The organism is Streptococcus loxodontisalivarius, assembly GCF_016908645.1.
In the GTDB taxonomy this organism is placed as follows: Bacteria; Bacillota; Bacilli; order Lactobacillales; family Streptococcaceae; genus Streptococcus; species Streptococcus loxodontisalivarius.
In genome coordinates, this window is sequence record NZ_JAFBEH010000006.1 from 1 (window position 1) to 57,671 (window position 57,671).

At 41.1% G+C, this 57,671-nt stretch carries 61 protein-coding genes, 1 tRNA gene and 1 CRISPR repeat array (1 of these 63 running past the window's edge); of the genes, 56 read left to right on the top strand and 6 right to left on the bottom strand.

Annotated features, from left to right (window positions below):
* A partial coding sequence (locus tag JOC28_RS02145; RefSeq protein WP_205009001.1) for an IS110 family transposase occupies nt 1–536 on the bottom strand: 536 nt, incomplete at its 3' end.
* 910 nt (nt 537–1,446) lie between these two features.
* On the opposite strand from JOC28_RS02145, the gene JOC28_RS02150 reads away from it, so the two are divergent.
* The 18 genes from JOC28_RS02150 to JOC28_RS02235 all read left to right on the top strand — a co-directional run bounded on the left by JOC28_RS02150 (nt 1,447) and on the right by JOC28_RS02235 (nt 16,768).
* On the top strand, nt 1,447–1,647 hold the full coding sequence (locus tag JOC28_RS02150; protein ID WP_205009002.1) for a F0F1 ATP synthase subunit C: 201 nt from the start codon (nt 1,447–1,449) through the stop codon (nt 1,645–1,647).
* A 38-nt stretch (nt 1,648–1,685) separates the two neighbouring features.
* Nucleotides 1,686–2,399, top strand: coding sequence for a F0F1 ATP synthase subunit A (gene atpB / locus JOC28_RS02155; protein ID WP_205009003.1), 714 nt, complete (start codon nt 1,686–1,688; stop codon nt 2,397–2,399).
* Between the two features lie 18 nt (nt 2,400–2,417).
* Nucleotides 2,418–2,915 (top strand): F0F1 ATP synthase subunit B, encoded by a 498-nt coding sequence (gene atpF / locus JOC28_RS02160; protein ID WP_205009004.1) that lies wholly within the window; start codon nt 2,418–2,420, stop codon nt 2,913–2,915.
* A complete protein-coding gene (locus JOC28_RS02165) occupies nt 2,915–3,451 on the top strand; it encodes a F0F1 ATP synthase subunit delta (RefSeq protein ID WP_205009005.1) in 537 nt (178 codons plus the stop codon). Before atpF ends, JOC28_RS02165 begins: the two co-directional genes overlap by 1 nt.
* Before the next feature lie 15 nt (nt 3,452–3,466).
* Nucleotides 3,467–4,972 (top strand): F0F1 ATP synthase subunit alpha, encoded by a 1,506-nt coding sequence (gene atpA, locus JOC28_RS02170; RefSeq protein ID WP_205009006.1) that lies wholly within the window; start codon nt 3,467–3,469, stop codon nt 4,970–4,972.
* A 14-nt stretch (nt 4,973–4,986) separates the two neighbouring features.
* Nucleotides 4,987–5,865: a F0F1 ATP synthase subunit gamma gene (locus JOC28_RS02175; protein WP_205009007.1), complete on the top strand. Its 879-nt coding sequence runs from the start codon at nt 4,987–4,989 to the stop codon at nt 5,863–5,865.
* A 309-nt stretch (nt 5,866–6,174) separates the two neighbouring features.
* On the top strand, nt 6,175–7,581 hold the full coding sequence (gene atpD / locus JOC28_RS02180) for a F0F1 ATP synthase subunit beta (RefSeq protein WP_205009008.1): 1,407 nt from the start codon (nt 6,175–6,177) through the stop codon (nt 7,579–7,581).
* A 12-nt stretch (nt 7,582–7,593) separates the two neighbouring features.
* A complete protein-coding gene (locus JOC28_RS02185; RefSeq protein WP_205009009.1) occupies nt 7,594–8,013 on the top strand; it encodes a F0F1 ATP synthase subunit epsilon in 420 nt (139 codons plus the stop codon).
* A 92-nt stretch (nt 8,014–8,105) separates the two neighbouring features.
* Nucleotides 8,106–8,342, top strand: a complete 237-nt coding sequence (locus tag JOC28_RS02190) for a DUF1146 family protein (RefSeq protein WP_205009010.1) — start codon at nt 8,106–8,108, stop codon at nt 8,340–8,342.
* A 120-nt stretch (nt 8,343–8,462) separates the two neighbouring features.
* On the top strand, nt 8,463–9,734 hold the full coding sequence (gene murA / locus JOC28_RS02195) for a UDP-N-acetylglucosamine 1-carboxyvinyltransferase (RefSeq protein WP_205009011.1): 1,272 nt from the start codon (nt 8,463–8,465) through the stop codon (nt 9,732–9,734).
* Nucleotide 9,735: 1 nt separating this feature from the next.
* Nucleotides 9,736–9,924, top strand: coding sequence for a DNA-directed RNA polymerase subunit beta (locus JOC28_RS02200; protein WP_205009012.1), 189 nt, complete (start codon nt 9,736–9,738; stop codon nt 9,922–9,924).
* Between the two features lie 106 nt (nt 9,925–10,030).
* The gene (locus tag JOC28_RS02205) at nt 10,031–10,915 is read left to right on the top strand and encodes a DNA/RNA non-specific endonuclease (RefSeq protein WP_205009013.1); all 885 of its coding nucleotides are present in this window, start codon (nt 10,031–10,033) and stop codon (nt 10,913–10,915) included.
* A gap of 434 nt (nt 10,916–11,349) precedes the next feature.
* On the top strand, nt 11,350–11,730 hold the full coding sequence (locus tag JOC28_RS02210) for a RidA family protein (RefSeq protein WP_205009014.1): 381 nt from the start codon (nt 11,350–11,352) through the stop codon (nt 11,728–11,730).
* Nucleotides 11,731–11,852: 122 nt separating this feature from the next.
* On the top strand, nt 11,853–12,587 hold the full coding sequence (locus tag JOC28_RS02215; RefSeq protein ID WP_205009060.1) for a DUF1003 domain-containing protein: 735 nt from the start codon (nt 11,853–11,855) through the stop codon (nt 12,585–12,587).
* Nucleotides 12,584–13,474, top strand: a complete 891-nt coding sequence (gene rapZ, locus JOC28_RS02220) for an RNase adapter RapZ (protein ID WP_205009015.1) — start codon at nt 12,584–12,586, stop codon at nt 13,472–13,474. The genes JOC28_RS02215 and rapZ overlap by 4 nt, the downstream gene beginning before the upstream one ends.
* A complete protein-coding gene (locus JOC28_RS02225; RefSeq protein ID WP_205009016.1) occupies nt 13,471–14,448 on the top strand; it encodes a gluconeogenesis factor YvcK family protein in 978 nt (325 codons plus the stop codon). The genes rapZ and JOC28_RS02225 overlap by 4 nt, the downstream gene beginning before the upstream one ends.
* On the top strand, nt 14,445–15,356 hold the full coding sequence (whiA, locus tag JOC28_RS02230) for a DNA-binding protein WhiA (protein ID WP_205009017.1): 912 nt from the start codon (nt 14,445–14,447) through the stop codon (nt 15,354–15,356). The genes JOC28_RS02225 and whiA overlap by 4 nt, the downstream gene beginning before the upstream one ends.
* A gap of 14 nt (nt 15,357–15,370) precedes the next feature.
* Entirely contained in the window at nt 15,371–16,768 is a 1,398-nt protein-coding gene (locus tag JOC28_RS02235) for a C69 family dipeptidase (protein WP_205009018.1), read from the top strand.
* Nucleotides 16,769–16,815: 47 nt separating this feature from the next.
* Here the strand turns inward: JOC28_RS02235 and JOC28_RS02240 are convergent, their stop codons facing one another.
* Complete coding sequence (locus JOC28_RS02240) at nt 16,816–17,013, bottom strand: helix-turn-helix domain-containing protein (protein ID WP_205009019.1); 198 nt, start codon at nt 17,011–17,013, stop codon at nt 16,816–16,818.
* A 425-nt stretch (nt 17,014–17,438) separates the two neighbouring features.
* On the opposite strand from JOC28_RS02240, the gene JOC28_RS02245 reads away from it, so the two are divergent.
* The 5 genes from JOC28_RS02245 (at nt 17,439) to JOC28_RS02265 (ending at nt 21,040) form a co-directional block, all read left to right on the top strand.
* Nucleotides 17,439–17,591: a hypothetical protein gene (locus JOC28_RS02245; RefSeq protein ID WP_205009020.1), complete on the top strand. Its 153-nt coding sequence runs from the start codon at nt 17,439–17,441 to the stop codon at nt 17,589–17,591.
* A gap of 307 nt (nt 17,592–17,898) precedes the next feature.
* Nucleotides 17,899–19,434 (top strand): metal ABC transporter solute-binding protein, Zn/Mn family, encoded by a 1,536-nt coding sequence (locus JOC28_RS02250; protein WP_205009021.1) that lies wholly within the window; start codon nt 17,899–17,901, stop codon nt 19,432–19,434.
* A 183-nt stretch (nt 19,435–19,617) separates the two neighbouring features.
* A complete protein-coding gene (locus tag JOC28_RS02255; protein WP_205009022.1) occupies nt 19,618–20,385 on the top strand; it encodes a class I SAM-dependent methyltransferase in 768 nt (255 codons plus the stop codon).
* An 11-nt stretch (nt 20,386–20,396) separates the two neighbouring features.
* Complete coding sequence (locus JOC28_RS02260; protein ID WP_205009023.1) at nt 20,397–20,741, top strand: cupin domain-containing protein; 345 nt, start codon at nt 20,397–20,399, stop codon at nt 20,739–20,741.
* Nucleotides 20,738–21,040 carry a pyrimidine/purine nucleoside phosphorylase gene (locus JOC28_RS02265; protein ID WP_205009024.1) on the top strand — a complete coding sequence of 101 codons (303 nt, stop codon included), beginning with the start codon at nt 20,738–20,740 and terminating at the stop codon, nt 21,038–21,040. Before JOC28_RS02260 ends, JOC28_RS02265 begins: the two co-directional genes overlap by 4 nt.
* A gap of 96 nt (nt 21,041–21,136) precedes the next feature.
* Here the strand turns inward: JOC28_RS02265 and JOC28_RS02270 are convergent, their stop codons facing one another.
* From JOC28_RS02270 to yghU, 4 genes are all read right to left on the bottom strand, one after another.
* Nucleotides 21,137–21,379 (bottom strand): type B 50S ribosomal protein L31, encoded by a 243-nt coding sequence (locus tag JOC28_RS02270; protein WP_205009025.1) that lies wholly within the window; start codon nt 21,377–21,379, stop codon nt 21,137–21,139.
* A gap of 138 nt (nt 21,380–21,517) precedes the next feature.
* Complete coding sequence (locus JOC28_RS02275; protein ID WP_205009026.1) at nt 21,518–22,459, bottom strand: DHH family phosphoesterase; 942 nt, start codon at nt 22,457–22,459, stop codon at nt 21,518–21,520.
* Nucleotides 22,443–22,892: a GNAT family N-acetyltransferase gene (locus JOC28_RS02280; protein ID WP_205009027.1), complete on the bottom strand. Its 450-nt coding sequence runs from the start codon at nt 22,890–22,892 to the stop codon at nt 22,443–22,445. The genes JOC28_RS02275 and JOC28_RS02280 overlap by 17 nt, the downstream gene beginning before the upstream one ends.
* Before the next feature lie 78 nt (nt 22,893–22,970).
* On the bottom strand, nt 22,971–23,756 hold the full coding sequence (gene yghU, locus JOC28_RS02285) for a glutathione-dependent disulfide-bond oxidoreductase (protein ID WP_205009028.1): 786 nt from the start codon (nt 23,754–23,756) through the stop codon (nt 22,971–22,973).
* 223 nt (nt 23,757–23,979) lie between these two features.
* Between yghU and add the strand changes: the two genes are divergently transcribed.
* The 33 genes from add to JOC28_RS02450 all read left to right on the top strand — a co-directional run.
* Nucleotides 23,980–25,005 (top strand): adenosine deaminase, encoded by a 1,026-nt coding sequence (gene add / locus JOC28_RS02290; RefSeq protein WP_205009029.1) that lies wholly within the window; start codon nt 23,980–23,982, stop codon nt 25,003–25,005.
* A 62-nt stretch (nt 25,006–25,067) separates the two neighbouring features.
* Nucleotides 25,068–25,508, top strand: a complete 441-nt coding sequence (locus tag JOC28_RS02295; protein ID WP_205009030.1) for a flavodoxin — start codon at nt 25,068–25,070, stop codon at nt 25,506–25,508.
* 139 nt (nt 25,509–25,647) lie between these two features.
* Nucleotides 25,648–26,331, top strand: a complete 684-nt coding sequence (locus tag JOC28_RS02300) for a VTT domain-containing protein (protein WP_205009031.1) — start codon at nt 25,648–25,650, stop codon at nt 26,329–26,331.
* 4 nt (nt 26,332–26,335) lie between these two features.
* Nucleotides 26,336–27,865 carry a ClC family H(+)/Cl(-) exchange transporter gene (locus JOC28_RS02305; RefSeq protein ID WP_205009032.1) on the top strand — a complete coding sequence of 510 codons (1,530 nt, stop codon included), beginning with the start codon at nt 26,336–26,338 and terminating at the stop codon, nt 27,863–27,865.
* A gap of 148 nt (nt 27,866–28,013) precedes the next feature.
* Nucleotides 28,014–28,283, top strand: a complete 270-nt coding sequence (locus JOC28_RS02310; protein ID WP_205009033.1) for a chorismate mutase — start codon at nt 28,014–28,016, stop codon at nt 28,281–28,283.
* A gap of 10 nt (nt 28,284–28,293) precedes the next feature.
* A complete protein-coding gene (locus tag JOC28_RS02315; protein ID WP_205009034.1) occupies nt 28,294–29,511 on the top strand; it encodes a chloride channel protein in 1,218 nt (405 codons plus the stop codon).
* A gap of 132 nt (nt 29,512–29,643) precedes the next feature.
* Nucleotides 29,644–29,991, top strand: a complete 348-nt coding sequence (gene rplS, locus JOC28_RS02320; protein WP_205009035.1) for a 50S ribosomal protein L19 — start codon at nt 29,644–29,646, stop codon at nt 29,989–29,991.
* Nucleotides 29,992–30,041: 50 nt separating this feature from the next.
* Nucleotides 30,042–30,113: transfer RNA gene (locus JOC28_RS02325), tRNA-Arg, on the top strand.
* A 74-nt stretch (nt 30,114–30,187) separates the two neighbouring features.
* Nucleotides 30,188–31,165: a YeiH family protein gene (locus tag JOC28_RS02330; protein ID WP_205009036.1), complete on the top strand. Its 978-nt coding sequence runs from the start codon at nt 30,188–30,190 to the stop codon at nt 31,163–31,165.
* A gap of 63 nt (nt 31,166–31,228) precedes the next feature.
* Nucleotides 31,229–32,443: an FtsW/RodA/SpoVE family cell cycle protein gene (locus tag JOC28_RS02335; RefSeq protein ID WP_205009037.1), complete on the top strand. Its 1,215-nt coding sequence runs from the start codon at nt 31,229–31,231 to the stop codon at nt 32,441–32,443.
* A 101-nt stretch (nt 32,444–32,544) separates the two neighbouring features.
* Complete coding sequence (locus JOC28_RS02340; protein ID WP_239548800.1) at nt 32,545–33,111, top strand: HAD-IA family hydrolase; 567 nt, start codon at nt 32,545–32,547, stop codon at nt 33,109–33,111.
* Entirely contained in the window at nt 33,104–35,056 is a 1,953-nt protein-coding gene (gene gyrB, locus JOC28_RS02345) for a DNA topoisomerase (ATP-hydrolyzing) subunit B (protein ID WP_205009038.1), read from the top strand. The genes JOC28_RS02340 and gyrB overlap by 8 nt, the downstream gene beginning before the upstream one ends.
* Before the next feature lie 111 nt (nt 35,057–35,167).
* On the top strand, nt 35,168–36,892 hold the full coding sequence (gene ezrA / locus JOC28_RS02350) for a septation ring formation regulator EzrA (protein WP_205009039.1): 1,725 nt from the start codon (nt 35,168–35,170) through the stop codon (nt 36,890–36,892).
* Between the two features lie 492 nt (nt 36,893–37,384).
* Nucleotides 37,385–38,434: a histidinol-phosphate transaminase gene (gene hisC, locus JOC28_RS02355; protein WP_386700938.1), complete on the top strand. Its 1,050-nt coding sequence runs from the start codon at nt 37,385–37,387 to the stop codon at nt 38,432–38,434.
* Nucleotides 38,431–39,414: an ATP phosphoribosyltransferase regulatory subunit gene (locus JOC28_RS02360; RefSeq protein ID WP_205009041.1), complete on the top strand. Its 984-nt coding sequence runs from the start codon at nt 38,431–38,433 to the stop codon at nt 39,412–39,414. Before hisC ends, JOC28_RS02360 begins: the two co-directional genes overlap by 4 nt.
* A complete protein-coding gene (gene hisG, locus JOC28_RS02365) occupies nt 39,404–40,054 on the top strand; it encodes an ATP phosphoribosyltransferase (protein WP_205009042.1) in 651 nt (216 codons plus the stop codon). Before JOC28_RS02360 ends, hisG begins: the two co-directional genes overlap by 11 nt.
* Nucleotides 40,051–41,334: a histidinol dehydrogenase gene (gene hisD, locus JOC28_RS02370; RefSeq protein WP_205009043.1), complete on the top strand. Its 1,284-nt coding sequence runs from the start codon at nt 40,051–40,053 to the stop codon at nt 41,332–41,334. Before hisG ends, hisD begins: the two co-directional genes overlap by 4 nt.
* Entirely contained in the window at nt 41,321–41,968 is a 648-nt protein-coding gene (serB, locus tag JOC28_RS02375) for a phosphoserine phosphatase SerB (protein ID WP_205009044.1), read from the top strand. Before hisD ends, serB begins: the two co-directional genes overlap by 14 nt.
* Nucleotides 41,965–42,549: an imidazoleglycerol-phosphate dehydratase HisB gene (gene hisB, locus JOC28_RS02380; RefSeq protein WP_205009045.1), complete on the top strand. Its 585-nt coding sequence runs from the start codon at nt 41,965–41,967 to the stop codon at nt 42,547–42,549. The genes serB and hisB overlap by 4 nt, the downstream gene beginning before the upstream one ends.
* Before the next feature lie 12 nt (nt 42,550–42,561).
* On the top strand, nt 42,562–43,176 hold the full coding sequence (gene hisH, locus JOC28_RS02385; protein ID WP_205009046.1) for an imidazole glycerol phosphate synthase subunit HisH: 615 nt from the start codon (nt 42,562–42,564) through the stop codon (nt 43,174–43,176).
* Entirely contained in the window at nt 43,176–43,997 is an 822-nt protein-coding gene (locus JOC28_RS02390) for an alpha/beta hydrolase (RefSeq protein ID WP_205009047.1), read from the top strand. The genes hisH and JOC28_RS02390 overlap by 1 nt, the downstream gene beginning before the upstream one ends.
* A 92-nt stretch (nt 43,998–44,089) precedes the next feature.
* Entirely contained in the window at nt 44,090–44,809 is a 720-nt protein-coding gene (gene hisA, locus JOC28_RS02395; RefSeq protein ID WP_205009062.1) for a 1-(5-phosphoribosyl)-5-[(5-phosphoribosylamino)methylideneamino]imidazole-4-carboxamide isomerase, read from the top strand.
* A 3-nt stretch (nt 44,810–44,812) separates the two neighbouring features.
* On the top strand, nt 44,813–45,571 hold the full coding sequence (gene hisF, locus JOC28_RS02400; RefSeq protein ID WP_205009048.1) for an imidazole glycerol phosphate synthase subunit HisF: 759 nt from the start codon (nt 44,813–44,815) through the stop codon (nt 45,569–45,571).
* On the top strand, nt 45,568–45,900 hold the full coding sequence (hisI, locus tag JOC28_RS02405; protein WP_205009049.1) for a phosphoribosyl-AMP cyclohydrolase: 333 nt from the start codon (nt 45,568–45,570) through the stop codon (nt 45,898–45,900). Before hisF ends, hisI begins: the two co-directional genes overlap by 4 nt.
* A gap of 30 nt (nt 45,901–45,930) precedes the next feature.
* A complete protein-coding gene (gene hisE, locus JOC28_RS02410) occupies nt 45,931–46,245 on the top strand; it encodes a phosphoribosyl-ATP diphosphatase (protein WP_205009050.1) in 315 nt (104 codons plus the stop codon).
* A gap of 167 nt (nt 46,246–46,412) precedes the next feature.
* Nucleotides 46,413–48,806, top strand: a complete 2,394-nt coding sequence (gene cas3, locus JOC28_RS02415; protein ID WP_205009063.1) for a CRISPR-associated helicase Cas3' — start codon at nt 46,413–46,415, stop codon at nt 48,804–48,806.
* 46 nt (nt 48,807–48,852) lie between these two features.
* Nucleotides 48,853–49,581 (top strand): type I-C CRISPR-associated protein Cas5c, encoded by a 729-nt coding sequence (gene cas5c, locus JOC28_RS02420; RefSeq protein WP_205009051.1) that lies wholly within the window; start codon nt 48,853–48,855, stop codon nt 49,579–49,581.
* On the top strand, nt 49,581–51,533 hold the full coding sequence (cas8c, locus tag JOC28_RS02425) for a type I-C CRISPR-associated protein Cas8c/Csd1 (RefSeq protein WP_205009052.1): 1,953 nt from the start codon (nt 49,581–49,583) through the stop codon (nt 51,531–51,533). Before cas5c ends, cas8c begins: the two co-directional genes overlap by 1 nt.
* A gap of 3 nt (nt 51,534–51,536) precedes the next feature.
* Complete coding sequence (cas7c, locus tag JOC28_RS02430) at nt 51,537–52,385, top strand: type I-C CRISPR-associated protein Cas7/Csd2 (protein WP_205009053.1); 849 nt, start codon at nt 51,537–51,539, stop codon at nt 52,383–52,385.
* Nucleotide 52,386: 1 nt separating this feature from the next.
* A complete protein-coding gene (gene cas4 / locus JOC28_RS02435; protein WP_205009054.1) occupies nt 52,387–53,058 on the top strand; it encodes a CRISPR-associated protein Cas4 in 672 nt (223 codons plus the stop codon).
* On the top strand, nt 53,055–54,080 hold the full coding sequence (gene cas1c, locus JOC28_RS02440; RefSeq protein ID WP_205009055.1) for a type I-C CRISPR-associated endonuclease Cas1c: 1,026 nt from the start codon (nt 53,055–53,057) through the stop codon (nt 54,078–54,080). The genes cas4 and cas1c overlap by 4 nt, the downstream gene beginning before the upstream one ends.
* 9 nt (nt 54,081–54,089) lie before the next feature.
* The gene (gene cas2 / locus JOC28_RS02445) at nt 54,090–54,383 is read left to right on the top strand and encodes a CRISPR-associated endonuclease Cas2 (protein ID WP_205009056.1); all 294 of its coding nucleotides are present in this window, start codon (nt 54,090–54,092) and stop codon (nt 54,381–54,383) included.
* 144 nt (nt 54,384–54,527) lie between these two features.
* Nucleotides 54,528–57,125: a CRISPR direct-repeat array (repeat unit 32 nt; unit sequence GTCGCACCCCATACGGGTGCGTGGATTGAAAT).
* 364 nt (nt 57,126–57,489) lie between these two features.
* Nucleotides 57,490–57,671 carry the start of a VOC family protein gene (locus tag JOC28_RS02450; protein ID WP_205009057.1) on the top strand. The gene runs 250 nt beyond the window's last position, so the window shows 182 of its 432 coding nt (coding positions 1–182); it begins with the start codon at nt 57,490–57,492; its stop codon lies off the right edge, out of view.

A 57,671-nucleotide genomic window follows, 5' to 3' on the forward strand; every position in this document is an offset into this window, starting at 1 on the left:
TCCTTGCGTGGAAAGGTCATGACGAGATTCCAGTATTGCTCACCTTGTGATGCTAGAAGGTTTTCTAATTCAGGAAAAGTAACTTGTAAGACCTTATGGAGACGATTCTTAGTCCGAACAATATCCTCTGTCAGATTTTGATAGAAGCGACTTAAATCACGTAGATTTTGATAGACTTCTTTCTGCACATAAGTCGGTTTGCGATTAAGCACAAACTGAGACTGCGCCAACTTCTCAGCATCAATTTTGTCCGTTTTACGGACACGCAGGCTGTCCAGTTGCTTCTTAGCTTCCAGAGGATTTAGACGTGTATAAGCGTAGCCATTATTCTCAAGAAATGCTTGGAGACGGCGAGAATAGACGCCTGTTGCTTCGAAGACAATCTCAGGATTATGGACAGTTTTCAAGTCATCCAACAGACGATTGAAGCCGATAGAATCATTGGTCATGGTATAGCCATGAACTTTCTCTCCATTAACCCAAATAGCCACTTCTGAACTTGCCTTACTGACATCAATTGCAAATACTGCTCGCATAATATTACCTCTTTCGTCTTGAATGATACCTTCTTTTAGCGATTTCATTTTCAATACACGACGTCTTGCGTCCCACATACTTTGATAAAATTCTAACTAAAACAGGTGCCTTGCCAGTTTTTGTAACGACGTCCAGCGTCAAATAAAAGCACGACTTAACAAGACACCTCTACTTTAACACAAAGAAAAAGTAGTGAGTACTCTCTCCTGTCGGAGATTTCCTCACTACTAATCTTAGTATGTTTTTGTAGTCTGATGTACAAGACGCAGGTGTTGGGAGCCTTTCTTACTGGCTTTGCCAGCTTAGAAAGTCCCCTGCACAGTTCATTAGGTGGTTTAGCACCAATGAACCACTGCTGAGTGGAGAGGATGAAAGCTCCGCTTTCTCTATTTCCCACCTCAAACAGTCCTGTGGACTGTTTGAGCATCAATAAACCACTCTTACAGCCCTAACGAATGACGCAAACTTTGTTTGCTTCATTTCCAACTTCCAACAGTTCACTGAACTGTTGGAACTGTGCGGAGGTGGGTTGAAAAAGTCCAGTGGACTTTTTCAAGTGGGAGATAAAGCTTACGTAGTAAGTGTCAAAAACAGTCTGGGGATAGACTGTTTCAGGTCAGCAACTTAAAAGAAAGACTTGCTGACAAAATCGAATTCCTTTGGAATTACCGATTTTTGTCCCACTCTCTTTTTTGTAATTTTCTGAGAGTTGGACTTTCGTGATAAGAAGGTAGTGAAAAAACGAACTTTTCTTCATATTTAAAAGACAATGAAAACAAGGTTTCATCAAAGGTCAAAATAGGTTTAAGAATGGGTTAAGAAAACGGAAACAATTGGGATTTTTCGTTGACTTTCCTAGAAAATAGGACTAAAATAACTTAGTAAAAAATTTTTTAAGGAGAATTCATTATGAATTTAGCTATTTTGGCTCTTGGTATCGCCGTTATGGGTGTATCTATTGGTGAGGGTATCCTCGTTGCAAACATTGCAAAATCAGTTGCACGTCAACCTGAATTGTACAGCAAGCTACAAACCTTGATGTTTACAGGTGTTGCCTTTATCGAAGGTACTTTCTTCGTTCTCTTCGCTTTCACCTTCCTCGTTAAATAAGGGATTAGCAACTCTATCCAAATTTAAGGAGGGATATTATGGAAACCACTGAAAATTTTACGGTTCAGTTTTTAGGAATCGAATTTGATGTGACCATTCTATTGATGTCTCTAATTACGGTTTTATGTGCCTTTGCTTTTATCTATTTTTCAAGTCGAAAAATGAGCATGAAACCGAAAGGAAAACAAAATCTGCTTGAATTTCTCTATGAATTTGTCCAAGGAGCTATTAGTCAGAACCTTGGTGAATACACAAAGAATTACAGCTTGTTTTTCTTCACCCTCTTTTTCTTTGTTTTCTTTGCAAATACACTAGGCTTGTTAACCAAACTTGAATTGGGAGGCTACAACTGGTGGACATCGCCTACATCAAACTTTATGATTGATTTTGGCTTGTCTCTAATAGTTGCCCTTGTTGTTCATGTGGAAGGTATCCGCAAGCGTGGTCTCAAGGCTTACTTGAAGAGTTATCTAGGTGAGATGCCAGTCATGATGCCTATGAATATCTTGGAACAAATCACCAACGTTTTATCACTAGCACTTCGTTTGTTTGGTAATATCTACTCAGGTGAAATTGTGATGTCCTTGGTTCTTCAACTTGCATCAATTAGCATCTTCCTAGCTCCTGTATCAATGGGAATTAACCTTATCTGGACTGCATTCTCAATGTTTATCGGAGGTATTCAAGCCTACGTGTTTATCATTCTTTCTTCAAAATATGTTGGAGAAAAGATTTTAGATGAGGAAGAGTAATTAGAGAGGAGAGATATAGTGGACTTACTGATAAATGCAACCAGTCTTGGTAATCTGATTATTGTTTCTGGTTCAGTGATTCTTTTGTTTGTTCTTATCCGTATCTTTGCTTGGGATAAGATTACAGGTATTTTTGAAGCCCGTGAACAAAAGATTGCTGACGAGATTGACGGTGCTGAAAGCGCTCGTCAAAAAGCAGAAGCCTTGGCTAGCAAACGTGAAACTGAACTTGCAGGAGCACGCAATGAAGCTAGTCAAATGATTGAAGATGCCAAAGCGACTGGTAAAGTTCAAGAAACAAAAATTATTGCGGAAGCTCATGAAGAAGCTAGCCGTCTTAAAGAAAAAGCCAATCAAGAAATTGCCTTGAGCAAGTCAGAAGCTCTTTCAAGCGTGAAAGGTGAAGTCGCTGATTTGACAATCCTCTTGGCAGAAAAAATGATTGCAAAAAACCTTGATCAAGCTGCGCAAAGCGACTTGATTGATAGCTATCTTGATAAATTGGGAGATGCTTAATGGATAAAAAAACACTTGCTCTCATTGAGCAATATGCTAAAAGTTTAGCAGAAGTTGCTGTTGAAAAGGATGCAGTGTCTGATATCTATGAGGAAATCTCTCAATTACTAGCGATTTTTAAAGAAACAAATCTGACAGCTTTTCTCAGCCAGGATGCCTATGCAACTGCTGATCAGCTAGCACTTGTTAGGTTGCTTCAAGAGTCTTGTTCAGCTTATTTGAAGAATTTTCTTGAGGTAATTTTACAAAATGAACGTCAGGCGTTGCTTGAAGCCATTCTTGTGGATGTTCAAGAACGTTTGAATCAAGTTACTGGTAGCTACAAAGTCCATGTGACAACTGCAGTACCATTGACAGCTAGCCAAAAAGAGCGTATTTCAGATCTTGTTTTACAGAAATTCGCTGTTAAGACACGCGAATTGGTTGAAGAGGTTGATGAGTCTATTCTAGGTGGTTTTGTCATTAAAACTCAGAATAAAATTATCGACACAAGCATTAAAACGCAATTACAACAATTGAAAATGAATTTGAAATAGAAAGTGGTGTGACTTTTGGCAATTAACGCACAAGAAATTAGCGCTTTAATTAAAAAGCAAATTGAAAACTTCCAGCCAAATTTTGACGTCACAGAAACTGGTGTAGTTACTTACATCGGTGATGGTATCGCCCGTGCCCGTGGTCTTGATAATGCCATGAGCGGTGAGCTTCTCGAATTTTCAAATGGTGCCTACGGTATGGCTCAAAACTTGGAGTCAAATGATGTAGGTATCATTATCCTTGGGGAATTTGACACAATTCGTGAAGGTGATGTCGTAAAACGTACTGGTAAAATCATGGAAGTACCAGTTGGTGAAGCCTTGATTGGTCGTGTGGTAAACCCACTTGGTCAACCTGTTGATGGACTTGGAGATATCGCAACAAGTTTGACTCGTCCAGTTGAAACACCTGCGCCAGGTGTTATGCAACGTAAGTCTGTTTCAGAACCGCTTCAAACTGGTCTTAAAGCCATCGATGCCTTGGTTCCAATCGGACGTGGTCAACGTGAATTGATTATCGGTGACCGTCAAACTGGTAAAACTTCAGTTGCTATCGATGCCATCTTGAACCAAAAAGGTCAAGATATGATCTGTATCTATGTTGCTATCGGTCAGAAAGAATCTACTGTCCGTACACAGGTTGAAACTCTTCGTAAATATGGAGCTCTTGATTACACTATCGTTGTGACCGCCTCAGCATCACAACCATCTCCATTGCTCTATATCGCACCTTATGCTGGTGTTGCTATGGCAGAAGAGTTCATGTACAATGGCAAACACGTTTTGATTGTCTATGATGATTTGTCAAAACAAGCGGTAGCCTACCGTGAATTGTCATTGCTCCTTCGTCGTCCTCCAGGTCGTGAAGCCTACCCAGGTGATGTTTTCTACCTTCACTCACGTCTCTTGGAACGTTCTGCTAAGGTTTCTGATGCCCTTGGTGGTGGCTCAATCACAGCTCTGCCATTTATCGAAACACAAGCAGGAGATATCTCAGCCTATATCGCTACAAACGTGATCTCAATCACAGATGGACAAATCTTCTTGCAAGAAAACCTCTTCAACTCTGGTATTCGTCCAGCCATCGATGCGGGTTCATCAGTATCACGTGTTGGTGGTTCTGCCCAAATCAAGGCTATGAAGAAGGTTGCAGGTACTTTGCGTCTTGACCTTGCGTCATATCGTGAACTTGAAGCCTTTACGCAATTCGGTTCTGACTTGGATGCTGCGACTCAAGCAAAATTGAACCGTGGTCGTCGTACAGTTGAAGTGCTTAAACAACCACTTCACAAACCACTTCCTGTTGAAAAACAAGTTGTGATCTTGTACGCTTTGACTCATGGTTTCCTTGACAGTGTTCCTGTAGAAGATATTTTGGCATTCGAAGAAGCCTTGTATGATTACTTTGATGCGCAACACGCAGAGATTTTTGAAACAATCCGTACAAGCAAAGATCTTCCTGAAGAATCAGTGCTAGACGCTGCCATTCAAGAATTTAAAGATCAATCACAATTTAACTAAGAGGAGGGTGTGATATGGCAGGCTCTCTTAGTGAAATTAAAGCCAAAATTGCGTCAACGAAGAAAACAAGTCAAATCACTGGTGCCATGCAAATGGTATCAGCTGCAAAATTGACTAAGTCTGAACAGTCAGCAAGAGATTTCCAAATCTATGCTTCTAAGATTCGTCAGGTCACAACGGACTTGCTTAAGTCTGAATTGACTTCTGGCTCATCAAATCCTATGTTGGTTTCACGTCCTGTTAAGAAAACAGGTTACATTGTCATCACATCAGACAAGGGATTGGTTGGAGGTTATAACTCAACTATCCTTAAATCTGTTATGGATTTGATTCACGAATATCACCCAAATGGAAATGATTTTGAAATTATTTCTATCGGTGGTATGGGTTCAGATTTCTTCAAGGCACGTGGAATTGATGTCGCTTTTGAATTGCGTGGTTTGGATGATCACCCAAGTTTTGAACAGGTTGGTAAGATCATTTCTAAAGCGGTTGACATGTATCAAAATGAAATTTTTGATGAATTGTATGTTTGTTACAATCACCATGTCAATAGCTTGACCAGTCAAGTTCGTGTGCAACAAATGTTGCCAATTACTGAGCTTGATGCTGCAGAAGCGACAGAAGAAGGAGTGACAGGATTTGAGCTGGAACCAAACCGTGAAACAATCCTTGAACAACTTCTTCCACAATACACAGAAAGCTTGATTTATGGGGCGATTATTGATGCCAAGACTGCAGAACATGCTGCTGGTATGAGTGCCATGCAGACTGCCACTGATAACGCTAAAAATGTTATCAATGACTTGACTATTCAATATAACCGTGCCCGTCAGGCAGCTATTACGCAAGAAATTACAGAAATCGTAGCAGGTGCATCAGCACTTGACTAGAGATAAAGCGTAGTAGAGAAAGTATTTTCTCTGCTAACGGCTTTTGTATCTTACAAAAATGAACACGGGACTAATTCCCTAGTGAAAAAGATAAAACTCCTAGTACGCAAGCGTACGATGTCGTTTTCCTATTTTCATACGGAAATTTTCGGTAAACCGAATCGTCCCTTTGTATCTTATAAAAATGAACACAGCCTACGAGCTGTGCAAAAAAGATAGTTTTCACTAGAGTCTAATGACTCTGCGTTCAAACTCCTATTTTTGCCTTGCTCGTTTAACGGCTTTTGTATCTTATAAAAGGAGAAAAACATGAGCTCAGGCAAGATTGCTCAGGTTGTAGGTCCTGTTGTCGATGTGCGATTCGAAACAGGCGATCAGCTTCCTGAGATTAATAATGCCCTTGTTGTTTACAAAGACAAGGATAAAACTCAAAAAATCGTTTTGGAAGTAGCTCTTGAACTTGGTGATGGTCTTGTTCGTACAATCGCCATGGAATCTACAGATGGATTGACTCGTGGACTTGAAGTTCTTGATACAGGTCGTCCAATCTCAGTTCCAGTTGGTAAAGAGACTTTGGGACGTGTCTTCAACGTTCTTGGAGATGCCATTGACCTTGAAGAGCCTTTCGCAGACGATGCAGAGCGTGAACCTATCCACAAAAAAGCACCAAGCTTTGATGAATTGTCAACATCAACTGAGATCCTTGAAACAGGTATCAAGGTTATCGACCTTCTAGCACCTTATCTTAAAGGTGGTAAGGTTGGACTTTTCGGTGGTGCCGGGGTTGGTAAAACCGTTCTTATCCAAGAATTGATCCACAACATTGCCCAAGAACACGGTGGTATCTCTGTGTTTACAGGGGTTGGGGAACGTACTCGTGAAGGTAACGACCTTTACTGGGAAATGAAAGAATCAGGCGTTATCGAAAAAACAGCCATGGTATTCGGTCAGATGAATGAGCCACCTGGAGCACGTATGCGTGTTGCCCTTACTGGTTTGACAATTGCTGAGTACTTCCGTGATGTTGAAGGACAGGACGTTCTTCTCTTCATCGATAACATCTTCCGTTTCACACAAGCAGGTTCAGAGGTTTCAGCCCTTCTAGGTCGTATGCCATCTGCCGTTGGTTACCAACCAACACTTGCTACTGAAATGGGTCAATTGCAAGAACGTATTACATCAACTAAAAAAGGTTCTGTTACCTCAATCCAAGCCATCTACGTGCCAGCCGATGACTATACTGACCCAGCGCCAGCAACAGCATTTGCTCACTTGGATTCAACAACCAACCTTGAGCGTAAATTGACTCAAATGGGTATCTACCCAGCGGTTGACCCATTGGCATCAAGCTCACGTGCCCTTTCACCTGAAATTGTTGGTGAAGAGCACTATGCTGTTGCGACTGAGGTTCAACGTGTTCTTCAACGTTACCGTGAATTGCAAGATATCATTGCTATCCTTGGTATGGATGAATTGTCAGATGAAGAGAAAACATTGGTTGGACGTGCTCGTCGTATCCAATTCTTCCTCTCACAAAACTTCAACGTTGCTGAGCAATTTACAGGACTTCCTGGATCATACGTTCCAGTTGCCGAAACTGTTCGTGGCTTTAAAGAAATTCTTGAAGGAAAATACGATCATCTTCCAGAAGATGCCTTCCGTAGTGTAGGTCCTATCGAAGATGTTGTTGAAAAAGCTAAAAACCTTGGCTACTAATGAGGTGAAGATATGGCAGAAATGACTGTACAAATCGTAACACCTGATGGTATTAAATACGACCACCGTGCTAAGTATATCTTAGCAGGGACAAAAGACGGTGAAATTGGTATCTTGCCAGGTCATGTCAACATTATCGCAGCCCTCGAAGTGCATGAGATGAAGATTCGTCGTATCGATGATGACAATCACGTGGACTGGGTTGCGGTCAACGGTGGTATTATCGAAGTGAAAAATGACCACGTCACAATCGTTGCAGACTCTGCAGAACGTGAACGTGACATTGATGTCAGTCGTGCAGAACGTGCCAAGTTGCGTGCAGAACGTGAACTTGAAGAAGCGCAGCAAGCCGCTGATAATATCGACCAAGTGCGTCGCGCACAGGTTGCTCTTCAACGTGCCATTAACCGTATCAACGTCGGTTCAAAATAAGATAGAGAGTTTGAGATTATATCTCAGGCTCTTTTGTTTTGCTTTCGTGATTTCGATTAGGAGATCATATCAATTTTTGATATAATGGAGGCATGGAAATCATTACAAATCTCGTGACTCTCACCAGTCACGCCATTTTTATTTTAATTGCTTATCAGCTCTTGAGCCAGCTCTTCGATTGGTCTAAACTGATTAAGAATAGTTTGGAAAATAGCTCGCGCTTAAATCTATTGCTGATTTTCTTCAGCATTGCACTCGGTTATATGGTCAGCTCATTTTTAATCTCAGTTATTCAAATGAGTCAAGAAATTTTTAGAGCTATGCAGTAGTTTGTCTCGAAAAGTGATATTTGAAATAGTATCTTGGAATGCCTCGAGCTATTCAATTCACTCTATTTTAGACAAAGTATGATATAATCTTATTACTTATGTAAGTTCAAAGGAGTTGAAATGGATAAAATTATTATCAATGGTGGAAAAACACAACTTAAGGGTGAAGTTGTTATCGAAGGAGCTAAGAATGCTGTCCTTCCTCTTTTAGCAGCAACAATCCTTCCAGAAGAAGGCGTGACAAAATTGACAAATGTCCCAATTCTTTCAGACGTGTTTACCATGAATAATGTTGTCGGTGGTCTTGATATCAAGGTTGATTTTGATCAAGAGCAGAATACTGTCATCGTTGATGCTCAAGGACAAATTCTTGACGAAGCGCCATATGAGTATGTCAGCAAGATGCGTGCTTCAATCGTTGTACTTGGTCCTATCCTCGCTCGTAATGGCCACGCTAAGGTGTCTATGCCTGGTGGTTGTACAATCGGTAGCCGTCCGATTGACCTTCACCTTAAAGGTTTGGAGGCAATGGGTGCCCAAATTACTCAAATCGGTGGTGACATCACTGCGACAGCAGAAAAGCTCAAAGGGACAACAATCTATATGGACTTCCCATCAGTTGGAGCGACTCAAAACTTGATGATGGCGGCGACCCTTGCTGAGGGTGTGACGACTATTGAAAATGCTGCGCGTGAACCTGAGATTGTGGACTTGGCTCTGCTTTTGAACAAGATGGGAGCAGATGTCAAGGGTGCTGGTACTGAAACATTGACGATCACTGGAGTTGACAAACTTCATGGTGCTGAGCATGCTGTTGTTCAAGACCGTATCGAAGCAGGTACTTTTATGGTAGCTGCGGCCATGACTTCAGGTGATGTTTTGATTAAGGACGCTGTCTGGGAACACAATCGTCCATTGATTTCAAAATTGATGGAAATGGGAGTAGAGGTGACAGATGAAACTGCTGGTATTCGAGTTAAGGCAGATACAAGTAAGCTCAAACCAGTAACTGTTAAGACGCTTCCTCACCCAGGTTTCCCAACAGATATGCAGGCGCAGTTTACAGCATTGATGGCTGTTGTCAAAGGTGAATCAACTATGATTGAAACAGTCTTTGAAAATCGCTTCCAACATCTTGAAGAAATGCGCCGTATGGGACTTCACTCAGAAATCCTTCGTGATACAGCCATGATTCATGGTGGTAGTGATCTCCAAGGTGCACCTGTTATGTCAACTGACTTGCGTGCTAGCGCAGCCCTTATCTTAACTGGTATGGTTGCAAATGGGACAACAACTGTTGGCAAACTCACTCACTTGGATCGTGGTTACTACAAATTCCACGAGAAATTAGCAGCTCTTGGAGCTGACATTGAACGCGTGTCAGGAGAATAATATGACTCACGGCTGGAAATATGTCTTGAGACAGTACCTTTTCATTCTGTTAGTCCTCTTACTCTGTCTCGTTTTTTTGGCAATTGGACTAATGATTGGCTATTCAGTTATCGGTGATGGAGGCAACCCTTTGTCTATCCTCTCACCAGCAAAATGGGTATCCTTAATCAACAAATTTACAGGCAACTAGCTAATGGGATGATTTCTGCTGGAAATAGCGGAGCAATTATCCTAATAAATAAAAGACGAGGTTGGGAGAATCTTCCCCAGCCTCTTTTGATGAAAGAGAAAAATTTATGGCAAAGAGAAAAAAATCAAGTAAATCAAGCAAGTCGCTGATTTCGCTTCTAGTAGCTCTTGCTCTGATGGGCTTAGGCTATATTGCAACTAGCGACAGCATTTCCAATGATAATCCAATCAAATCAGTTGCAAGTCTGGTTACTGGAAAATCGACTTCTACGAGCACAAGTGTGACTTCAAATGGTTCCTCTGCTAGCGATGATGCACCGACGGAAAGTCTGGCTCAGACAGTCCTTACCTCAAGTGTGAAATCTCAGCTGGGTTCTTCAATCGAGTGGAATGGCGCAGGTGCTTACATTATCAACAATAATAAGACGGATCTGAATGCCAAGGTATCAAGTAGCCCTTATGTGGACAATAAGACCAAGACAGTTCAGGGTGAAACTGTTCCAACTGTGGCAAATGCTTTACTTTCAAAGGCGACACGTCAGTACAAGAGTCGTGAGGAGACTGGAAATGGTTCGACGTCATGGACACCTGCAGGTTGGCATCAGGTTCAAAATTTGTCTGGATCTTACAGTCATGCGGTTGACCGTGGGCATTTGATTGCCTATGCCTTGGCAGGTAGCTTGAAAGGCTTTGATGCCTCAACAAGCAATGAAAAAAATATTGCTACCCAAACTGCCTGGTCTAACGAAGCTAACAGTTCAGACTCAACAGGACAGAATTACTATGAAACGCAGGTCAGAAAAGCTCTAGATAAGAATAAGCGTGTCCGTTATCGTGTGACTCTTATCTACGAAGGAGATAATCTCATCGCAAGCGGTAGCCATATTGAGGCCAAATCTTCAGATGGTAGCCTAGAATTCAATGTCTTTATTCCAAATGTCCAATCTGGTATTACTTTGGATTACTATTCTGGTCAGGTCACTGTCAATTAGAGGATGAGAACTGGTTTTTCCAGTTCTTTTTTATTACAAACCATTCTCGTTGTTGTTCAACCCAAGTCTGACAAGGGATTACCAACCATTGAAAATAAAATCGCTACGGTGAAATAAGGATTTTACCGTATATGCATGGGAGTTTTATTTAGAAGCGTCAGCTATGGGCGAGCAAAGCGAGCCTCCTCTGTTGCTTTTCGCCGTAGTGAAAGTGCTAGAACCGAAAGGTTCTAGCACCAGGGGTTAGCGAGATCTTGAGCTCGTTAAGAAGGAATGGAACTCCGTAGGAGATCGCTTCCGCCCCGCACTACTTAAGAAAAGCAACAAAAAAATCAGAAAAATCCAACAACGGGAATGGTTCCTTGCAGAAAACATTTTCAATTTTCAGAATAATTTGCTATAATGGGCTTACGAAATCTAAAGGAGTTACAATCATGGCAAAAACTATTCACACTGATAAGGCGCCAGCAGCAATCGGCCCATACGTTCAAGGGAAAATCGTTGGAAATCTGCTCTTTGCTTCAGGTCAAGTTCCACTTTCTCCTGAAACAGGTGAAATCATCGGTGAAACAATTCAAGAACAGACAGAACAAGTCTTGAAAAATATCTCTGCTATCTTGGCAGAAGCAGGAACTGATTTTGACCATGTTGTCAAAACAACTTGCTTCCTCAGCGATATGAACGACTTTGTTCCATTTAACGAAGTTTATGCGACAGCTTTCACATCAGACTTCCCAGCACGTTCTGCAGTTGAAGTGGCACGCTTGCCAAAAGATGTCAAAGTTGAAATCGAAGTTATCGCAGAAATCAACTAAGCATAGAGACTAGGTTAATTTCCTAGTCTTTTTGTCTCCTTAATAGGCGGGTCGAGTCCTATCTTTAGACCGTCTTGTGTTATAATATAGACTAGAAAGAAGGACATGATTTGACTAAAAAAATGATTAAAGATGCCATTGATGGCCGTGAATACTTGCTGACTGATGGGAATTTCTTATCGGAATTGGATGGAGAATTGCAGCAGCTTATTTTAAAGGATTATCCTGATTTGCAAGAGACTGATTTTATTTCGAGTGCTAATCTTGCGACCTATCGTCTAGCCTTTTTAAACGGTGTTATCGATAAGGCTAATCGTAAGAATGATTACATCAAGGATCTGGTCTATAATGTGACTAAGAATCAGGATTTTCGTGCTCAGAATATCCAAGAACAGTTGGATAGTAAGACGACTTTTGGACAGCGTGTAGCTGATATGGTGGCACGATTTGGTGGATCTTGGACTTTCATCATCTCCTTTATCATTTTTATGATTGTTTGGATGGCGGTCAATGTGATTAAACCCTTTGGAATCGCCTTTGATGAGTACCCTTTCATCCTGCTCAATTTGGCCCTATCTACCATAGCAGCGATTCAGGCACCTTTGATTATGATGAGTCAAAACCGAGCTTCAGATTATGATCGTCTACAGGCTAAGAATGACTATCAGGTTAACCGTTTGTCTGAGGAGGAAATTCGCCTCCTTCACACTAAAATCGATCACTTGGTCCAACAAGATCAGTCAGATTTATTGGAAATTCAAAAACTACAAACAGAAATTCTTCTCTCCTTGAGCAGACAAGTCTCAAGTCTGGAAGAAAATCTTAAACAAGAAGAAAAGGAGTCAAGTCAGGAATGATTACAGAAAAAATAGATTTAGTTATTGTAACAGGAATGAGCGGTGCTGGTAAGACAGTAGCCATCCAGTCTTTTGAAGATTTAGGTTATTTCACAATTGATAATATGCCACCGACCCTAGTTCCAAAATTCCTAGAGTTGGTTGAACAGGCTAATGATAATAAAAAAGTTGCCCTTGTTGTCGATATGCGCAGCCGTCTTTTCTTCAATGAGATCAATTCAATTTTGGACAAACTTGAAAGCAATGACAAAATCAACTTCAAGATTCTTTTTTTGGATGCGACGGATGGCGAGCTCGTTTCACGTTATAAAGAAACTCGTCGTAGTCACCCTTTGGCGGCAGATGGTCGTGTGCTTGATGGTATCAAGTTGGAGCGAGAACTCTTATCTCCTCTTAAGAGTTTGAGTCAAAATGTGGTTGACACTACAGAGTTGACGCCACGTCAGTTGCGAAAAGAGATTTCAGAGAGCTTTTCTTCTGATAGTGACCAGGCATCCTTCCGTATCGAAGTTTTGAGCTTCGGTTTCAAATATGGTCTGCCTTTGGATGCGGATCTGGTTTTTGATGTGCGCTTTTTGCCAAATCCTTATTACAAGCCAGAATTGCGTGAGAAAACAGGTTTGGATTTTGAAGTTTCTGACTATGTGATGAACCATGAAGAGTCTGAAGATTTCTACCAACACCTTCTAGCCTTGATCAAGCCAATTTTGCCGGGCTACCAAAAGGAAGGGAAATCTGTTTTAACTATCGCAATCGGTTGTACAGGTGGTCAACATAGAAGCGTTGCCTTTGCCCACCGCCTAGCCCAAGAACTCAAGAACGACTGGCTAGTTAATGAAAGCCATCGTGATAAAGACAGACGTAAGGAAACGGTGAATCGCTCATGAGAAAGCCTAAAATAACTGTTATTGGTGGAGGGACTGGTATTCCTGTTATTTTAAAGAGCTTGCGTCGTGAAGATGTTGCCATCACGGCTGTCGTTACAGTCGCTGATGATGGAGGCTCATCTGGTGAGCTTCGCTCTGCTATGCAACTAACCCCACCAGGTGATCTGCGTAATGTTTTGGTTGCCATGAGTGATATGCCAAAGCTCTATGAGCAGGTCTTCCAGTATCGTTTTCAAGAAGGAGACGGAGCTTTAGCTGGTCATCCTCTGGGAAATCTGATTATTGCTGGTATGGCAGAGATGCAGGGGTCTACCTACAATGCTATGCAGCTTTTGACGAAATTCTTCCACGTTACAGGTAAGATTTATCCAGCAAGTGAGAGTCCGCTGACTTTGCATGCTGTCTTTCAGGATGGTCATGAGGTGGTCGGTGAGAGCTCTATCGCTGGTTATGAAGGTATGATTGATCATGTTTATGTCACCAATACCTATAACGATGATAAGCCCAAGGCTAGCCGCAAGGTAGTTGATGCAATCCTAGAGAGTGACATGATTGTCTTAGGACCTGGTTCACTTTTTACCTCTATTCTGCCTAATCTGGTTATTCCAGAGATCAAACAGGCTCTGCTTGAAACCAAGGCTGAAGTTGCCTATGTTTGTAACATCATGACCCAGCACGGTGAGACTGAGCATTTCTCAGATGCTGATCATGTGGCGGTACTTAACCGTCATTTGGGGCAGGATGTGATTGACACGGTCTTGGTTAATATCGATCAGGTGCCACAGGAATATATGGAGAACAACAAGTTCGACGAGTATCTGGTTCAGGTAGATCATGATTTTGAGGGTTTACGTCGTGAATGCAAGCGCGTGATTTCTTCTAATTTCCTTCGTTTGGAAAAAGGCGGAGCTTTTCACCATGGCGACCTAGTGGTTGAGGAATTGATGAACCTAGTCAGGAGTAAGCGCCCATGAGTTTCACAACCAAGGTAAAAGAAGATATTCTCAATCAAGAGAGTCACAGTAAAAGTGAATTGTCCGCTATTATCAAGATGTCTGGAAGTCTTGGTTTGACAAGCGCAGGCTTGACCTTATCTATCACCAGTGAAAATGCCAAGATTGCTCGCCACATCTATGCTCTTTTAGAATCTATCTACGGTATCGATCCAGAAATCAAGTACCACCAAAAGACCAATCTTAAGAAAAATCGTGTTTACACCGTCTTTATTGAGGAAGAGGTTAATGATATTCTATCTGATTTGCAGTTGGCTGATTCTTTTTTTGGATTTGAAACTGGAATTGAGCCCAGCATTTTAGATAATGATGACAAGGGACGGGATTATTTGCGTGGTGCCTTTCTGTCGACTGGTACTGTCCGTAATCCCGAGTCTGGCAAGTATCAGCTGGAGATTTTTTCTGTCTATCAGGATCACGCTGTCGATTTGTCCAAACTCATGCAAAAATTCATGCTGGATGCCAAGGTGATTGAGCATAAGAATGGAGCTGTCACCTATCTTCAAAAGGCTGAGGATATCATGGATTTCCTTATTGTTATTGGAGCCATGGCGTCCAAGGAGGCTTTTGAAGAGGTCAAGGTTATGCGTGAGACTAGAAATGACATCAACCGTGCCAATAATGCGGAGACTGCTAACATTGCTCGTACCATCAATGCCAGTATGAAGACTATCAACAATATCATTAAAATCATGGATACAGAAGGTCTGGATATTCTGCCTGTTGAACTCAGACAGATTGCTCAGATTCGAGTGGCTCATCCAGATTATTCGATTCAGCAGATTGCTGACAGTCTTGAAACACCTCTAACCAAGAGCGGTGTCAACCATCGCCTCCGTAAAATCAATAAAATCGCAGATGACTTATAGAAAGTAGGATTATTATGGGATGTACAACTATCCTTGTCGGTAAAAAAGCCTCTTACGATGGTTCAACTATGATTGCCAGAACAGAGGATTCTCAAAATGGTGACTTCACACCAAAGCAATTTATCGTCGTTAAACCAGAGGACCAGCCTCGTCATTACAGTTCTGTTTTATCAACGTTTGAGATTGATTTGCCAGACAATCCCATGCGCTATACAGCTATTCCTGATGCCTTTAGAAAAGACGGTATCTGGGGAGAAGCGGGTATCAACCAAGCCAATGTTGCCATGAGTGAGACAGAGACTATCACGACAAATGCGCGTGTACTTGGTCTTGACCCACTTGTGCCGTCAGGTATTGGTGAGGAAGATATGCTGACGCTCGTCTTGCCTTATATCCACACAGCAAGAGAAGGGGTAGAGCGTCTGGGAGCAATTTTGGAGGAGTACGGTACCTACGAATCAAACGGAATTGCCTTCTCTGATTCCAATGAAATCTGGTGGATGGAGACTATCGGTGGTCACCACTGGATGGCAAGACGTGTTCCAGATGACTGCTATGTGACCAATCCTAACCAATTGGGGCTTGATTATTTTGAGTTTTCAAACCCAGATGAGTACATGTGCTCTGCTGATTTGAGAGACTTCGTCAAAGATAATCACTTGGATTTAACTTACTCTGATCAACACTTTAATCCTCGCTATGCTTTTGGCAGCCAAAGAGACAAGGATCGCCACTACAACACGCCACGTGCTTGGGCTATCCAGAAATTCCTTAATCCTGAGATTGAGCAGGATCCGCGCAGCTTTTTCATCCCTTGGTGTCAAAAACCTTACCGTAAGGTGACAGTCGAGGATGTTAAGTATGTCCTCAGCAACCACTATCAGGATACTGTCTATGATCCTTATGGACCAGAAGGAGACCATGTCAGTCAGCGCAGTTTCCGCACGATTGGTATTAACCGTACCAGCCAGACAGCCCTTCTGCAGATGCGTCCAAATCAGCCACAGGAGACGACTGGAATTCAGTGGATTGCCTATGGATCAATGCCTTTTAATACCATGGTGCCTTTCTTCACTCAGATTGAGACGACACCAGACTACTTTGCCTACACGCCTGAAAAGGTGACGACAGATTCCTTCTACTGGGCAAATCGCCTGATTGCAGCCCTAGCTGACCCTCACTACAAGCAGCACGAGGGAGACATTGAGGACTATGTTCAAAGGACAATGGCAAAAGGACATGCCATGATTCATGACGTGGACAAGACTTTGGAAAATGGCAGAGCTGTTGACTTTGAAGCGAAGAATCAAGAACTCAGTGATTTTGTCCAAGCAGAAACAGATCAACTCTTAAACAAAATCCTCTTTGATGCTAGCAACCTCATGACCAATCGTTTTTTCGTTAGTGATTAAGTTATAAGCTCTCGATTTTACCGAGGGCTTTATTTTTGAAATTTTTATTAGTTGTTGTTTTCTAAGCTTAAATAATAATCCGTAATCTTTATAACCTTGTCTAATGACATCCCTCCAACATCTGTGCGACCATTGACATAGTTTGCCAAAGTCTGTTCTGAAATTCCAGTTGCTTGAGCAATTTTGTAAGGTGAGTGATTGTTCATGACATTTAAGATTTCTTCTTTTGATAATACTTCAATCATGGTGATTCCTTTGATATCATTTTTATTGGTTTGAAGAGCTTTTCTAAATCGTCTAATGATTTCGTGGTTAGACGATTTCTTAGGAAACTAGGATCTAATCAAGAGATATTTATCTATTGTAAAATACTAGATCTCTGGTATATAATAGTTTTGCATCTCAAAAGTTTTCTGTTGAAGCATAGTCAAGAATAAGAGGTGACTAGAAAAGTTAGTAGTGGTACAGGTAATGGAGCCAAGGCAAAACAAAAAGCCTAAACACAGAGAACTAGAGTTCGAAATAAAGATTCTCTGGTTTAAGCTAAAATTCAAGTACTTAATCAAGTGGTAACTTGATTAAGTAGGGAGCGAAAGCTCCCACCCCTGTAAAGGAGTTATATATTATTTAGCACATTGGCTGTATCTCCTCAAGAAAGGATGTTATATAAATGAAAAAATGGTTATTTGGTGATATCAATTATCAGCGTCAATCAAAAGATGGAAAACTCCAGACTGAGTTTAGTCTCAAGGGTGGCATGATTCCAAATCTATTATTTTGGGGTATCATTATCGGTTTGATTACCTGGTTAGTGATGAAGTAGGACACCTAATCAAAACCTTACAAATAAAGTGACAGATAAAAAATCTGCTTTGTAATAAACCTAAATTCAATTTAAGAATTCTATTTCAGTTTCTTAATTTCCAAAATTGCTGGTCGTTTTTTTAAGCATTTCTGTATCTTAAAAGGAGCAAAAATAGATCTAAACTCCCCCCAATTTTTAACATTAGATTTAGACCTATTTCTCAAAAGCCTAATTTAAGGCTTTTTTAAATTTTTTGTTGACAATTTATTTCAGTATGATATACTTAACCAGTAAAACATTAACCGGTTAAGTAAAAGGAGGACACATGAAAAAGAAACTGATTGCAGGATTGGCGACTGTTGCCGTCCTAGCTGGAGCTGCCTATGTTTGGCAGTCTTACCAAACTTATCAAGCACAAAAAGGGACATCTTCAGGAAAACTTGAGGTTGTGACGACATTTTATCCTGTCTATGAGTTTACAAAATCAATTGTTGGTGACGAAGGTAATGTTGAGATGTTGATTGGGGCTGGTACTGAGGTACATGACTTTCAACCAACAACTAAACAAATTGCCCAAATTGAAGATGCTGATGCCTTTGTCTATATGGATAGCAATCTTGAGACTTGGGTTAGTGACGTGACAAGTTCTGTAGATAGCAAGAAAACTGCAGTCATCAAATCAACTGGAGACATGCTTCTTATGGCTGGTTCCGAAGAAGAAGGTCATGATGAAGGCGAAGCTGGACACACGCATGCTTATGACCCTCACGTTTGGCTGTCACCTTCACGCTCTGTTACTTTAGTAGAGAATATTCGTGATGGCTTGATTAAGAAATATCCAAAGTATAAGGATACTTTTACTAAAAATGCTGCCGCTTATATTGACAAATTACAGGAACTTAGTGATGAATACACAACAGCCCTTTCAGCGGCTAAGCAGACAAGTTTTGTAACACAGCACGCTGCCTTCGGTTACTTGGCGCTTGATTATGGCTTGACACAGATTCCAATTACAGGTGTCTCAGCTGACTCTGAACCAAGTGCACAGCGTCTTGCAAGTCTTGCAACTTATGTTAAAGATAATGAAATCAAGTACATCTATTTTGAAGAAAATGCCTCAGCAAAAGTAGCCCAAACCTTGGCTGACGAGGCAGGTGTTAAAACGGCTGTCCTAAATCCGCTTGAAAGTCTGACAACGCAAGAAATCAAGGATGGCGAAGATTATTTCTCAGTTATGCGAGAAAATCTGAAAAATCTCCAATTGACAACTGATGTTGCAGGAAAAACGATCCAAGCTGAAGAAGACACGACCAAAACTGTTGCCAATGGTTACTTTGAAGATGCCGATGTTACAAATCGTAGTTTATCAGATTGGACAGGTGAGTGGCAGTCAGTTTATCCATATCTTCTAGATGGAACACTGGATGAGGTTTGGGATTATAAATCTAAACTTTCAAAAGGTGCCAAAACAGCAGCAGAATACAAGGAATACTACACAACAGGCTACAAGACTGATATTGAAAAAATCAATATTGATGGTGAGAAAAATACGGTAGAATTCATTCAAAATGGAACTAGCCATAAATTCACTTACAAGTATGTTGGTTATAAGATTTTGACCTATGAAAAAGGAAATCGTGGTGTACGTTACCTCTTTGAAACTGACGATGCCAATGCAGGCGAATTCAAGTATATCCAGTTCAGTGACCACAATATCTCTGAAACAGATTCAGCTCATTTCCACCTCTTCTGGGGCTCAACTAGTCAAGACGAAATCTTGAAAGAGATGGATAATTGGCCAACTTATTACCCAGCAGATTTGACTGGACATGAGATTGCCCAAGAAATCGTTGCTCACTAATCTCTCCCTTTTATTAGGAGTAACGATCAAAGCCAAGAATTAATTTTCTTGGCTTTTTTGCTTTTTAGGATGATTATTATAACCATTATAGCTATCAGAAAAATCTGATAAATTTTTCTTTTTATCGGAAATATTTGCAAAACTTTGCTAAAATGTCAGTAAGTTAGTGACAAGGAGGAGCAGATGACAGAAGAACGTAAACGTAAAGAAGTAGGACATAATTTCCTAGCTAAGTTAGGGAAAAAGAGATTGAGACCAGGCGGTATCACTGCAACCAACTGGCTGATAGAGCACAGCGGTATTTCTAAAGAAAGTAAAGTTCTGGAAGTCGCCTGCAATATGTGTACCACATCGATTGAGCTGGCTCAGACCTTTGGCTGTCAGATTGAAGGGGTGGATATGGATAAGAAGGCTCTTGAAAAGGCTAGCAAAAATATCAAGGAAGCTGGTTTGGAAGATAAAATCCACATCCAGCAGGCTAATGCCATGAAGCTACCCTTTGAGGATAATTCTTTCGACTTGGTTATCAATGAAGCCATGTTGACCATGCTGCGTGGAGAGGCTAAGAAGAAGGCTATCGCTGAGTACCTCCGTGTCCTCAAGCCCGGTGGCAAACTTCTGACACACGATGTTTCCTATATCAAACCTGAGATGGAGGACCTCCTTGGGCAGCTCAGCCAAACCATTAACGCTAACGTTGAGCCGCTTTCAGTTGATAAATGGCAGAGCATCTTTAAGGAAGTAGGCTTTACTGACGTTCAAGCCTCATATGGTAAGATGACCCTCATGTCCACCTGGGGGATGATTAAGGACGAGGGCTTGCTTGGAACTTGCTTAATTGTCTACCGAGGGCTCAAAAAAGAAAATCGTCAACAGTTCTTAACCATGTACCGTTTCTTTAACAAGACAGCTAAGGACTTACGTTACATTGCAGTTGTCAGTCAAAAATAAAGGAGAAGCAGATGACTTATATTGAAAAATTACCCATTTCAGAAGTTTTTGATCTTAAGAATCAAGTGCCTATCGCAGAGGAGCAGATGTTGAGTAAGACACTTGTCCAGCGTAAAGATCTGGGCATGACCCTCTTTTCCTTGGATAAGGATCAAGAAATCGCCATGCACCGTTCACCAGGAGATGCTCTGGTGACTATTCTCACTGGTCAAGCTAAAATCACCATTGATCAGGAAGAGTTTCTGGTCTCAGCTGGTGAATCAATCCTGATGCCAGCCAATATTCCTCATGCACTCTATGCTCAAGAAGCCTTTCAGATGTTTCTAGTAGTTGTAAAGCCGGAGGCTAAAAAATGATAGCTAATCTCTTAGATTTGGTGACTTACTATGAGGGACAGATTGCTAGTAGGAAACTGGACAAGACTCTTGGTTTGAAAAATGCGCTGACGCTTTATGCCATGGCAGAGGGAGAGACAATCAGTGCAGAAACTAGTCTTAGTCAGAAACTCATTCATGTTCTTCAAGGAAATCTTGACTTGGAAGTTGATGGTCAAGTTCTAAACTTAACTGAACAAGGCATGCTGACTATTCCAGCAGATGCTAGTTACAGTTTAAAGGCAGTGACCAATACCAAATACTATATTTTAGATTTATAAGAAGTTGATAGTAATCAGCTTCTTTTTTTGACTACAAAAAAGCAATCCTCAGATGAGAATTGCTTTTGACTACTGTTAAGCAGTAGATGTGGTTTCTTATTTGAGACCGTATTTTTTGTTGAAACGATCCACACGTCCGTCTGCTTGAGTGAATTTTTGACGACCTGTGTAGAATGGGTGTGAGTCTGATGAAATTTCAACACGGATAAGTGGGTAAGTTTCACCTTCGAACTCAACAGTTTCGTTTGAAGCTTTTGTTGATCCGCTAAGGAATTGGTAACCAGTTGTTGTATCAAGGAATACTACTGGACGGTAATCTGGATGGATATCTTTTTTCATCGTTAAAATATTTCCTTTCTGCCATGGTACTGTACGCACCATAGTTTTTTAACTATTATAGTGTAACAAATCGTCCTATATTTGACAAGCTTTTTAGCTAAAATTTGTTGAAAAAGGTGTGGAAAAGCTGTGCATAAGTTACTTTTTCTGAGCGAGTAAATTTTTGATTTCTTGATAGATTTGTTCGTTTTCTTCAAGGCTGTAGGAATTGGCTCCGCTGGCAAGAGGGTGACCACCACCATCATGATTTTTAGCGATACCATTGATGACAGTTGACTTGCTACGGAGGCGAACACGATAGTTACCGTCAGGCTGTTCAACAAAGATAGCCCATGATTCAACAACATCAATTTTTCCTGGTGTGCCGACAATTGCAGAGCTTTCAGCGTCTGTGACTTGGAATTTATCAAGCAATTCTCTTGTTAAGACGACACGCGCAGCTCCATTTTCATCAACCTCTAGATTATCGAAAACATAACCTTGGAGCTTGGCAATCTTGAAGGAGAAACTGTCCATTTGACGAGCCATTGCTGAAAAATCAAAATCGTACTGGCGAAGTTTAGCTGCCAGCTCAAGCGTCTTGCTAGTTGTGGCAGGGTAGAGGAAGCGTCCTGTGTCACCAACGATACCAGCGTAGAGGAGGCGGGCCGCCTGATCATTGAGAGCTAGTCCAGTTTCTAGAGCAAAGTCTGTGATGATTTCGCTGGCTGATGAAGCATTAGTATCAACATGGTAGAGGTCACCGTAAACGTCGTCATTAGGGTGATGGTCAATCTTGATAAGAAAGTCTCCATCATTGTAGCGATCGTCATCAACACGTGGGCGATTGGCAGTGTCGGTCACGATGACAAGAGCGCCCTGATAGTCAGCGTCAGCAACGTCATCCATGTCAGCCAACCAAGTTAGGGTTGGCTCATCAAAACCTGTTGCTTTGATCCTTTTATTTGGGAAATTATGGCGGAGCAGTTCTCTCAAACCGCATTGGCTTCCAATAGCGTCAGGGTCAGGTCTCTGGTGACGGTGAATGATAATGGTGTCGTAGGCTTTGATTTTTTCAAGAATTTCAGTGTAAATGGTCATTTGTTTTCTCCAGTAACATATCGATATGAGGGATGCCGTCTTCTAGGTAAGCTTGACTCTTTTTAACAAAACCAAAATGACCGTAGAAGTTTTCAAGATGGGCTTGCGCTTGGGCATATATCGTTTGATCAGGAAACTGCTCTTGACAGACCTTTAGAGTTTGAGCGACAAGCTTTTGCCCCAGACCTTCCTTACGATGCTCAGCGCTTACCAGGACCCTACCTAGCTTAATCAGATCTTCACCTGGAATGATACGGCAGTAGGCAGCAATAGCTCCGCTATTTTCCAAGAAAAGATGCAGGGCAATCAAATCTAAGTCATCAACCTCGGGATAGGGGCAGTTTTGCTCAACGACGAAAACATCCGTGCGAGCCTTGTAAATAGCATGTAGCTGGCGTGTGGTCAGCTGGTCAAAAGATTTCAATGTCCACATGGTAGGCCTCCCTTTGTTCATAATATTATAGCATAAAAGAGTTTAAAAAGAGGCTAGTAACTAATCTAGCCTCTCATCTTATATCTCCTTATACTCCGCTTCCAAGCCACGTTTTACGGCTGGGCGGTTAGCGATTTCTTCTGTCCAACGTTGGAGGTTTTGGTATTCCTGAACATTGAGGAAGATACCTGCCTTATCCCAAATCTTGTCTTGGGCAAGGCGACCGTACCAGCTCCAAATAGCGATGTCAGCGATGCTATATTCATCACCAGCGATGTAGCGTTTGTTAGCAAGCTCTTTATCGAGAAGGTCAAGTTGGCGTTTTGCTTCCATAGCAAAGCGGTTAATCGCATATTCGATTTTTTCAGGTGCATAGTGGAAGAAGTGACCGAAGCCTCCTCCTAAAAATGGAGCTGCGCCTGTTTGCCAGAAGAGCCAGTTGAGCACTTCAGTACGTTTGGCAAAATCTTGAGGAATAAGTTTGCCATATTTGTCAGCCAAGTAGAGGAGGATAGATGGTGATTCAAAAACACGTACCTTCTCATCACCTGACTGGTCAATCATAGCAGGTATTTTTGAGTTTGGATTGATCGCAACAAAGTCACTACCAAACTGGTCGCCGTCTCCAATCTTGATTTTGTAGAGGTCGTAGTCAACTGAAATACCCAGTTCCTTGAGTTCTTCAAACATGATTGGAACTTTGATGCCGTTTGGTGTAGCGAGTGAGTAAATTTGAAACTCTTTCTCGCCGACTGGTAGTTCTTGTTCAAAGCGACTGCCAGCAGTTGGTTGATTGAGGCCGCCCCAAGCACCGCCCATTTGACTTGGATTTTCCCAGACTTCTGGTAATTGATATGATGACATAATTTTTCTCCTTGTGTTTTTTGGATAGCATTTTTGAAAAACAGTATGACCATATCCTAACAAAATACTGTTAGAAAGACAAAAGTTTGTAACTGGCGGGTCTTACCTGAAAGAGATTGTTCGCTTTTTTTGGTAAAGTTCGGATTTTGTTCTTGAAAAAAGTTGATTTTATGTTAAGATAGATAGCATTATATTTAAAAATCAAACGAATAGGAGAGAATTCTTGGAAACATCAGTTATCAAAGGTCTAGTTAAAACAGAATTGCATTGTCATTTGGATGGTTCGCTATCTTTAGAGGTCATTCGTCAGTTGGCGGCAATGGCGAAAATTGCATTGCCAGAAGATGATAGCGACCTGAAAGCTTTAGTAACAGCACCCAAAGAGGCTGAAAGCTTGATGGACTATCTAGCTGCCTTTGATGTTATCCGCCCTCTCCTCCAAACCGAGGAAGCCCTAACCTTGGCTGCCTATGATGTGGCAAAACAAGCTGCGCAGGAAAATGTTATCTATATTGAAATCCGCTTTGCTCCTGAACTTTCAATGGATGAGGGATTGACAGTAGAGCAAGTTGTAGCTGCTGTTTGTCGAGGGCTTAAACAAGCTCAGGAAGATTTTGGTATTGTTGCCAAAGCCTTGGTATGCGGACTCCGTCAAACGGATTTAGACTTGACCAAGTCAATCTTTAGAGATACTAAAGCTGCAAATCAAGACTTGGTTGTTGGCATGGATTTTGCGGGAAATGAAGTAGACTATCCGACTGAAACGATGACAGAAGGTATCAAGCTGGCTCAGGATTTAGGCTATCCTATGACCTTTCATGCTGGGGAACAATGTGGCTGCGCAGCCAATATTGCGCAGGCTATGGCTTTGGATGTCAAGCGAACAGGTCACACAACGGCGATTTTTGATCAACCTGAGATGATTGAGGAGTTTGTTGCTAGAGGCATGACTGCTGAAATCTGTCTGACCAGCAATTTTCAAACCAAGGCGATTCAATCTATTGAGGACTATCCTTATCTTCCTTTGAGAAAAGCTGGCGCAAATATTTCTATCAATACAGATAATCGCACGGTCTCAGATACTAATTTGACCAAGGAATATGAGAAGTTTGTTTCGTATTTTAATCTTGGCGCAGCTGATTTTATGCAACATAATCTACAAGCTATCCAAGGTGCCTTCGCTTCAGAAGAAGAAAAAGCGCAGCTATCTGCCAAAATCAAGGAATCTTATCAAGAATACTTGCGATAAGACTCTGTTTTTTTGAGAAAAATATGGTAAACTAGTAATTAAGAACATTTATGGAGGAAACTATGGCATTAGCAAAAATCGTTTATGCCAGTATGACTGGAAATACTGAAGAAATCGCAGACATTGTCTCAAATAAATTGGAAGAACTTGGTCACGATGTAGAGGTTGACGAGTGTACAACTGTTGATGCAGCAGACTTTGAGGATGCTGATATCGCTATCGTTGCTACCTACACATACGGAGATGGTGATCTTCCTGATGAAATCGTTGACTTTTATGAAGATCTTCAAGATGTTGACTTGTCTGGCAAGATTTTTGGTGTCATCGGTTCAGGAGATACCTTCTATGATTATTTCTGTAAATCAGTTGATGAGTTTGAAGAGCAGTTTGGCTTGACTGGTGCTACTAAAGGTGCCGACTCTGTTAAGGTTGACTTGGCTGCAGAAGATGAAGATATTGAAAATCTTGAGCGTTTTGCAGAAGAGATTGCTGCTAAGTTTTAACAGTTAAATGACAAGAGCTGGGCTGTTTTAAAAGATGGTTTTTACTATGTTCGCTTACGCTCTTTGGAACATTATTATACTTGAGAGAGTTGAGTCTGGTCGATTCCAGCTCTCTTTTTGTTAGAAAAAGGAGTTTTTCTTGGGGAAATTAAAACATTTGAGTCTGAGGGCTGATCTCTTGATTTTGGTATCGGTTCTTGGAATTATTGCCTTGCTTTATTTGTTGATAGCAAGAAATTGGGATTTACTAACTGATATGACAGCTAATGGATTTTCTCTAGAAACTTTTGAGGATTATCTGTCTCATCCAGATTTTCTAGATTATCTTTTGCTTGTCCTGATTACTGCCCTCATGTCAGCTGTGCCATTTTTATCAAGTTCCCTTATTGCGGTGGTCAACGGTGTTATTCTTGGTCCTATTTTTGGAGCCTTGGTCAATCTTTTAGGACTTAGTCTGGGAAATCTAACAGTCTATTTTTTATTGAGTGAGCTTCATATCAAGGAAAAAACGAAGAAGATGGGAAATTTTGTTGAAGATCTTTCTAGATTTAAGAATAAGGCTTTGGGTTTGACCTTGGGCTATATGATTCCTTTCATCCCCTCCTTTCTTGTTGCCTACACGGCGGTTGATTTAAAGGTTAGGAAAAGGACTATTGTCATGGCTATCCTTTTAGGAGCTCTGCCATCTTCCATTCTATATGCAAATGGTGGTGATGCTCTTATAGAAGGAAACTTCAAACGTATCCTTGGACTTCTCGTGGTTTTAGGCTTAATCGCTGCGCTTTATAGTTTGGTCAAGAGGAGACGTCAGCACAAGGAGTAGGACGATGAAGAGAGAATTTGAATCAGAGCGGCAAGGTCTTTTGATTTCTGTCTGGAGAGGTATTTTAGTTGGATTAATGGCTGGCGCTTTAGTGTCAGCTTTTCGTTGGTTGATTGCTAAACTGTTTAGACTTTTTTTGAATGCTTACCACTTGGCACAATCACAGCTTGCTTGGGCGCTAATCTTACTACTGCTTAGCTTGCTGTTGATATACTGCGTGGGAGTTTTAGTCAAGTCAGAACAGGATATAAAGGGTTCTGGTATTCCTCATGTCGAAGGGGAACTGATGGGACTTTTACATCCTAATTGGTGGTCGGTCCTATGGCGAAAATTTGTCGGTGGTGTTATCTCTATCTCGATGGGGCTGATGCTAGGTCGAGAAGGTCCTAGTATTCAATTAGGTGCTATGACAGCTAAAGGTATTGCGGAGAAGTTGAACTTATCAAGAAGAGAGCAGAGAATTTTGATTGCAAGTGGTGCTGCAGCTGGTCTATCCGCAGCCTTCAATGCACCAATCGCTGGTCTCTTATTTGTAGTAGAAGAGGTCTATCATCATTTCTCAAGACATGTTTGGATAACGGCGCTTGTAGCTAGTTTGGTTGCTAACGCAGTCTCTTTACAGGTGTTTGGTCAGAAAGCTGTTTTGGCTATGCCTGATGATCTGCCGATTTTTCCATTGAAATCCTACTGGATTTTAATTATTATGGGACTTGTGATGGGGCTGCTAGCTTATCTTTACGAGTGGGTTATTCTCAGAATGGGAATCTTGTACGGTCATTTGGGGCGTATCATACATTTGCCTCCACATCATTATGGAATTATTGCCTTGATTTTCATTTTTCCACTTGGTTTACTCTTTCCTCAATTACTCGGTGGAGGAAATGAGCTTATCGTTTCTCTTCCTCAGTCGTCACTCGTGTTTCAGATTGCCTTTGCCTACTTAATTATCCGTTTTGTGGGGAGTATGATTAGCTATGGTTCAGGTTTACCTGGTGGCATTTTCTTACCTTTATTGACCTTAGGAGCCTTGGCTGGATATACTTTTGGTTTGTTTGTATCAGATTTATCTTGGATGCATCAAGCAAACTTGGCTCTGTTTCTGATTTTTGGAATGTCTGCTTACTTTGGAGCAGTATCCAAAGCTCCGCTGACAGCAATGATTTTAGTAACTGAGATGGTTGGTAATCTTCAACAATTAATGCCCCTTGCTGTCGTGACCTTACTAGCCTATCTCGTTATGGATCTCTTAGGTGGGGAGCCTGTTTATGAAGCTATGCTAGTGAAAATGATTCCTAGTCTGTCAGTAGATACAGATAGTCAACCAACCATCATCGATCTTCCTGTGACGGATAGATTTGCAGGACGTAGGGTTTCTGAACTGAGTCTTCCTCAAGATGTCTTAATCTACAGTCAGGTCTATCAACATCAGACAGAAGTCGTCAATGGACAAACCCTTTTAAAAGCTGGCGCCAAGCTTTATATTCTTGTAAATGAAACGGAAATCAAGACTGTTAGACGATATTTCCTAAGTTAGCTCTGCTATTTCCCAAAAAGACAAGTACTAGCATGCTTATATCAAGTTTAAAATCTACTTCCCCCAAAACTATAATAAAATATCAACTCCAAGACCTAGTCGCCTCTTGGAGTTTTTGATATAATGTAGAACAAATAAAGGAGAAATCATGGACTTAAATCTTATTCGTAACGACATTGATGCCATTGACCGTCAAATGGTTGAACTCTTGGAAAAACGTATGCACTTGGTGACAGATGTCGCTGAGTTTAAGCGTCAAACTGGCAAGGCTGTTTTCGATGCAGCGCGTGAAGAAGCTCTCTTGGAAAAAGTGACTCAGCTGGTTGTTGATCCTGATTTTAAAGAGCCAATTAAGGACACTTATGAAGATATTCTTAAGCATTCTCGTGCCTTTCAAACTAAAAAATTAGGCCTATAAAGGAGAAAGTATGAAAGGGATTAAGGAAAGTCAAAGATTATCCTACGGCTTATTAGGTTTACTTTGCCTGGTGGGAATTGGGCTTGGTCTTATCGTCGGACTGATTGACACCATCTTCGGTCGCACCCTGCTCTACCTCTCTGACATCAGAACAGCTTATCCAGTCTATCTGATTCCGTTTTTGGGCTTAGCAGGTCTCTTGATTGTTTGGCTTTATCGTAAAATTGGCGGAGCTTCGTCAAAAGGAATGGGCTTAGTTTTTGAGGTGGGGCATGGTCAAGAGGACAAAATACCCTATCGACTCATCCCCTTGGTCACGCTGACTACCTGGCTGACGCATCTCTTTGGAGGGAGTGCTGGACGTGAAGGAGTAGCGGTCCAATTGGGGGCAACAGTCGGCAATGCCTTTGGTCAGTTTTGGGATTTTACCAACAAAAATCGTCTCTTTTTGACGATGGGGATGGCAGCAGGTTTTGCAGGGCTTTTCCAGACACCGATTGCCGCCATCTTTTTTGCTATGGAAGTCCTAGCATTGGGGCAATTGAGTCTAACTGCTCTTTTACCAGCCATCTTTGCAGCTTTTACAGCCTCAAGGACCTCACACTACTTAGGTTTGGAAAAATTTAGCTTTGCTATATCGACTGACCTGAGTCTAGACTGGTCACTCATTTTGAAGCTTGCTTTATTAGGAATCTGCTTTGGCTTAGCTGGTAATCTCTTTGCTTACAGTCTTTCAAGTCTGAAAGCTAAGATGGCTAGCTGGCTCCCAAATCCTTATTATCGTATCTTCTTTGTGGGATTGGGTCTGTCATTAATTTTCCTTCTTCTTTGGCAGGGACGTTACTCTGGTCTTGGGACTAATCTGATTGAGGCGAGTTTTGAGGGAGAAAAACTCTATCAGTTTGACTGGCTTTTGAAATTGCTCTTGACTGTTCTGACCTTGTCAATCGGTTTTCAAGGAGGAGAAGTGACACCGCTTTTTGCAATCGGTGCCTCTCTTGGTGCAGTTTTAGCTCCGCTATTTGGCTTGCCAGTAGAGTTGGTAGCTGCAGCAGGATATATTTCTGTCTTTTCAAGTGCAACCAATACTTTCTTGGCACCGATTTTCATTGGTGGTGAGGTCTTTGGTTTTTCAAATGTAGCCTACTTCTTCATAGCGGTAGCTTTTGCCTACTCAATCAATCGTCGCCAGTCTATCTATGGCTTGCAGAAAATTTTAGAGGATTAGTGCGCAGCATTTTCCTTTACAAAAAGATGAAAGTCTGATAAAATAAATTTTGTGTGTAATGGACGCACGAAATTAGGCTAATCCGCTAGGCTTAAAGGCGCCTAAGATTGGTAAGATAGGAGAATAATATAAATGAATCCATTAATCCAAAGTTTGACAGAAGGTCAACTTCGCTCTGATATCCCATCATTCCGTCCTGGTGACACTGTACGCGTTCACGCTAAAGTTGTCGAAGGTAACCGCGAACGTATCCAGATCTTTGAAGGTGTTGTTATTTCACGTAAAGGTCAAGGGATCTCAGAAATGTACACAGTTCGTAAAATCTCAAGCGGTATCGGTGTAGAACGTACTTTCCCAATCCACACTCCACGTGTTGATAAAATCGAAGTTGTTCGTTACGGTAAAGTTCGTCGTGCTAAATTGTACTACCTACGCGCATTGCAAGGTAAAGCTGCACGTATCAAAGAAATCCGTCGTTAATCTGAGAATTAACATAAAAAATCTGTCCTTAGTGACGGATTTTTTACTAGCTCCCCTTAGTTAAATGGATATAACAAGTTCCTCCTAAGAATTAGTTGCTGGTTCGATTCCGGCAGGGGAGATATAAAAATGAAGAGTTTGGAAGAAAGATGTTATTCCATGCTCTTTTTTTCTAGACGAATTTCAGGAGGTCTCTATGTCTAAGAAGAGTTCAGGTCTTATTGTTGCTGGTTTATTAGCTCTCTTGTCCCTAGTTTTGGGAACGGTTTTTCCCATTATTGGTTCCAGTGTGTTTGCTATTGTGCTAGGTATTTTGCTCAATAATACACTTGGGGTTAAGGAAGCTTGGCAAGATGGTCTTGCTTATAGCGGTAAGAAACTGCTTCAATATGCTATTATCTGTCTTGGTTTTACCATGTCCATCGGTAAGGTATCTCAGGTCGGTTTGTCCTCACTGCAGATTACGCTGCTTACGATTGCGGTTTCATTTATCGTTTCTTATTTTGTAGGGAAATGGCTAGGGCTTAATAGTCATTTGAAGACCTTGATTGGTTTTGGGACAGCTATTTGTGGAGGCTCTGCTATTGCGGCAGCGTCGCCAATCTTGGATGCTGAAGAAGATGAGGTGGCTCTGTCTATCTCGACCATTTTCCTCTTCAATATCATTGCTGTGTTTCTCTTTCCTGCCTTGGGGCATCTGATGGGGATGACAGATTTTGATTTTGGTCTCTGGGCTGGTACGGCCATCAATGACACTTCGTCTGTTGTGGCTGCTGGTTATGCCTACAGTCAGACAGCAGGAGACATTGCGACTATTGTTAAATTAGCTCGCGCTCTCATGATTGTGCCAGCTTGCTTGATTTTAGCAGGTATTGTTTACCGCAAATCACGTCAGGAAAAATCAGATTTCTCCTTTAAGAAAGTCTTTCCCTGGTTTATCCTTTGGTTCTTGCTAGCCTCTATCTTTTCTAGTCTTTTTGCCTTGCCAGAATGGCTGACGCTGGCTATCAAATACCTATCACAATTTTTGATGGCTATGGCACTAGCTGGTATCGGAAGCAAGGTGTCCTATCAACAATTTAAGTCAGCAGGACTCAAGCCAGTTTTGACTGGATTAGCAGCCTGGTTTGCAGTAGCGGCATCCAGTCTCATTTTGCAATATTTTCTTTTTTAATTCTATCGTTCACACCCCAAACATGGTATAATATTTTCTATCAATATTTAGAAGGAACTACTAATGGCGTCAAAGAAAAATAACATTGAAAGTCGGATTGATTACAGTCTCGTATTACCTGTCTTTCTGCTTTTGATTATCGGTTTTGTGGCAATCTACCTTGTTGCCTCTAATGATTATCCCAAACGTTTGGTCTCAATCATGATTCAGCAGGGAGCTTGGACAGGACTTGGTTTAGCTATTGCTTTTGTCGTCATGCTTTTCAATACTCAGTTTCTTTGGCGAGTTACTCCATGGTTGTATGGTTTAGGACTCTTTCTGATGATCCTACCTCTGGTATTTTACAGTCCAGAATTGGTCGCCTCAACTGGTGCTAAAAACTGGGTCACCATTGCCAATACAACACTCTTTCAGCCATCTGAGTTTATGAAGATATCCTATATTCTCATGCTGGCAAGGACGACTCTCTGGTTTAATGATTTGTCCAAGGAGCGAGATTTAAGACATGATTTCAAATTGTTAGGCTGGTATGGAGCGGTGACGCTACCTGTCTTCATTCTTCTAGCCTTGCAAAAAGACTTGGGAACAGCTATGGTTTTCGTGGCAATTCTAGCAGGTACGATTTTAATTGCAGGAATTTCATGGAAGATTATCCTACCAGTTGTCTTGATTATGGTTTTAGCGGTAGCTGTCTTTATGGGGCTCTTTCTCTGGGATAGCGGACGTGAGTTTCTTTACAAGATGGGGATGGATACCTATCAGCTTAACCGTATTTCTGCCTGGTTGGATCCCTTCTCTTATGCTTCAGGTATTGCATATCAACAGACACAGGGTATGATTTCCATTGGAATCGGTGGTCTGACAGGAACAGGCAGCTCGAGCTTGGAGTTATCTGTCCCTGTACGTGAGAGTGATATGATTTTCACGGCAATAGCAGAGCATTTTGGCTTTATCGGAGGCTTAATTGTACTCTTGCTCTATCTCTGGTTGATCTATCGATTGGTTCGAGTGACCATTGCATCAAATAATCAATTTTATACTTTGATTTCAACTGGATTTATCATGATGATCATGTTCCATATTTTTGAAAATATTGGAGCAACAGTGGGAATTCTTCCTTTGACAGGGATTCCTCTACCATTCATTTCACAAGGTGGTTCATCTCTGATTTCAAATCTGATTGGAGTCGGATTGATTCTATCAATGTCCTACCAAAAGAATTTGCAGGACGAAGAAATTTTCATGAAAAATATGCGCCGTTCGGCAAGATATAAATAATCTAAGAAGAGTTGGGAAAGCCCAACTTTTTTGTTATTAAAGAGGAGTCCTTTTTGTGTAAATACTATCAAAATCAAGGGAAATATGCTATAATAGAGGGTATGAAAACTCGCGATTTTATTTGGGATTTAGGTGGAACCCTGCTTGATAATTATCAACTGTCTACACAAGCCTTTCTAGAAGCTCTTGCTCACTTTGGTATTGAGGCTAGTGCAGACCAAGTCTATGACAAATTGAAAGTATCAACCAAAGAAGCTATTGCCTTTTTTATTCCCAATGAGCCAGCTTTTCAGGATTATTATAAAAGTCTTGAGGCAGAAAAGTTAGAAGCTCCGCTCCTTTTTGAAGGAGCCAGAGAAGCGCTTGAAAAGGTCCTTGCCTGCGGTGGAAGGAATTTCTTGATTTCCCATCGTAATCATCAGGTCAAGCAGCTTTTGGTTAAAACAGCTATCTTGGAGTATTTTACAGAGATTGTGACTTCTGACAATGGCTTTGCGAGAAAGCCGAATCCTGAGAGCTTTCTGTATCTGAAAGACAAGTATGACTTGGAAGATGCATTAGTGATTGGGGATCGTGAGATAGATATAGAAGCGGGACAGGCAGCAGGATTTGCCACTTGTCTCTTTGATGGAAAAAATCTTTATTGGAGATTGTTACAGAATGACTGAAGAAAACAAAAATTTAGAAGAACTTGCTAAAGAATATGACGCCAGCCAGATTCAGGTTTTGGAAGGTCTTGAGGCTGTTCGTATGCGTCCAGGGATGTATATTGGATCAACTTCAAAAGAAGGGCTTCACCACTTGGTTTGGGAGATTGTCGATAACTCAATCGATGAAGCCTTAGCAGGTTTTGCGACTCATATTGAGGTCTTTATCGAAGAGGATAACTCGATTACGGTTGTCGATGACGGACGTGGAATTCCTGTTGGTATACAAGAAAAAACAGGACGTCCTGCCGTTGAAACAGTCTTTACAGTTCTTCACGCAGGTGGTAAATTCGGCGGTGGCGGCTACAAGGTTTCTGGTGGTCTTCACGGGGTAGGGTCATCTGTTGTTAATGCTCTTTCAACACAGTTGGATGTTAAAGTCTATAAAGATGGTAAAATCCACTATCAAGAGTATAAACGTGGTGTCGTTGTCGATGACTTGGCTGTGATCGGTGAGACAGATCGTCACGGAACAACCGTTCACTTCACACCAGACCCAGAAATCTTTACAGAGACAACAGTCTTTGAATTTGATAAACTTGCTAAGCGAATTCAACAACTTGCCTTCTTGAACCGTGGTCTTAAAATCTCAATCACTGATAAACGTCAGGATTTAGAACAAGAAAAAGAATTCCACTATGAAGGTGGTATCGCTAGTTACGTTGAATTTATCAATGAAAATAAGGAAGCAATCTTTGACACACCAATCTATACTGATGGTGATATGGATGGGATTTCAGTTGAGGTTGCTATGCAATACACGACTGGCTTCCATGAAAATGTCATGAGTTTTGCCAACAACATCCACACCCACGAAGGTGGTACTCATGAACAAGGTTTCCGTACAGCCTTGACCCGTGTGGTTAATGACTACGCTCGTCAGAATAAGATTCTCAAGGAAAAAGATGATAATCTGACTGGTGAAGACGTTCGTGAAGGGTTGACAGCAGTTATCTCTGTTAAACATCCAAATCCTCAGTTTGAGGGACAAACCAAGACTAAACTCGGAAACTCTGAAGTCGTGAAAATCACTAACCGACTTTTCAGCGATGCTTTCAGTCGTTTCCTCTTGGAAAATCCTCAGATTGCACGTAAAATCGTTGAAAAAGGGATTTTGGCTTCCAAAGCTCGTATTGCTGCCAAGCGTGCGCGTGAAGTCACACGTAAAAAATCAGGACTTGAGATTTCAAATCTTCCTGGTAAATTGGCAGACTGTTCTTCAAATGACGCTAGTCAAAACGAACTCTTTATCGTTGAGGGAGATTCAGCTGGTGGATCAGCTAAGTCTGGTCGTAATCGTGAATTCCAAGCTATTCTTCCTATTCGTGGTAAGATTCTTAACGTTGAAAAAGCAACCATGGATAAAATCTTGGCAAATGAGGAAATTAGAAGTCTCTTCACAGCCATGGGAACAGGCTTCGGTGCTGAATTTGATGTGTCCAAAGCTCGCTATCAAAAACTAGTTATCATGACCGATGCCGATGTCGATGGTGCTCACATTCGTACCCTTCTTTTGACCTTGATTTACCGCTTTATGCGTCCAGTCCTAGAAGCAGGTTATGTTTACATTGCCCAACCACCAATTTACGGTGTTAAGGTTGGTAGCGAGATTAAAGAATATATCCAGCCAGGTGCTGATCAGGAGCAAAAACTCCAAGAGGCCATGGAACGTTATAGTGTTGGACGTTCAAAACCAACAGTTCAGCGTTATAAAGGTCTCGGAGAGATGGATGATCATCAACTTTGGGAAACAACTATGGATCCTGAAAATCGCTTAATGGCGCGTGTTTCTGTCGATGATGCAGCAGAAGCTGATAAGATTTTTGATATGCTTATGGGTGACCGTGTGGAACCTCGTCGTGAATTTATCGAAGAAAACGCAGTCTATTCAACCCTAGATATCTAGAAAAGATTAGGAAAACTTAAGGAAAATGGGTGCATCCTATCCTTAAGTATGTTATAATCGTAACGTTATAGAAAAATACTGACGATACTAAAGAAATACAAGGAGATTGACATGTCTAGCGGAATTGTATTGCTCATCGTAGCGATAGTACTACTTGTCATCATCGCCTATCTCATTGGCGTAATTATACGAAAACGAAACGATTCATTGATTGAAGGCTTGGAAGCTCGTAAAACTGAGCTCTTCCAACTTCCTGTCAATGATGAAATTGAATCTGTAAAAAATCTTCACCTGATTGGACAAAGTCAATCAACCTTCCGTGAATGGAATCAAAAATGGACTGATTTGTCATTGAATTCTTTCACTGATATCGAAAATCATATTTTCGAAGCTGAAAGCTTGAACGACGGTTTCAAATTTATTCAAGCTAAGCATGAGATTGATAATATTGATAGCCAGTTGGACGTCGTTGAAGAAGATATTGCGGCTATCCGCGAAGCTCTTTCTATTCTTCGTGAGCAGGAAGAGAAAAATAGTGCGCGTGTTAAACACGCTCTTGACCTCTATGAAGTTCTTCAAGCAGCGATTTCTGAAAACGAAGATAACTATGGCTCAACAATGCCTGAGATTCAGAAACAGTTGAAAAATATTGAGACTGAGTTCTCTCAATTTGTGACCCTTAACTCCTCTGGTGACCCTGTTGAGGCTTCTGATATCTTGGACCGTGCTGAAGAGCACACTATCGCACTTGGTCAGATTACTGAGCGCGTGCCAGCTATCGTTGCTAAGTTGGAAGATGACTTCCCAGATCAATTGGACGACTTGGAATCAGGTTACCGTCAATTGTTAGAACAAAACTACAATTTCAAGGAAAACAATATTGAGATGCGTTTCCAAGAAATTCGTGAAGGAATTCGTTCAACATCTGACGAGCTTGCAAGTCTAGACCTTGATAAAGCCAATTCAGAAAATGAAATCATTCAAGAGAAGATTGATTCACTCTACGATATTTTTGAATTTGAAATCAAGGCTCACAAGGCTGTTGTCCGAGATGCAAAAATCATTCCACAATATCTTGAACATGCTAAAACAAACAATGATAAGTTGAATGCAGAGCTATCACGTTTGACGAAAAAATATATCCTCAATGAGAGTGACCACTTGAGTCTTCGCTCATTCGAGGAAGAGTTGGAAAATATGGAAGAAGCGGTGCTTCCACATATCGAAAACTTGGATAGCCAAACAAAACCATTCTCTATTCTTGAACTTGAGTTGGATAAGACTTTGAAAGCCCTAGCTCGAATTGAAGAAGGTCAAATGGAAGTCTTCTCTGATATCAAAGATATTGAGAAAACGGAAGAAACAGCTCGTAAGAAACTTGACGAATACATCAATAAATTGCATGCTATCAAACGTTTCATGGAGAAACGTCACTTGCCAGGTATTCCACAAGAGTTTTTAAGTGTCTTCTTCACAACAAGTGTGCAACTTGAAACCCTTATGGACGAGTTGAGTCGTGGTCGCATCAATGTTGAATCGGTAGCTAAATTGACAGAAGTAGCTACAGCTGCTATTGCAAATCTTGAAGAAACTGCCTACCGTGTTGTTCAAAATGCTACACTTACTGAGCAGTTGCTCCAATATTCAAACCGTTACCGTAGCTTTGAACAAGGTGTTCAAAATAGCTTCGAACATGCCCTTCGCCTTTTTGAAGTTGATTACGATTACCAAGCATCATTTGATGAAATTTCCTACGCACTTGAAACTGTAGAACCAGGTGTCACAGAACGTTTCGTGACTTCTTATGAGAAGACAAGAGAAAAAATTCGATTTTAATGAGAGACTGGAGAAATCCAGTCTTTTTTGTTATGGAATATCGATTTTCACTTGCAATTTTCAGAATTTTCAAGTAAAATAGTAACAAATTGAAAGCGTTGATAGAAATTGTTCGAGACAACAGACAGAGAGTGCTCATTGGTGAGAAGGCATGCAATCCTCGGACTACACATTCTTGAGTGCACATGCAAAATCGGTTTGAGAGTAGTGTGTGACGGGTGGTTCCGTTAAGAACTATGACTTGTTCAAGTCGCAGAGAGTCTTTTGGGTGACTGAGAGACTGAATGAAGGTGGAACCACGTGAAAACGTCCTGACGAAAAGCACTGCTTTTTGTGAGGGCGTTTTTTCTATCAAACAGAATCATTCCTGTTATTGTTTATCCCAATTCTGACGAGTGGTTTTTGAATAGCAAAATTAAAAAATCACCTCAAAGGAGACTATCAAAAACTCAAACAACAGAGAATGTTTCAAACAAAGAAAGGATGACTGAGATGTTAAAAGGACTTCGTAAAATTGATCCCTATGTTGCTGGTAGTCAGCCAGCAGAGGAAAATATCATTAAACTCAATACAAATGAGAATGCTTATGGACCAAGTCCGGCAGTCCATCAGGCACTCAAGAATTTTGATGCTGATAGTCTCAGGAAGTATTCGACCTTGGATCAGGCAGCTCTGCGTCAGGCACTAGCTGAGAATCTTTCAGTTCCTGCAGATCAAATCATTATCGGAAATGGTTCGGACGACATTCTTTCTATGGCCTTTCTTGCCTTCTTTAATAGTGATGAAGTCGTTCTTTTTCCAGACTTGACCTATGGCTTTTACAAGGTCTGGGCAGATCTTTACCATATCAACTATCATGAAATTCCTCTCAATGACCGTTTTGAAATTGAGACTGAGGACTATTTTGCGGATAATGGAGGGATTGTCATTACCAATCCTAATGCGCCGACTGGTATCTACAAGTCTCTAGAGGAGATTGAGCGTATCATTCAGGCCAATCAAGATGTGGTGGTTATTATCGATGAGGCCTATATTAACTTCGGTGGTCAGACAGCCCTTCCTCTCTTGGAAAAATATGACAATGTCTTCATTACAAGAACTTTCTCAAAAGATGCTGCCCTAGCTGGTCTTCGTGTGGGTTATGGTATCGGCTCTCCTCAGCTGATGGCGGTTATCAATGCTGTTAAAAATTCAGTCAATCCCTATAATGTTGATCTCTTAGCTGAAAAATTAGCTCTGGCTGCTGTTGAATCTTGGGATTACTATGAAGACACTTGTCAGAAAATCAGTCAGACCAGAGATTGGTTTAGTGGTCAATTGCAGGAGCTGGGCTTTGAGGTTCTGCCTTCTAAGACTAATTTTGTCTTGGTAGAGCCAAAAGGAGTGACAGCGCAAGCCATTTTCCAAGGACTACAAGAACGCAAAATCTATGTGCGTTTCTTCCCTAAAGTGGAGCGAATCCAGAATAAACTGCGCATCTCAATCGGCAGACGAGATGAGATGGAAACTGTATTAGATGTGATTAAGGAATTAAGCCTATGAAAAAAACGACTTTACCAGTGGGCATGCACGATAAACTCTTCAAGCGTGCCTATGCCATGTACCAGATTGAGCGTCGTATCAGCGATCTCTTGATTGATGCGGGCTTCAACCGTATCGAGACACCGACTTTGGAGCATTTTCAGGTCTTTGGTGACGAAGTTGACGCTAGTCACTACAATCTTTTTGATAATAGGGGAGAATTGCTGAGCCTTCGACCTGATATTACCAGTCAGATTGGGCGTGTCATTGCATCGACCCGTGTTCAGACTCCTATCAAATTTTCATACTCTGGCAAGGTTTTTAACTACAATGAAGAAAATCGTGGTCTGTCAAATGAGCACACGCAAGCAGGTGTGGAAATTGTCGGCTATCCTGTCCAGTCTGCCATGATTGAGGCCATTCAGTCAGCCAAGTCAGCCTTGGATGCTGCTGGCGTTCAGAATTACCAGTTTGAATTCTCACATGCTATCATTTTGCAGGAAATTTTTGAAACACTTAATTTGGACAAGTCTGAGTCAGATAGATTAGCTGCGCTGATTCGTGATAAGTCAATCACAGGACTCAATGAATTTACCAAGACCTATCCGTCAGAGTTTGATGCCCTGATTCAAAATCTGCCTTTCTTATTTGGTGAGACTAAGGATGTCTTGGAAAAAGCACGTCAATTGATTCGCAATGAACGCATTTTGACAGCGCTAGATAGCTTGGAAGTCTTGACCCTAGCCCTATCAGATAGTCTAGAGACTACGACCTTGGACCTGGCTCAGCTATCAAGCATGCCCTACTATACTGGTATGATGTTCAAGGTCTTCGGAGAAAATGTTCCTGATGCCTTTGTCTCAGGTGGGCGTTATGACAAGCTCTTTGAACGCTTTGGTGCCAAGGAATTGACAGCGGTCGGCTGGGCAATTGACATTGACTCTGTCTATCAGGCTGTTCATGACACAATCGCTTATGGAGGTGCAAGTTATGACAAGTAATCAAATCACCATTGCTCTGACTAAGGGGCGTATTGAAAAAGATGCTGTCGCCTTGTTTGAAAAGGCTGGATTTGACATGTCTTTCATGGCTGACAAGGGGCGCAATCTGATTTTTGAAAGCCCAGACAAGAAATTCCGTTTTCTTTTGGTCAAGGCTCCTGATGTTACCACCTATGTTCGCCACGGTGTTGCTGATATCGGTGTGGTCGGTAAGGATGTTCTGGTTGAGCATCCGACTGGCTATCTGGAAATGTTGGATTTGAACTTTGGGCTCTGCAAATTCTCAGTGGCTTCAACGGATGATTATAATCCTGATGACCACAAGCGTAAGCGTATTGCTACCAAGTATCCAACAATTGCGCGCGAGCATTTTAACAAAAAAGGTGAAGACGTTGAAATCATCTCTATCCAAGGAAGCGTGGAAATCGCCCCTGTTATCGGTCTAGCGGATGCTATTGTCGATATCGTGGAGACTGGAAATACCTTGGTTGCTAACGGGCTCAAGGTCTATGAGGATATCTGTCGTATCTCAGCCCGCATGATTGTCAATAAGGCTGCGCTAAAAAATAATCCCGAGCTTTTGCCTTTTATCCGTAAGATTGAAGACATCGTAGGAAATGAGGAGGTACCTTTCAAATGAAACGATTAAGTGGAAGTAATGAAGAAATTTCAGCTATTCTCTATCAAGAACAACTGGAATTATCAAAGGAAAATCTGGACGTTGAAGAAACAGTCCGTCAAATCATTGAAGATGTGAAAAATCGTGGCGATCAGGCTCTCCGTGACTATTCACGTCAGTTTGATAAAGTTGACTTGGATTCACTTGAAGTCAGTCAGGAATTGATTGACCAGGCTTTTGAAGAGGTTGATGCAGAAGTCTTGTCAGCTCTTGAAAATGCCAAGGCAAACATCGAATCTTACCACCGCCAGCAGCTTGAAAGAGGTTTTGAAGATCAACCATCTGATGGTGTCATTCGTGGACAGCTCATTCGTCCGATCGACCGTGTGGGTGTCTATGTTCCTGGTGGAACGGCAGCCTACCCGTCATCAGTTCTCATGAATGTTATCCCAGCTAAGATTGCTGGTGTTAAGGAAATCATCATGATTACTCCGCCGCAAGAACACTTTGTTCCAGCTATTTTGGTGGCTGCTAAACTTGCTGGGGTCGATAAAATCTACCAAGTCGGTGGTGCTCAAGGTGTGGCAGCTCTGGCTTATGGGACGCAAACTATCCCTCAGGTGGATAAAATCACTGGACCTGGTAATATCTTTGTAGCGACAGCCAAGAAGCAGGTCTTTGGTATTGTCGGTATCGACATGATTGCTGGTCCTTCTGAGATTGGTGTTATCGCGGACGCTTCAGCCAATGCCAAGTACGTGGCAGCTGACCTCCTCTCTCAGGCGGAGCATGATGTGCGTGCGCGAGCTATTTTGGTAACTGATTCGGAAAAATTAGCTGACGCTGTCGAAGTTGAAATCGAAAAACAACTCAAAGAGCTCCCACGAGAAGCAATTGCCAGACCTTCGGTTGAAAATAATGGCCGAATTATCATTGCAGAAAATACTGAAGACATGTTTGACCTCATGAACAAGGTAGCTCCTGAGCATTTAGAAATCGCCATGGACAATGCTTACAACTACTTGGATAAGGTGCAGAATGCAGGGTCTATCTTCCTCGGTCACTACACATCCGAGCCAATCGGAGACTACTACGCAGGTGCTAACCACGTTCTTCCAACAACAGCAACTAGCCGTTTTTCATCTGCTCTAGGCGTACACGACTTTATCAAACGCATCCAGTACACGCAATACGATAAGGCAGCCGTCAATGCTGCTGAAAAAGACATCACAACCCTAGCCTACGCAGAAGGTCTGCAGGCACACGCCAAAGCAATCGAGGTGAGAAATGACAAGAACTAAAGGACTTTTGGTCATGGATGTGGACTCAACCCTCGTCCAAGAAGAGGTGATTGACCTCCTAGGAGAAGAAGCAGGCGTTGGCGAGAAAGTCGCTCAAATCACAGAACGTGCCATGCGTGGTGAATTAGACTTCAAAGAAGCCTTGGATGAGCGTGTCGCAACCCTAGCAGGACTATCAGAAGAAATTTTCGACAAGGTTTACAAACGTATCCATTTTAACAAGGGTGCCAAGGAATTAGTCGCAGAACTCCACAAGCGTGGCTACAAGGTAGGACTAGTGTCAGGAGGATTCCATGAAACCGTTGACCGACTTGCCAAAGAAGCAGGGGTGGACTACGTTAAAGCCAATCATTTAGAAGTCAAAGAGGGCAAGTTGACAGGAAAAGTCTATGGCGACATCGTGACTAAAGATGTCAAAGTCCAAAAATTGAAAGAATGGGCTGCTGACAATGAGCTAGAGCTGACAGATACCATTGCCATGGGAGACGGAGCTAACGACCTACCAATGATTCAAACAGCAGGGATTGGCATCGCCTTTTGTGCCAAACCAATTGTCCGTGAACAAGCCCCCTACCAGATTAATGAAGCTGATTTGTACAAAGTCATTGACATATTAGACGAGGTGAAAAAATGAGACAAGCAAGTATTGAACGTAATACCTTTGAAACTAAAATCAAGTTGACCCTCAACTTGGATGCTCAAGAGCCAGTGGATATTGATACTGGTGTTGGTTTCTTCGACCACATGTTGACCCTTTTTGCCCGCCACAGCCGTATTTCACTTGTGGTTAAGGCAGATGGTGACCTTCATGTTGACAGTCACCACACAGTAGAAGATGTCGGTATCGTTCTCGGTCAAGCCATCAAGGAAGCTCTTGGTGACAAGGCTGGTATCAACCGCTATGGAACAGCCTTTGTTCCAATGGATGAAACGCTAGGTATGTCTAGTCTTGACCTGTCAGGTCGTTCTTATCTTGTTTTCGATTGTGATTTTGACAATCCAAAACTCGGTAATTTTGACACAGAGTTGGTTGAAGAATTCTTCCAAGCCCTTGCCTTCAATGTTCAGATGAACCTGCATTTGAAGATTTTGCACGGTAAAAATAACCACCACAAGTCAGAAAGTCTTTTCAAAGCCACTGGGCGTGCTCTGCGCGAAGCCATTACCATCAACCCAGAAATCCACGGTGTCAACTCAACCAAGGGCATGCTTTAGAAAGAGGAGCCTATGATTATAGTCATTGATTACGATGCAGGAAATACTGCAAATGTCCTGCGTGCTTTGGCGAAACTTGGCGTTGAGGCAGAGCTTTCAGCTGACAGCGACAAGATTTTAGCAGCCTCTGGCTTGATTTTGCCGGGTGTAGGGGCTTATCCGACGGCAATGGCAGAGCTAGAAAAAAGAGGTTTGGTTCCAGTTATCAAAGAGGCGGTAGCCAAAGGAACACCTCTACTTGGAATCTGTCTCGGAATGCAAATCTTGACGGAGACTGGGCTAGAACATCAAGAGACAAAAGGACTGGGCTTCATTCCAGGGACTTGTCGCCCTATTCCAGCCCAGCCTGATAAACCAGTCCCACACATGGGGTGGAACAATCTTGATATTCAGCAGGAGACAGCTCTGACAGGAGGTCTTCAAGACCAGTCGGTCTATTTTGTGCACAGCTATTTTACAGATGTCCCTAAAGATTACATCGATGTGACGGCTGACTACTCTATCCAAGTCCCAGCCATGATCCACAAGGATAATGTCTACGGTGCCCAGTTCCACCCTGAAAAATCAGGCGATACAGGACTCGGTATTTTGGAAAAATTTGTCGGACTCTGTCAGGAGAAAAGCTAATGGTTACAACAATAAGCTATGCCAGTCAATCATCCAGTCAGGTTTTAGACCTCTATCAGCCAGAAAATCCCAAGGACAAAAATCCCTTGTTGATTTTGGTGCACGGTGGTGCCTTTATCTTCGGAGACCAGAAGATGCCAATTTTTCAGCCCGTCATAAGCAAGGCTCTCAGCCTCGGTTATGTCGTGGCATCCTTGGATTATCGCAAGTCCAAAGAGGCGATTTTCCCAGCTGCCCTCGCTGACGTTAAGGCTGCAGTTCGCTTTTTGAAAGCTCAGGCGGACGAATTTGCCATTGATAGCGATAATATCACCATCTGGGGCGAATCGGCTGGCGCTTACTTGTCGGTCATGACTGCTTTGACAGCAGAGGTTAAGGCTTTAGACGGTGATCTATCAGTTGCCTTGGAAGAAAGCTCTGCTGTTCACAAATTAGTCAGCTTCTACGCACCAGTAGACTTCTATCATTTGAAGAGTGACTATCGTGCATTCGGAAATCTTGACAATGGAGATGGACATTTTGAAGCACTCTTTCTAGGTGTAGAGGACATTTACCAATCTGAAGCAGCATGCGCAGCCAGCTACTGGGAGACCTATCGTGACCAACTGCCAGCAGATTTTAGCTTGAAAGCTATTGTTGAGGTTGGAGGAGAAGGTGATGATAAGGTTCCTTACCTCCAATCTCAGCATCTTGCTGAAAAACTGGAAGCTTTGGCTGGTGTGACAGTCTCTTACAAACAAATCAAAGAAGCCAAACACGAAGATCCTCTCTTTTATACAGAGGAGAACCTTTCAGAAATTTTTGAAAAACTAGAAGATTAGAAGTCTGACTTGGCTAAACGACATAGAAAGGAAAAGAGTTGCCTGATTTGGATTTGACGGTTCAAATTCTCGCGACTCTCGGTATCTTAAGAATGCAAATTTTACCTGCTATTGATATTAAAGACGGGCAGGCTGTCCGTTTGTTTAAAGGGGATTTCAACCAGAAGACGGTTGTTAATCCTGATGTTTTAGGTCAAGCTCGCATTTTTGCGGATGCGGGTATTGATTTTATCCATGTGGTAGACTTGGACGGTGCTCTTGATGGCGCTGCGACCAACCGTGATTTGATTGCGGCTCTCAAGGTAGCAACTGGTCTCGGTGTTGAGGTCGGTGGCGGTATCCGTACGCTTGAGCAGATTGAGGACTATCTTGCGGTCGGTATCGACCGTGTCATTATCGGTTCTATGGCGGTTAAGGATCCTGCCTTTGTCAAAGCTGCGCTGGACAAGTTCGGTGCAGAGCACATTGTGGTCGGCATCGATGCCAAGGATGGTTTCGTTGCGACAGAAGGTTGGTTGGAAACTAGCACAGTTGATTACATCAGCCTTGCTAAAGAGATGGAAAAAATGGGTGTTGAACTCTTCGTCTACACAGACGTTGACCGTGACGGCACCTTGACTGGACCAAACTTTGACCACTATGAACGACTTGTTGCAGAATTGACGACTGCCAAGGTCATCGCCTCTGGCGGCATTGCAGAGCTCAGTGATTTAACCAAACTCCAAGAAATCGGCGTCGCAGGAACTATCGTCGGGAAAGCCTACTACAATGGCAACATTTCTCTCGATGAACTCAAGACATTTGGAGGCTAGCCTATGCTAAAAAAACGCATTATTCCCTGCCTTGATGTCAAGGATGGGCGTGTGGTTAAGGGGGTCAATTTTGTCAATCTGACCGACGTTGGTGATCCCGTCGACTCAGCTCGTGCCTACTACGAGGCTGGCTGTGATGAGCTGGTCTTTCTAGACATCACGGCAACCCACGAAGAACGTGATACGACTGTTGATATGGTTAAGCGCGTGGCGGATCAGGTCTTCATTCCCTTCACAGTTGGTGGCGGTATTCGTTCCGTTGAGGACATGAACAAGATGCTCAAGGCTGGCGCTGACAAGGTTGCGGTCAACTCATCAGCCGTTGCCAACCCTAAACTGATTAAAGACTGCTCTGAAAAATTCGGTAATCAGTGTGTGGTTGCTGCTATCGATGCTCGCAAAGAAGAAGACGGCTCATGGCATGTTTACGTGGCAGGCGGTCGCAAGGACACAGGTAAGGACCTGATTGATTGGGCTAAGGAGGTCGTTAGCTTGGGTGCTGGCGAGATTCTGCTGACTTCTATGGACAAGGACGGCACTAAGTCTGGCTTTGACCTAGACATGCTAAACGCCGTAGCCAGTGTCGTTGATGTGCCTATCATCGCTTCGGGCGGAGCTGGCAACATTGACCATATGGTTGAAGTCTTTGAAAAGACCCCAGCAACAGGTGCCTTGGCGGCTTCTATTTTCCATTTTGGAGAAGTTGCTATCGCAGATACCAAAAAAGCCATGGCTGCTGCTGGTCAGGAGGTAAGACTATGACAGACACGACCTTAGATTTTGCTAAGCAAGATGGTCTTGTACCCGTTATCGTGACTGACCATGAAACAGGACAAGTCCTCATGCTTGCCTACATGAATGAAGAATCATACAAGCTAACGCTTGAAACCAAGCAGATGCATTACTGGAGCCGTTCACGAAATGAACCCTGGCACAAAGGAGCAACCTCAGGTCACTATCAGCATGTCAAAAGCATCAAGACCGACTGTGACCGTGACACCCTTCTTATCTCAGTAGAACAAGTGGGCGCAGCCTGCCACACAGGTGCTTATTCATGCTTCTTTGAGGAGATTTATAGCCAAGAAGACTAAAAAGCTCTGCTATTTTCAGGAGGAAAAAACATGTTAGAAACACTTTATAAAGAAGCCTTGGATCGCAAAAACAATCCCAAGGAAGGCTCATACACCAACTACCTTTTTGACAAAGGTTTGGACAAGATTTTGAAGAAGGTCGGTGAAGAAGCGACAGAAGTTGTCATCGGTGCCAAAAATGCCGATAAGGACGAAATTGCTAATGAAACAGCCGATGTCCTCTATCACCTTGCTGTTATGCTAGTTGAGACTGGCGTTAGCATCGAAGATGTCAATGCAGTCCTTCAAGCACGCCAAGGCAAACAATCAAATGTTCATGACAGACCAGAAGTGACAGAATATTAAAAAAGACTATCCTTTCCCAACTTATCAAGCAGTCAAAAAACTTGATAATATCGGAAATTGGATAGTTTTTTAATATTTAAATAATATTATTAAATAACCTGAAAGCGCTTGAAACATCCTGGTTCTGGGAGTAAAATAGAGGTATGAAAAAGTATCGAGGTGATTATATGCTATTGGCGCATTATGAATCGAAATTAGAGTTAAAACAATCTTTAGAGAGCCATTTATTTAATGTTGCAGAGAAATCTCGAGAAAATGCTCTGGATATAGGTCAAGGAGATATTTTATTTCTATTAGGACTGTACCATGATTTAGGAAAAGCAGATCGTAAATTTCAGGATAAGTTACTTAATAATCCGACGATGCGTGTAGATCACTCTTCAGCTGGAGCAAAGTATCTATTTAGAAAAATAAAAACCTATTTATCGACAAAGTCAGTTGATAAGATGATACGTTCACAATTTAGCGAGATCATTGCTTATGTTATATCTGCACATCATGGAATGTACGATATCTTTGATAAAGATTGTGAAATGTTTGCATACAATAAGCTTAGAAATCGTATTTCAAAGGAAATGGTAGATTATCACTTTGAAAGCGATGTTATTTCTTTCGCAGCATTTTTGGAGACGAAATTATCTGATTATGGCTATAAGGGCTTAGAAATGTTGATTGATAGAGCTTTTGAAAATTATCGTGAAGCTGTCATGAGATTAGAGATCACTGATACCAGTGAAGAAAAATACTACCAGTCTTGCTTTGTTCGTTTATATCTATCCTTGCTTAAGAATGCAGACATTCTAGATACGATCAATGCTTATCAGTTACTGATTAGTCCTTTAAAACAAAACGAGCGCGAAATATTAAATAAATCCTATTTAGAAGCGATTGAAAGCAGATATGAACGCTTTTCAAAACCGACTACTCCGTTAAATATACTACGCTCACAAATTGCTGAACGTGTAAAAATACGAGGAGAAAATGATTCGTCAGGAATCTATCGCTTGGACTTACCAACTGGTGCAGGTAAGACAAATCTTAGTATGAGATATGGATTTCATCAATTGGTCAGTCAAAATAAGTCACGATTCTTTTACATTACTCCTTTTCTGTCAGTTCTGGAACAAAATGCTACAGAGATTAGAAACGTTACTGGTGACAAAGGTATTTTAGAACACCATTCCAATGTGGTTGAACAGCAGGCTGATAATGATGAGAAAGACTCACTGATAAGTGATTACTTGACAGATAGCTGGGATAGTCAGATTATTCTTACATCAATGGTACAATTTTTTCAAACATTATTTAAAACAAAATCATCAAATATTAGACGTTTTTCAAGCCTTATTAACAGTATTTTAGTTTTAGATGAAGTTCAATCATTACCCATAGAAGTAACAACCTTATTCAATCTAACCATGAATTTTTTAAATAGAGTGATGAATACGAGTGTTGTATTATGTACTGCTACTCAGCCGGCTTATGATTCGAATACAATTAAACACAGAATTTCTTACGGAGGTAAATCTGGAGAAGCTTCTGATATTGTCGAACTAGATGATGCAGAAAAAGAAATTTTTTCTAGAACAGAGCTACGAAAATTTGATGATAATAATCAAAGTTCAAGCTTGTCAGAACTCGTAGACTTTGTCCTTGAAAACGATGAGTCAATCCTTGCTATTTTTAATACCAAAAAGACTGTTGATCAATTTTACAGCTTACTTGAAGAACTAACTGATAGGCCACTCTACCAATTATCAACGAATATGTGTGCACAGCACAGGTTTGATATTATTTCAGAAATAAAACAGCAATTATCAAATAATATTCCTGTTATTTGTGTTAGTACACAATTGATTGAGGCAGGAGTTGATGTTGATTTTAATCGTGTTATTCGTTCTTACGCAGGAATTGATTCGATTGTGCAAGCTAGTGGTCGCTGTAATCGTGAAGGAAAGCGAGATAAAGGACAGGTTACATTGGTTAATCTTACAAATGATGAGGAGAACATCTCAAGATTAAAAGAAATCAGAGCTAAGAAAAATGCAACAGAATCAATTCTTTATAACATTTCATCTCCTATTAATCCTACTCTATTGAATCGTGATTTTTTTGAAAATTACTATGCTAATAATCAAGGTATGATGGATTATCCTTTAGAGAATGCAGGTGAATCTGTTTACGATTATTTAAGTACTAATGATTACCAAAAAAGACGTAATTTTAAAGGACAGTTAAAGCAAGCCTTTGAGACAGCAGGTTCAAAGATGGATTTAATCAAAAATGATAGTATTGGAGTTTTGGTGCCATATGAAGGAGCTGCTGAACGGTTACAAGTTTTAGAAGAACTGTGTGAAACAGATTATCCGACTCCTAAAGGCTATCAAGAAATTAAATCTATATTGAAAGAACTACAGACCTATACTGTGAATGTTCGAGAACGAGATCCAATACTAGCGGCAACAAAGGAATACCTTAATGGACGTATTCGAATACTGTCAGATGGATACTATAATGAGAAGAAGGGGGTAATATTAGAGGCAGGAACATTTTTACTTTAACTTTTCAAAAAGGGTATATATTATAAATATTGAAGGAGGTTTTAAATTGTACAGATCTAGAAACTTTTACGCGAGAATACACGGCGATCGGGCGCTCTTTACCAATCCGGCTACTAAAGGCGGGAGCGAAAGATCATCGTATTCGGTTCCCACTCGACAGGCTTTGCAGGGGATAATTGATGGCATTTATCATAAGCCGACATTCACAAATGTTGTTACTGAAGTTAAGATTGTCAATCAAATTCAGACAGAGCTGCATGGAGTTCGTGCTTTGTTACATGATTATAGTGCAGATCTGAGCTACGTGTCTTATTTGAGTGATGTTGAATACCTTATAAAATTTCATTTTATTTGGAATGAAAATCGTGAAGACTTAATACGAGATAGGCTACCTAACAAACACGAAGCCATTATGGAGCGCTCCATTCGAAAAGGTGGGCGACGAGACATTTTCCTTGGTACAAGAGAATGTTTCGGATTGGTTGATGAAATCAGTCAGGAAGAGTATGAAACTATCCCTTCTTACTACGATGGCATTACTATTGATTTAGGCATAATGTTTCACTCTTTTGCCTATCCAACAGATAAAACAAGACCATTAAAATCTTATTTTACCAAAACAGTGATGGAAAATGGAGTGATTGTATTTAAACCACAGTCGGAGTGTGAAATTGAAAATACTCTGTCTAGTTATGCATTTAAAGCACCTGCCCAGGTTAAATCAGTAGAGGAAGAGTACAAAGAGTATGAGGCAATGGAGAAAGGAGAGGATTGATGGATTTCTTTACATCTCTTTTAAATGCCTATGAAAAGGCTGAAGAAATAGGATTAGTTGATCAACGAATGGGGGATAATGAACCTGTTTTGTTACCGATTTACCATAATAATAAAATTATAAAGAAAACAGATTTTTTTATAAATATATTTCTAGATAATAATGGTTGTTTTTATAAAGCAGAGCGTATTGAAGAAGGGGCTAATATCATTTTTCCTATAACTTTTGAATCAAGTAATAGGACTAGCACAAAGATAGCACCGCATCCGATTACTGATAGTTGGTACTATGTCATGTATTCTGAATTAAGACAGGATAAACAGCATGTATACCTTGAAAATCTAAATAATTGGATAACTCAGACTAAGAGTTCAAATGTAAAACGCTTTTTAGAATTTATTTATAACTTTGTAAGAGCACCGAAATCTGTTGAATTGGTTTTAAAAAGTGCATTTGGTCAGGATTGTCAGATATTTCAAGAGTTCAATGATGAAGAAAATAAGTTTCATTCAGCAGAGATTGTTTACGGAGAAAATAAAAAGACAATAGTACTTAGTAAAGTAAATTTAACATTTACAATCATGAATTATGATGGTTTTAAAAATATATCTGTTTCAAATTTTAAAGAACTTCATAATGATCATTTGAAAGTAATAAAGCAAATTAATACTGAAAATATAGGTATCTGTAATATTAGTGGCAAAGAAGATAGGATTATATCGTTACATCGAAGTATTGGAGGACCGTTCGGAAAAGCAAAGTTAATTTCTAAGAGTGATGGGAATAAATTTGCATATCAAGGAGATAGATTTTCAACAAATAAAGACGATGTTGATATTATAAAAATAGGCTATGAAACTTCTGAGAAAATACACCTAATGATTAAGTATCTGCTGGAAAATAAGAATAGCAGCACTTGGTTGGGATCATCCCAATACCTCATCAATTGGTTTAGTGATGATTTAGTCAATAACAGTCAACTTGATATTGTAAAGCCAGTCTTTGATGATTTATTTGAAGACGATGAGGACGAAGAAGATACACAAGTCCTTATCAGACCCAGTGAAGAAAATAGAGAAATAGGTTCTTCATTTATTAAAGGGAAAAAGCTATTTGGTAGTGATGCAACATATTACATTGCTGTATTAAATAAAACTAGTAACGGACGCATTGCCTTAAAATATTTTAGGAGTCTACAAGTTTCTCAATTATTAAAAAATCTGGAAGCTTGGCAAGAAAATTACTCTTGGGAGATTTGGACTAAAGCAGGCAATTATAAACTGAAAACTCCAATCATTAATGATATTATTTCAGTTGCTTATGGAGTTGATAGAGAACGCTATTTGGAAGTAGATAATGATCGTTTTAAAAGTGATCAATACCAACAATTAGTTACCGCTCTTATTGACGGAAAGTCAATACCAGGGACAGTTGTAAAAAAATTAGAAGATAATATTCGTCAGAGGCAAAAGTATTCGAAACGTTGGAAACAAGTGCAACAAGTTAGTCTTGGAATTTTACATAAACAAAACGGGGAGGAGTTTTCTTCAATGCTAGATCATACCAATCAAAATCGGTCATATCTATTTGGTCGTCTACTGGCTATCTATGAATTAACTGAGCATCTACGTTACAAGCTAGAGGGGAGCGACAGTGGTCGCATTACCAACGCAGAGCGCTATTGGACAGCTTATACTGGACAGCCAACAAAAATAATGATGTTGTTAGAAAATAAAATTCAACCATATGCAGAAACACTAAAATTAAACCGTCCTGGTAGTTGGAATAAACTTAGTAAGGAAAAAGAAGAGATTATGGAACTCTTGAATCCTTTGTTGGAGACGAAATCAATGGAAGAGTCATTGGATTATCGTTTTTTCTTTGGTTATTATGCTGAGAAAAAATTCTATTACACCAAACAAAACATGGAAGTAGCAGAAAGTGAGGAATAAGATATGTTAGAACATAAGATTGATTTTATGGTTACCGTTGAAGTGAGAGAAGCAAACGCAAACGGAGATCCCTTATCAGGAAATATGCCTAGAACGGATGCAAAAGGTTATGGTTTGATGAGTGATGTTTCGGTTAAACGCAAAATCAGAAATCGTATGCAAGATATGAGGCAGCCTATATTTGTACAGGCAGGAGACCGTATTGAAGATGACTTTAAGTCTTTAGAAAAACGTTTCTCTAATCAATTTACTGCAAAAACTCCTGACAGTGAAATTGAAGAAAAAGCTAATCAATTATGGCTAGATGTCCGTTCTTTTGGTCAAGTCTTTACTTATTTAAAAAAATCAATTGGTGTACGGGGTCCAGTCTCTATTAGTATGGCGAAATCCTTAGAACCAATTGTAATTTCCAGTTTACAAATTACCCGTAGTACCAATGGTATGGAGGCTAAAAATGAAAGCGGTCGTTCCTCAGATACTATGGGAACTAAGCATTTTGTTGACTATGGTGTCTATGTCATCAAAGGTTCGATTAATCCGAATTTTGCTGAAAAAACAGGATTTTCCGATGAAGATGCTGAGGTGATTAAGGAAACACTGATTAGTCTTTTTGAAAATGATGCTTCATCAGCTCGTCCTGAAGGATCAATGCGTGTTCGCGAAGTCTTTTGGTTTACACATAGCAGTAAGCTAGGAAATGTATCTAGCGCGCGTATCTTTGATTTATTAGAATTTGATAAAGAACAACGAGATAAAACAGACTATGAAGACTATGCTCTTCATCTTAATCAAGAGAAATTGGCTGATTATGAGAACAAAGGATTACAAGTTGAAATTCTAGAAGGACTATAAAATGGTTTACTCGGAAAATGATTACCTAATGTTATCGGGGATTCAACATTTTCAATTTTGTAAAAGGCAGTGGGGGTTGATTCATATTGAGCAGCAGTGGGCTGAAAATGAGGCAACGACACATGGTCAGATTTTACATCAAAAGGCGGATAATCCCTATATTAAAGAAAAACGAAAAGATGTTATTGTCTCTCGTGCGATGCATGTTTCATCAAAAAGACTTGGTCTATATGGGATTCTTGATGTTGTAGAATTTTACAATGATAACAATGGAGTTGCTTTGAAAGGCAAAAATGGGAAATGGCGACCTTGTATTGTAGAGTATAAGCGAGGCAAGCCGAAAAATGATACGAGAGATATAGTTCAATTGGTAGCACAAACCATTTGTTTAGAGGAAACCTTCGGATGTCATATTGAAACGGGTTGTCTTTACTATCACAGTGTGAATCAAAAGAAAATTATTGAAATTACGGAAGCATTACGGAAAGAAGTTTTTGAATTAGCAGAGCAAATGCATTCTTATTATGATAATAAAATCATAGGTAAAGCTGAGTATTTTAAGAATTGTCCGCTCTGCTCTTTGGTAGATATTTGTAAACCTCGGTTGAGTAAGAAAACTCGTAATGTAGACAATTATATTCGACAGTCTTTGATGAGTGAGGATAGTATATGAAAAAACTGTTAAATACTCTATATCTTACGCAAGATAATTTTTATCTCACACGTGAGCGAGATAATATTGTTATCAAGCAAGAAGGAAAAGTTGTTCATCGTTTCCCTTATCGTATTATTGATGGTATTGTCTGTTTTTCATATTTAGGTGCCTCACCATCTTTAATTGAACTTTGCGCAGAAAAGCAAATTAATCTCTCTTTTCATACTCCTCAAGGTCGTTTTTGTGGTCGTTTTGTAGGTCCAACGAATGGGAATGTTCTGCTCAGGCGGGAACATTATCGATTGGCAGATCATCCTCGTTCACTGGAATATGCCAAGCGCTTTATATTAGCAAAAGTGTCAAATTCCCGAAAATATTTACTTCGTTTTAAGCGGGATCATCGAGATAGAATCGATAGTCAGCTATTTGAAGAAGTCAATTCAGAATTGACAAAGGCACTAGAAATGATTCAATTTGCACCTGATAAGGAAACGTTACTAGGAATTGAAGGGCAGGCTGCAAATCAATATTTTCGTACTTTTAATGAACTTGTCTTAACAGATAAGGATACGTTTCAGTTTAATGGTCGGACGCGAAGACCACCACAAGACTGTGTGAATGCACTTATGTCATTCGGCTATAGTTTATTGACTTATGAATGTCAGTCTGCTTTAGAAGCTGTTGGATTAGATAGTTATGTTGGATTTTTCCACACAGATAGGCCGGGTAGAGCCAGTCTAGCTTTAGACTTGGTAGAGGAATTTCGTTCTTATGTTGTTGATCGATTTGTGTTTTCTTTGATAAATAAGGGGCAATTAACGAAAAAGCATTTTGATATCAAAGAGAACGGTAGTGTGATTTTGACTGAAAAAGGGCGCTCCATTTTTATTGAAGCTTGGCAAAAGCGAAAGCATATAGAAGTTGAACATCCTTTTACGAAAGAAAAAGTTAAGTTAATGCTCCTACCATATGTGCAAGCGCAACTATTAGCGAAAGCCATTCGTGGGGAATTAGACTCTTATCCGCCGTTTTTGATTTAGGTATATTTTATGATGGTTTTAGTAACGTATGATGTCAATACAGAGACGACAGAAGGTAGAAAGCGCCTGCGCCATGTTGCGAAATTATGTATTGATTATGGGCAGCGTGTACAAAATTCAGTTTTCGAATGTTCTGTTACTCCGGCTGAATTTATAGAAATAAAAAATAAATTAGTCACGATTATTGATAAAGAATCAGATAGTATTCGATTTTATTTGCTTGGAAAAAATTGGCAAAATCGAATTGAGACGATTGGTCGAGATGATAGTTATGATCCTGATCAGGGAGTATTGCTATTATAAGTGGTGTGTGCGAATCTAGGTTACACATAAAATCCTGGGACATTCGCGCACAAAAAGTTAAAAAAGTGGCGAAAATCTAAATTTTATAGATTAAATCCATTCTATAAATGAGAGATTTGGTCACAAACGGTGTAATTACGCGCCGTCGCACCCCATACGGGTGCGTGGATTGAAATCTGATAGGCTTGTTAAAAATCATAGCGATACCTAACGTCGCACCCCATACGGGTGCGTGGATTGAAATTTTTTAACAGAGGTGAATTTCCTCAATATTACGGTCGCACCCCATACGGGTGCGTGGATTGAAATACAAAAGATATTGATAGTATCGTTGAAAAGATTGTCGCACCCCATACGGGTGCGTGGATTGAAATAAAGATTTTTTTGACCGAATTTGCCCTTGGACTGTCGCACCCCATACGGGTGCGTGGATTGAAATTTTTTCCTTGCTTCATTTATTTCGAATTTTTGATGTCGCACCCCATACGGGTGCGTGGATTGAAATTTGAGGTCTTAAAGAAGACTGGTATACCAGAGGGTCGCACCCCATACGGGTGCGTGGATTGAAATAGTTTTTTGTAAAAAACAAGATAAGACACAACAGTCGCACCCCATACGGGTGCGTGGATTGAAATTATATAATAAACAAAGCGTTTGCTCGATGGTTATGTCGCACCCCATACGGGTGCGTGGATTGAAATATAACTCTTGGTGGAATTGTCTTTCATTTAGTTGTGTCGCACCCCATACGGGTGCGTGGATTGAAATATAGGTCTTGGCTTGCTGAAATTTAGATTTAGCAGGTCGCACCCCATACGGGTGCGTGGATTGAAATGATAACAGGAATAAATCCTTTAAACTTCCCATCGTCGCACCCCATACGGGTGCGTGGATTGAAATAATAACTCCTTGCTTAGAATTACTTGTCATCAATGTCGCACCCCATACGGGTGCGTGGATTGAAATACAAGTCATTTCGTTCGATACTCTTGGTGGCACAGTCGCACCCCATACGGGTGCGTGGATTGAAATTTCTTGATGAAATTGAAAAAGCCCACCCAGACGGTCGCACCCCATACGGGTGCGTGGATTGAAATGAAGAAACTGAACTGAAATTAAAATAAGGAGAAACGTCGCACCCCATACGGGTGCGTGGATTGAAATAATTAGTTACTTTAGGTTATCAAAATGTAATTAGTCGCACCCCATACGGGTGCGTGGATTGAAATTGGTAAACATCATTAAAGGTGAGAAAGCAGGAAGTCGCACCCCATACGGGTGCGTGGATTGAAATTACAATGACAAATATTTATCAACAATTGTTAATGTCGCACCCCATACGGGTGCGTGGATTGAAATCCTAAAATTACTGAAACAGTAATTATTAATCAAGCGTCGCACCCCATACGGGTGCGTGGATTGAAATAGAGGAGAACCTGATGATGAAGATTTGCAGGAACGTCGCACCCCATACGGGTGCGTGGATTGAAATTGTGCAGAAGAGGTGACTTACAACGGAGAGGACGGTCGCACCCCATACGGGTGCGTGGATTGAAATATACGTAATCAAAATGCCATACCTACCAAAATAGTCGCACCCCATACGGGTGCGTGGATTGAAATAGAAATTTTGGCTTCACTTGATATTTTCGATATTGTCGCACCCCATACGGGTGCGTGGATTGAAATATTAAGACTCATATCATATAAACCCGCAAATGAGTCGCACCCCATACGGGTGCGTGGATTGAAATCCAATTGAATACTTAATTACTACCGAAAAATATGTCGCACCCCATACGGGTGCGTGGATTGAAATAGCTTTGGTGGAGATAGCGACAGTCAAAATAAGCACGTCGCACCCCATACGGGTGCGTGGATTGAAATCTGCAATACGTTGTTTTGAATAGCAGTAGACGAGTCGCACCCCATACGGGTGCGTGGATTGAAATAATTGACTTGAAATGTTACTTCCCATTCCACTAACGTCGCACCCCATACGGGTGCGTGGATTGAAATTGATAGGGTATACCATGGGGCACGTTGAAATGCCGTCGCACCCCATACGGGTGCGTGGATTGAAATTTTAGTATCATCATGATTAACTGTTAATGTAGCTGTCGCACCCCATACGGGTGCGTGGATTGAAATAAATATTGGAGATATTCTATCAGACGCTAAAGAGTCGCACCCCATACGGGTGCGTGGATTGAAATTCAAACCCACAAGTAACTGCCAAGTGGGAAGTCTCGTCGCACCCCATACGGGTGCGTGGATTGAAATTGGGATAACTGGGTCGAAACAACAAAAATTAGGTCGCACCCCATATGGGTGCGTGGATTGAAATACAAAAAGTTGAAAAACTAAACAAAAAGTTTAAAGTCGCACCCCATACGGGTGCGTGGATTGAAATTGATGCGAACGTTGCTGCATCGATTACCATGCTGTCGCACCCCATACGGGTGCGTGGATTGAAATTCAATCAACAACTGTATAGTAAATATAGCAAGAAACGTCGCACCCCATACGGGTGCGTGGATTGAAATAAGAATTGGAAATAAATGCTACTGGTGTCACAAGTCGCACCCCATACGGGTGCGTGGATTGAAATCCCACTAGATAATGCCAAGGTAGGCATGAAAATGTCGCACCCCATACGGGTGCGTGGATTGAAATTGTTATCTCAGGGGTATCTGATACGGACACTTCTGTCGCACCCCATACGGGTGCGTGGATTAAAATTATCGTGTACGTAGCAGTAATTTTTTGACTAACTAGTCGCACCCCATACGGTGCGTGGATTGAAATAGAATTGCTGAACCTGCACCATTCAAATCGATATTCGTCGCACCGTGTGGATTGAAATATCAGACGCTCCATCTCAGTCTTTGTACCATCATGGAGTCGCCCTTATGCGGGTGCATGGATTGAAATCCTTTGACCGTCAAACTCGAATCACAGTCATCGAAGTCGCGCTCACAAAGGTGTGTGGACGGAAACTTAAATAAGTTCGACTACTAAAAACAATATTGAAATTGATCAGTGATTTGTCCCTCAATCCCCACTTTCTGCTATAATAGGTCAGTAAAAGAAGTGAGGAAATCAGATGAATCGTATCAATTTAATATGTTTAGGTGTTCGTGACATGGCACGCTCCGTGGCTTTTTACCGTGATGGTCTTGGTTTTGAGACTAAAGAGACGGCTGATTGTCCTGAGGTTATCTTTTTCAATAATGCTGGAACTAAGCTTGAGCTTTATCCACTTGAAAATCTGTCTGCTGATTTTGG

Coding starts and splice junctions, on each gene's coding strand:
- hisD (WP_205009043.1), top strand. CDS start 40,051: ATGAAACGATTAAGTGGAAGTAATGAAGAAATTTCAGCTATTCTCTAT.
- atpB (WP_205009003.1), top strand. CDS start 1,686: ATGGAAACCACTGAAAATTTTACGGTTCAGTTTTTAGGAATCGAATTT.
- JOC28_RS02165 (WP_205009005.1), top strand. CDS start 2,915: ATGGATAAAAAAACACTTGCTCTCATTGAGCAATATGCTAAAAGTTTA.
- JOC28_RS02190 (WP_205009010.1), top strand. CDS start 8,106: ATGGAAATCATTACAAATCTCGTGACTCTCACCAGTCACGCCATTTTT.
- JOC28_RS02215 (WP_205009060.1), top strand. CDS start 11,853: ATGATTAAAGATGCCATTGATGGCCGTGAATACTTGCTGACTGATGGG.
- JOC28_RS02340 (WP_239548800.1), top strand. CDS start 32,545: ATGAAAACTCGCGATTTTATTTGGGATTTAGGTGGAACCCTGCTTGAT.
- JOC28_RS02310 (WP_205009033.1), top strand. CDS start 28,014: ATGGACTTAAATCTTATTCGTAACGACATTGATGCCATTGACCGTCAA.
- JOC28_RS02185 (WP_205009009.1), top strand. CDS start 7,594: ATGGCAGAAATGACTGTACAAATCGTAACACCTGATGGTATTAAATAC.
- cas8c (WP_205009052.1), top strand. CDS start 49,581: ATGGATTTCTTTACATCTCTTTTAAATGCCTATGAAAAGGCTGAAGAA.
- JOC28_RS02210 (WP_205009014.1), top strand. CDS start 11,350: ATGGCAAAAACTATTCACACTGATAAGGCGCCAGCAGCAATCGGCCCA.
- gyrB (WP_205009038.1), top strand. CDS start 33,104: ATGACTGAAGAAAACAAAAATTTAGAAGAACTTGCTAAAGAATATGAC.
- JOC28_RS02250 (WP_205009021.1), top strand. CDS start 17,899: ATGAAAAAGAAACTGATTGCAGGATTGGCGACTGTTGCCGTCCTAGCT.
- rapZ (WP_205009015.1), top strand. CDS start 12,584: ATGATTACAGAAAAAATAGATTTAGTTATTGTAACAGGAATGAGCGGT.
- JOC28_RS02245 (WP_205009020.1), top strand. CDS start 17,439: ATGAAAAAATGGTTATTTGGTGATATCAATTATCAGCGTCAATCAAAA.
- hisF (WP_205009048.1), top strand. CDS start 44,813: ATGCTAAAAAAACGCATTATTCCCTGCCTTGATGTCAAGGATGGGCGT.
- JOC28_RS02235 (WP_205009018.1), top strand. CDS start 15,371: ATGGGATGTACAACTATCCTTGTCGGTAAAAAAGCCTCTTACGATGGT.
- JOC28_RS02150 (WP_205009002.1), top strand. CDS start 1,447: ATGAATTTAGCTATTTTGGCTCTTGGTATCGCCGTTATGGGTGTATCT.
- whiA (WP_205009017.1), top strand. CDS start 14,445: ATGAGTTTCACAACCAAGGTAAAAGAAGATATTCTCAATCAAGAGAGT.
- JOC28_RS02335 (WP_205009037.1), top strand. CDS start 31,229: ATGGCGTCAAAGAAAAATAACATTGAAAGTCGGATTGATTACAGTCTC.
- murA (WP_205009011.1), top strand. CDS start 8,463: ATGGATAAAATTATTATCAATGGTGGAAAAACACAACTTAAGGGTGAA.
- hisI (WP_205009049.1), top strand. CDS start 45,568: ATGACAGACACGACCTTAGATTTTGCTAAGCAAGATGGTCTTGTACCC.
- JOC28_RS02255 (WP_205009022.1), top strand. CDS start 19,618: ATGACAGAAGAACGTAAACGTAAAGAAGTAGGACATAATTTCCTAGCT.
- JOC28_RS02315 (WP_205009034.1), top strand. CDS start 28,294: ATGAAAGGGATTAAGGAAAGTCAAAGATTATCCTACGGCTTATTAGGT.
- hisA (WP_205009062.1), top strand. CDS start 44,090: ATGCAAATTTTACCTGCTATTGATATTAAAGACGGGCAGGCTGTCCGT.
- JOC28_RS02240 (WP_205009019.1), bottom strand. CDS start 17,013: ATGATTGAAGTATTATCAAAAGAAGAAATCTTAAATGTCATGAACAAT.
- JOC28_RS02295 (WP_205009030.1), top strand. CDS start 25,068: ATGGCATTAGCAAAAATCGTTTATGCCAGTATGACTGGAAATACTGAA.
- JOC28_RS02330 (WP_205009036.1), top strand. CDS start 30,188: ATGTCTAAGAAGAGTTCAGGTCTTATTGTTGCTGGTTTATTAGCTCTC.
- JOC28_RS02275 (WP_205009026.1), bottom strand. CDS start 22,459: ATGACCATTTACACTGAAATTCTTGAAAAAATCAAAGCCTACGACACC.
- cas4 (WP_205009054.1), top strand. CDS start 52,387: ATGGTTTACTCGGAAAATGATTACCTAATGTTATCGGGGATTCAACAT.
- JOC28_RS02270 (WP_205009025.1), bottom strand. CDS start 21,379: ATGAAAAAAGATATCCATCCAGATTACCGTCCAGTAGTATTCCTTGAT.
- hisC (WP_386700938.1), top strand. CDS start 37,385: ATGTTAAAAGGACTTCGTAAAATTGATCCCTATGTTGCTGGTAGTCAG.
- cas1c (WP_205009055.1), top strand. CDS start 53,055: ATGAAAAAACTGTTAAATACTCTATATCTTACGCAAGATAATTTTTAT.
- JOC28_RS02390 (WP_205009047.1), top strand. CDS start 43,176: ATGGTTACAACAATAAGCTATGCCAGTCAATCATCCAGTCAGGTTTTA.
- hisE (WP_205009050.1), top strand. CDS start 45,931: ATGTTAGAAACACTTTATAAAGAAGCCTTGGATCGCAAAAACAATCCC.
- atpD (WP_205009008.1), top strand. CDS start 6,175: ATGAGCTCAGGCAAGATTGCTCAGGTTGTAGGTCCTGTTGTCGATGTG.
- JOC28_RS02225 (WP_205009016.1), top strand. CDS start 13,471: ATGAGAAAGCCTAAAATAACTGTTATTGGTGGAGGGACTGGTATTCCT.
- ezrA (WP_205009039.1), top strand. CDS start 35,168: ATGTCTAGCGGAATTGTATTGCTCATCGTAGCGATAGTACTACTTGTC.
- JOC28_RS02260 (WP_205009023.1), top strand. CDS start 20,397: ATGACTTATATTGAAAAATTACCCATTTCAGAAGTTTTTGATCTTAAG.
- yghU (WP_205009028.1), bottom strand. CDS start 23,756: ATGTCATCATATCAATTACCAGAAGTCTGGGAAAATCCAAGTCAAATG.
- cas3 (WP_205009063.1), top strand. CDS start 46,413: ATGCTATTGGCGCATTATGAATCGAAATTAGAGTTAAAACAATCTTTA.
- cas2 (WP_205009056.1), top strand. CDS start 54,090: ATGATGGTTTTAGTAACGTATGATGTCAATACAGAGACGACAGAAGGT.
- JOC28_RS02360 (WP_205009041.1), top strand. CDS start 38,431: ATGAAAAAAACGACTTTACCAGTGGGCATGCACGATAAACTCTTCAAG.
- rplS (WP_205009035.1), top strand. CDS start 29,644: ATGAATCCATTAATCCAAAGTTTGACAGAAGGTCAACTTCGCTCTGAT.
- JOC28_RS02200 (WP_205009012.1), top strand. CDS start 9,736: ATGACTCACGGCTGGAAATATGTCTTGAGACAGTACCTTTTCATTCTG.
- serB (WP_205009044.1), top strand. CDS start 41,321: ATGACAAGAACTAAAGGACTTTTGGTCATGGATGTGGACTCAACCCTC.
- JOC28_RS02175 (WP_205009007.1), top strand. CDS start 4,987: ATGGCAGGCTCTCTTAGTGAAATTAAAGCCAAAATTGCGTCAACGAAG.
- JOC28_RS02305 (WP_205009032.1), top strand. CDS start 26,336: ATGAAGAGAGAATTTGAATCAGAGCGGCAAGGTCTTTTGATTTCTGTC.
- hisB (WP_205009045.1), top strand. CDS start 41,965: ATGAGACAAGCAAGTATTGAACGTAATACCTTTGAAACTAAAATCAAG.
- hisH (WP_205009046.1), top strand. CDS start 42,562: ATGATTATAGTCATTGATTACGATGCAGGAAATACTGCAAATGTCCTG.
- JOC28_RS02265 (WP_205009024.1), top strand. CDS start 20,738: ATGATAGCTAATCTCTTAGATTTGGTGACTTACTATGAGGGACAGATT.
- cas7c (WP_205009053.1), top strand. CDS start 51,537: ATGTTAGAACATAAGATTGATTTTATGGTTACCGTTGAAGTGAGAGAA.
- hisG (WP_205009042.1), top strand. CDS start 39,404: ATGACAAGTAATCAAATCACCATTGCTCTGACTAAGGGGCGTATTGAA.
- JOC28_RS02280 (WP_205009027.1), bottom strand. CDS start 22,892: ATGTGGACATTGAAATCTTTTGACCAGCTGACCACACGCCAGCTACAT.
- JOC28_RS02205 (WP_205009013.1), top strand. CDS start 10,031: ATGGCAAAGAGAAAAAAATCAAGTAAATCAAGCAAGTCGCTGATTTCG.